This window comes from Campylobacter sp. BCW_4332 (assembly GCF_001763175.1).
Lineage (GTDB): Bacteria > Campylobacterota > Campylobacteria > Campylobacterales > Campylobacteraceae > Campylobacter_D > Campylobacter_D jejuni.
In genome coordinates this window covers 1-57,671 of sequence record NZ_MJYF01000012.1, presented here as the reverse complement: position 1 = coordinate 57,671, position 57,671 = coordinate 1, and the positions used below count along the sequence as shown (strand labels likewise).

General features: G+C 30.1%; 55 protein-coding genes, 3 tRNA genes and 2 pseudogenes (1 of these 60 running past the window's edge). 22 read left to right on the top strand and 38 right to left on the bottom strand.

The window, feature by feature from the left end:
* Both flhA and AJN64_RS00900 read right to left on the bottom strand, forming a co-directional pair.
* Positions 1-1,830, bottom strand: the 5' portion of a protein-coding gene (gene flhA, locus AJN64_RS00905; RefSeq protein WP_070292547.1) for a flagellar biosynthesis protein FlhA. 345 nt of this gene lie to the left of the window's left edge; 1,830 of the gene's 2,175 nt are visible here — the first part of the coding sequence; the start codon lies at positions 1,828-1,830; its stop codon lies beyond the left edge, outside the window.
* Complete coding sequence (locus tag AJN64_RS00900; protein WP_044780498.1) at positions 1,817-2,227, bottom strand: Rrf2 family transcriptional regulator; 411 nt, start codon at positions 2,225-2,227, stop codon at positions 1,817-1,819. Before AJN64_RS00900 ends, flhA begins: the two co-directional genes overlap by 14 nt.
* 174 nt (positions 2,228-2,401) lie before the next feature.
* On the opposite strand from AJN64_RS00900, the gene rpsO reads away from it, so the two are divergent.
* On the top strand, positions 2,402-2,674 hold the full coding sequence (gene rpsO / locus AJN64_RS00895) for a 30S ribosomal protein S15 (protein WP_002852579.1): 273 nt from the start codon (positions 2,402-2,404) through the stop codon (positions 2,672-2,674).
* 85 nt (positions 2,675-2,759) lie between these two features.
* On the opposite strand, the gene AJN64_RS00890 is transcribed toward rpsO, so the two are convergent.
* The gene (locus AJN64_RS00890; RefSeq protein ID WP_070292546.1) at positions 2,760-5,600 is read right to left on the bottom strand and encodes an FtsK/SpoIIIE family DNA translocase; all 2,841 of its coding nucleotides are present in this window, start codon (positions 5,598-5,600) and stop codon (positions 2,760-2,762) included.
* Between the two features lie 107 nt (positions 5,601-5,707).
* On the bottom strand, positions 5,708-7,957 hold the full coding sequence (flgL, locus tag AJN64_RS00885; RefSeq protein WP_044779240.1) for a flagellar hook-associated protein FlgL: 2,250 nt from the start codon (positions 7,955-7,957) through the stop codon (positions 5,708-5,710).
* A gap of 180 nt (positions 7,958-8,137) precedes the next feature.
* Here flgL and AJN64_RS00880 point away from each other — a divergent pair.
* Together AJN64_RS00880 and AJN64_RS00875 are read left to right on the top strand one after the other, a co-directional pair.
* Positions 8,138-8,224: transfer RNA gene (locus tag AJN64_RS00880), tRNA-Leu, on the top strand.
* A 10-nt stretch (positions 8,225-8,234) separates the two neighbouring features.
* Positions 8,235-8,309 (top strand) — tRNA-Gly (locus AJN64_RS00875).
* Positions 8,310-8,339: 30 nt separating this feature from the next.
* On the opposite strand, the gene abc-f is transcribed toward AJN64_RS00875, so the two are convergent.
* From abc-f to pheS, 10 genes are all read right to left on the bottom strand, one after another.
* Complete coding sequence (abc-f, locus tag AJN64_RS00870) at positions 8,340-10,271, bottom strand: ribosomal protection-like ABC-F family protein (RefSeq protein WP_044794296.1); 1,932 nt, start codon at positions 10,269-10,271, stop codon at positions 8,340-8,342.
* A 3-nt stretch (positions 10,272-10,274) separates the two neighbouring features.
* Positions 10,275-11,564 carry a sensor histidine kinase gene (locus AJN64_RS00865; protein ID WP_053872270.1) on the bottom strand — a complete coding sequence of 430 codons (1,290 nt, stop codon included), beginning with the start codon at positions 11,562-11,564 and terminating at the stop codon, positions 10,275-10,277.
* The gene (locus AJN64_RS00860) at positions 11,558-12,220 is read right to left on the bottom strand and encodes a response regulator transcription factor (RefSeq protein WP_004305935.1); all 663 of its coding nucleotides are present in this window, start codon (positions 12,218-12,220) and stop codon (positions 11,558-11,560) included. The genes AJN64_RS00865 and AJN64_RS00860 overlap by 7 nt, the downstream gene beginning before the upstream one ends.
* Complete coding sequence (serA, locus tag AJN64_RS00855) at positions 12,207-13,790, bottom strand: phosphoglycerate dehydrogenase (protein ID WP_044780500.1); 1,584 nt, start codon at positions 13,788-13,790, stop codon at positions 12,207-12,209. The genes AJN64_RS00860 and serA overlap by 14 nt, the downstream gene beginning before the upstream one ends.
* Entirely contained in the window at positions 13,787-14,275 is a 489-nt protein-coding gene (locus tag AJN64_RS00850) for a hypothetical protein (protein ID WP_070292545.1), read from the bottom strand. Before AJN64_RS00850 ends, serA begins: the two co-directional genes overlap by 4 nt.
* On the bottom strand, positions 14,275-15,945 hold the full coding sequence (locus tag AJN64_RS00845) for a 30S ribosomal protein S1 (RefSeq protein WP_070292544.1): 1,671 nt from the start codon (positions 15,943-15,945) through the stop codon (positions 14,275-14,277). The genes AJN64_RS00850 and AJN64_RS00845 overlap by 1 nt, the downstream gene beginning before the upstream one ends.
* A gap of 132 nt (positions 15,946-16,077) precedes the next feature.
* Entirely contained in the window at positions 16,078-16,911 is an 834-nt protein-coding gene (locus tag AJN64_RS00840) for a 4-hydroxy-3-methylbut-2-enyl diphosphate reductase (protein ID WP_002861592.1), read from the bottom strand.
* On the bottom strand, positions 16,901-18,187 hold the full coding sequence (aroA, locus tag AJN64_RS00835) for a 3-phosphoshikimate 1-carboxyvinyltransferase (protein WP_070292543.1): 1,287 nt from the start codon (positions 18,185-18,187) through the stop codon (positions 16,901-16,903). The genes AJN64_RS00840 and aroA overlap by 11 nt, the downstream gene beginning before the upstream one ends.
* Positions 18,184-20,505 carry a phenylalanine--tRNA ligase subunit beta gene (pheT, locus tag AJN64_RS00830; RefSeq protein ID WP_044780503.1) on the bottom strand — a complete coding sequence of 774 codons (2,322 nt, stop codon included), beginning with the start codon at positions 20,503-20,505 and terminating at the stop codon, positions 18,184-18,186. The genes aroA and pheT overlap by 4 nt, the downstream gene beginning before the upstream one ends.
* Positions 20,502-21,494 carry a phenylalanine--tRNA ligase subunit alpha gene (pheS, locus tag AJN64_RS00825; protein ID WP_004305945.1) on the bottom strand — a complete coding sequence of 331 codons (993 nt, stop codon included), beginning with the start codon at positions 21,492-21,494 and terminating at the stop codon, positions 20,502-20,504. Before pheS ends, pheT begins: the two co-directional genes overlap by 4 nt.
* 123 nt (positions 21,495-21,617) lie before the next feature.
* On the opposite strand from pheS, the gene AJN64_RS00820 reads away from it, so the two are divergent.
* On the top strand, positions 21,618-21,983 hold the full coding sequence (locus AJN64_RS00820; protein WP_002857192.1) for a histidine triad nucleotide-binding protein: 366 nt from the start codon (positions 21,618-21,620) through the stop codon (positions 21,981-21,983).
* 29 nt (positions 21,984-22,012) lie between these two features.
* Here AJN64_RS00820 and AJN64_RS00815 read toward each other — a convergent pair whose 3' ends face one another.
* On the bottom strand, positions 22,013-22,582 hold the full coding sequence (locus AJN64_RS00815) for a DJ-1 family glyoxalase III (protein WP_004305949.1): 570 nt from the start codon (positions 22,580-22,582) through the stop codon (positions 22,013-22,015).
* Positions 22,575-22,754, bottom strand: a complete 180-nt coding sequence (locus tag AJN64_RS00810) for a hypothetical protein (RefSeq protein WP_072224015.1) — start codon at positions 22,752-22,754, stop codon at positions 22,575-22,577. Before AJN64_RS00810 ends, AJN64_RS00815 begins: the two co-directional genes overlap by 8 nt.
* Before the next feature lie 82 nt (positions 22,755-22,836).
* On the opposite strand from AJN64_RS00810, the gene AJN64_RS00805 reads away from it, so the two are divergent.
* Positions 22,837-23,580, top strand: coding sequence for an amino acid ABC transporter permease (locus AJN64_RS00805; RefSeq protein ID WP_002861598.1), 744 nt, complete (start codon positions 22,837-22,839; stop codon positions 23,578-23,580).
* Entirely contained in the window at positions 23,573-24,304 is a 732-nt protein-coding gene (locus AJN64_RS00800; protein WP_002861599.1) for an amino acid ABC transporter ATP-binding protein, read from the top strand. The genes AJN64_RS00805 and AJN64_RS00800 overlap by 8 nt, the downstream gene beginning before the upstream one ends.
* A gap of 20 nt (positions 24,305-24,324) precedes the next feature.
* Here the strand turns inward: AJN64_RS00800 and AJN64_RS00795 are convergent, their stop codons facing one another.
* The 4 genes from AJN64_RS00795 to AJN64_RS00780 all read right to left on the bottom strand — a co-directional run bounded on the left by AJN64_RS00795 (position 24,325) and on the right by AJN64_RS00780 (position 28,329).
* Positions 24,325-25,791: an alanine/glycine:cation symporter family protein gene (locus tag AJN64_RS00795; protein ID WP_002865337.1), complete on the bottom strand. Its 1,467-nt coding sequence runs from the start codon at positions 25,789-25,791 to the stop codon at positions 24,325-24,327.
* Between the two features lie 103 nt (positions 25,792-25,894).
* Entirely contained in the window at positions 25,895-26,362 is a 468-nt protein-coding gene (locus AJN64_RS00790; protein ID WP_053872821.1) for a tRNA (cytidine(34)-2'-O)-methyltransferase, read from the bottom strand.
* Positions 26,363-26,364: 2 nt separating this feature from the next.
* Positions 26,365-27,351, bottom strand: coding sequence for an alanine racemase (locus AJN64_RS00785; protein ID WP_002861602.1), 987 nt, complete (start codon positions 27,349-27,351; stop codon positions 26,365-26,367).
* Positions 27,352-28,329, bottom strand: coding sequence for a murein L,D-transpeptidase family protein (locus tag AJN64_RS00780; RefSeq protein WP_004305957.1), 978 nt, complete (start codon positions 28,327-28,329; stop codon positions 27,352-27,354). It abuts the gene before it with no gap.
* A gap of 156 nt (positions 28,330-28,485) precedes the next feature.
* Between AJN64_RS00780 and AJN64_RS09165 the strand changes: the two are divergent.
* From AJN64_RS09165 to AJN64_RS00755, 4 genes and pseudogenes are all read left to right on the top strand, one after another.
* A pseudogene (locus AJN64_RS09165) lies at positions 28,486-28,928 on the top strand (hypothetical protein).
* Positions 28,929-29,014: 86 nt separating this feature from the next.
* Positions 29,015-29,434 (top strand): copper chaperone PCu(A)C, encoded by a 420-nt coding sequence (locus AJN64_RS00765; RefSeq protein WP_053872822.1) that lies wholly within the window; start codon positions 29,015-29,017, stop codon positions 29,432-29,434.
* Positions 29,435-29,437: 3 nt separating this feature from the next.
* On the top strand, positions 29,438-29,890 hold the full coding sequence (locus AJN64_RS00760) for a hypothetical protein (RefSeq protein ID WP_053872823.1): 453 nt from the start codon (positions 29,438-29,440) through the stop codon (positions 29,888-29,890).
* Positions 29,887-30,447, top strand: a complete 561-nt coding sequence (locus AJN64_RS00755) for an SCO family protein (protein ID WP_070292541.1) — start codon at positions 29,887-29,889, stop codon at positions 30,445-30,447. Before AJN64_RS00760 ends, AJN64_RS00755 begins: the two co-directional genes overlap by 4 nt.
* Before the next feature lie 6 nt (positions 30,448-30,453).
* On the opposite strand, the gene cysM is transcribed toward AJN64_RS00755, so the two are convergent.
* The 3 genes from cysM to ciaB form a co-directional block, all read right to left on the bottom strand.
* A complete protein-coding gene (gene cysM / locus AJN64_RS00750) occupies positions 30,454-31,353 on the bottom strand; it encodes a cysteine synthase B (RefSeq protein WP_070210065.1) in 900 nt (299 codons plus the stop codon).
* Positions 31,354-31,479: 126 nt separating this feature from the next.
* Positions 31,480-31,776 carry an HU family DNA-binding protein gene (locus AJN64_RS00745; RefSeq protein WP_002861608.1) on the bottom strand — a complete coding sequence of 99 codons (297 nt, stop codon included), beginning with the start codon at positions 31,774-31,776 and terminating at the stop codon, positions 31,480-31,482.
* 101 nt (positions 31,777-31,877) lie between these two features.
* Entirely contained in the window at positions 31,878-33,710 is a 1,833-nt protein-coding gene (gene ciaB, locus AJN64_RS00740; protein ID WP_070292540.1) for an invasion protein CiaB, read from the bottom strand.
* 61 nt (positions 33,711-33,771) lie between these two features.
* Here ciaB and AJN64_RS00735 point away from each other — a divergent pair, with 61 nt between their 5' ends.
* Positions 33,772-34,185 carry an acyl-CoA thioesterase gene (locus AJN64_RS00735; protein ID WP_002853544.1) on the top strand — a complete coding sequence of 138 codons (414 nt, stop codon included), beginning with the start codon at positions 33,772-33,774 and terminating at the stop codon, positions 34,183-34,185.
* A gap of 39 nt (positions 34,186-34,224) precedes the next feature.
* Here AJN64_RS00735 and kcuS read toward each other — a convergent pair whose 3' ends face one another.
* The 9 genes from kcuS to AJN64_RS00690 form a co-directional block, all read right to left on the bottom strand.
* Positions 34,225-34,422: a KCU-star family selenoprotein gene (gene kcuS, locus AJN64_RS00730; protein WP_002867452.1), complete on the bottom strand. Its 198-nt coding sequence runs from the start codon at positions 34,420-34,422 to the stop codon at positions 34,225-34,227.
* Positions 34,403-36,514 carry a carbon starvation CstA family protein gene (locus AJN64_RS00725; protein ID WP_070292539.1) on the bottom strand — a complete coding sequence of 704 codons (2,112 nt, stop codon included), beginning with the start codon at positions 36,512-36,514 and terminating at the stop codon, positions 34,403-34,405. Before AJN64_RS00725 ends, kcuS begins: the two co-directional genes overlap by 20 nt.
* 166 nt (positions 36,515-36,680) lie before the next feature.
* Positions 36,681-37,610 carry a ribose-phosphate pyrophosphokinase gene (locus tag AJN64_RS00720; RefSeq protein ID WP_002861611.1) on the bottom strand — a complete coding sequence of 310 codons (930 nt, stop codon included), beginning with the start codon at positions 37,608-37,610 and terminating at the stop codon, positions 36,681-36,683.
* 107 nt (positions 37,611-37,717) lie between these two features.
* Positions 37,718-38,377 (bottom strand): amino acid ABC transporter permease, encoded by a 660-nt coding sequence (locus AJN64_RS00715; protein ID WP_053872756.1) that lies wholly within the window; start codon positions 38,375-38,377, stop codon positions 37,718-37,720.
* Between the two features lie 10 nt (positions 38,378-38,387).
* A complete protein-coding gene (locus tag AJN64_RS00710) occupies positions 38,388-39,140 on the bottom strand; it encodes an amino acid ABC transporter permease (protein WP_002853332.1) in 753 nt (250 codons plus the stop codon).
* A gap of 1 nt (position 39,141) precedes the next feature.
* Positions 39,142-39,921: a bifunctional adhesin/ABC transporter aspartate/glutamate-binding protein PEB1a gene (peb1A, locus tag AJN64_RS00705; protein ID WP_044779228.1), complete on the bottom strand. Its 780-nt coding sequence runs from the start codon at positions 39,919-39,921 to the stop codon at positions 39,142-39,144.
* 21 nt (positions 39,922-39,942) lie between these two features.
* A complete protein-coding gene (locus AJN64_RS00700; RefSeq protein ID WP_052858624.1) occupies positions 39,943-40,671 on the bottom strand; it encodes an amino acid ABC transporter ATP-binding protein in 729 nt (242 codons plus the stop codon).
* A 135-nt stretch (positions 40,672-40,806) separates the two neighbouring features.
* Positions 40,807-41,595 (bottom strand): CheR family methyltransferase, encoded by a 789-nt coding sequence (locus tag AJN64_RS00695; RefSeq protein WP_053872753.1) that lies wholly within the window; start codon positions 41,593-41,595, stop codon positions 40,807-40,809.
* A gap of 15 nt (positions 41,596-41,610) precedes the next feature.
* A complete protein-coding gene (locus tag AJN64_RS00690; protein ID WP_002861616.1) occupies positions 41,611-42,165 on the bottom strand; it encodes a CheB methylesterase domain-containing protein in 555 nt (184 codons plus the stop codon).
* 163 nt (positions 42,166-42,328) lie between these two features.
* Here AJN64_RS00690 and rpiB point away from each other — a divergent pair, with 163 nt between their 5' ends.
* Genes rpiB through ychF form a run of 6 tightly spaced genes read left to right on the top strand, consistent with a single transcriptional unit; the run spans position 42,329 to position 46,806 of the window.
* On the top strand, positions 42,329-42,766 hold the full coding sequence (rpiB, locus tag AJN64_RS00685) for a ribose 5-phosphate isomerase B (protein WP_002861617.1): 438 nt from the start codon (positions 42,329-42,331) through the stop codon (positions 42,764-42,766).
* Positions 42,766-43,098 (top strand): membrane protein, encoded by a 333-nt coding sequence (locus AJN64_RS00680; RefSeq protein ID WP_002853247.1) that lies wholly within the window; start codon positions 42,766-42,768, stop codon positions 43,096-43,098. Before rpiB ends, AJN64_RS00680 begins: the two co-directional genes overlap by 1 nt.
* Complete coding sequence (gene apt / locus AJN64_RS00675) at positions 43,095-43,643, top strand: adenine phosphoribosyltransferase (RefSeq protein WP_044779227.1); 549 nt, start codon at positions 43,095-43,097, stop codon at positions 43,641-43,643. The genes AJN64_RS00680 and apt overlap by 4 nt, the downstream gene beginning before the upstream one ends.
* 18 nt (positions 43,644-43,661) lie before the next feature.
* Complete coding sequence (locus AJN64_RS00670; protein ID WP_002861619.1) at positions 43,662-44,258, top strand: DedA family protein; 597 nt, start codon at positions 43,662-43,664, stop codon at positions 44,256-44,258.
* Entirely contained in the window at positions 44,255-45,706 is a 1,452-nt protein-coding gene (locus AJN64_RS00665) for a leucyl aminopeptidase (protein ID WP_070292538.1), read from the top strand. Before AJN64_RS00670 ends, AJN64_RS00665 begins: the two co-directional genes overlap by 4 nt.
* Positions 45,703-46,806 (top strand): redox-regulated ATPase YchF, encoded by a 1,104-nt coding sequence (gene ychF / locus AJN64_RS00660; RefSeq protein WP_053872309.1) that lies wholly within the window; start codon positions 45,703-45,705, stop codon positions 46,804-46,806. The genes AJN64_RS00665 and ychF overlap by 4 nt, the downstream gene beginning before the upstream one ends.
* A 21-nt stretch (positions 46,807-46,827) precedes the next feature.
* Here the strand turns inward: ychF and argH are convergent, their stop codons facing one another.
* From argH to AJN64_RS00635, 5 genes are read right to left on the bottom strand one after another with little or no spacing between them, the layout of a single operon-like run.
* Complete coding sequence (gene argH / locus AJN64_RS00655; protein WP_053872310.1) at positions 46,828-48,210, bottom strand: argininosuccinate lyase; 1,383 nt, start codon at positions 48,208-48,210, stop codon at positions 46,828-46,830.
* 9 nt (positions 48,211-48,219) lie between these two features.
* Complete coding sequence (pckA, locus tag AJN64_RS00650; protein ID WP_004305981.1) at positions 48,220-49,794, bottom strand: phosphoenolpyruvate carboxykinase (ATP); 1,575 nt, start codon at positions 49,792-49,794, stop codon at positions 48,220-48,222.
* Between the two features lie 12 nt (positions 49,795-49,806).
* Positions 49,807-51,606 (bottom strand): biotin/lipoyl-containing protein, encoded by a 1,800-nt coding sequence (locus tag AJN64_RS00645; RefSeq protein ID WP_002861624.1) that lies wholly within the window; start codon positions 51,604-51,606, stop codon positions 49,807-49,809.
* Between the two features lie 31 nt (positions 51,607-51,637).
* Entirely contained in the window at positions 51,638-52,978 is a 1,341-nt protein-coding gene (locus AJN64_RS00640; protein ID WP_052949386.1) for a sodium-dependent transporter, read from the bottom strand.
* Positions 52,979-52,990: 12 nt separating this feature from the next.
* The gene (locus AJN64_RS00635) at positions 52,991-54,325 is read right to left on the bottom strand and encodes a sodium-dependent transporter (protein ID WP_044306028.1); all 1,335 of its coding nucleotides are present in this window, start codon (positions 54,323-54,325) and stop codon (positions 52,991-52,993) included.
* A gap of 232 nt (positions 54,326-54,557) precedes the next feature.
* On the opposite strand from AJN64_RS00635, the gene AJN64_RS00630 reads away from it, so the two are divergent.
* The 5 genes from AJN64_RS00630 to AJN64_RS09355 all read left to right on the top strand — a co-directional run bounded on the left by AJN64_RS00630 (position 54,558) and on the right by AJN64_RS09355 (position 56,833).
* Positions 54,558-54,896, top strand: coding sequence for a F0F1 ATP synthase subunit C (locus AJN64_RS00630; RefSeq protein WP_053872311.1), 339 nt, complete (start codon positions 54,558-54,560; stop codon positions 54,894-54,896).
* A 35-nt stretch (positions 54,897-54,931) separates the two neighbouring features.
* Positions 54,932-55,017, top strand: a tRNA-Leu gene (locus tag AJN64_RS00625).
* Between the two features lie 204 nt (positions 55,018-55,221).
* Positions 55,222-56,133, top strand: coding sequence for a tyrosine-type recombinase/integrase (locus tag AJN64_RS00620; protein ID WP_052775544.1), 912 nt, complete (start codon positions 55,222-55,224; stop codon positions 56,131-56,133).
* Between the two features lie 8 nt (positions 56,134-56,141).
* Positions 56,142-56,441 carry a tyrosine-type recombinase/integrase gene (locus AJN64_RS09450; protein WP_053872312.1) on the top strand — a complete coding sequence of 100 codons (300 nt, stop codon included), beginning with the start codon at positions 56,142-56,144 and terminating at the stop codon, positions 56,439-56,441.
* A gap of 11 nt (positions 56,442-56,452) precedes the next feature.
* Positions 56,453-56,833 (top strand): hypothetical protein, encoded by a 381-nt coding sequence (locus AJN64_RS09355; protein WP_070292537.1) that lies wholly within the window; start codon positions 56,453-56,455, stop codon positions 56,831-56,833.
* 50 nt (positions 56,834-56,883) lie between these two features.
* Here the strand turns inward: AJN64_RS09355 and AJN64_RS09865 are convergent.
* A pseudogene (locus AJN64_RS09865) lies at positions 56,884-57,671 on the bottom strand (tyrosine-type recombinase/integrase); the annotation flags it as partial.

Sequence of the window (57,671 nt, the reverse complement as noted above, 5' to 3'; positions counted from 1 at the left end):
CATCCTAGCTAAAGACGCCCTTACATGTTCAATAATCATATCAAAACTCTTGCTTACTTCTGCTATATCGCTTACAGATTCTAAAATAGTAAGCATATCTTTAATTGGTATGTGATGCTTAAGCAAGTCTTTGAGAATTTTTTGAATAAGACTTACGGGTGCAACACCTAAAGCACCTTCTACAATGATTGGATAATCATTTTTAACCTTATCAAGAATATTTTGCACCTCTTGGCGTGTAAGAAGTTCGCTTGCGTGTGCTTTGATAAGTTCGCTCATATGTGTTGAAATAACACTTGCAGGATCTATTACTATATAGCCATTTAATGTTGCTTCATCTTTTAAATTCGCATCAATCCAAAGTGCATCAGAGTTAAAAGCAGGTTCTTTTGTAGCAATCCCTTCTATCTCTTCTGTGATAAAACCACTATCCATGGCTAAATATTTATCCGGATAAATTTCAGCACTTGCTATAGACACGCCCTTGAGTTTAAAACTATACTCATTTGGTTTAAGTCTTAAATTATCTCTTATTCTTATTTTTGGCATTAAAAATCCTAAACTTTCAGCAATACTTCTTCTCATTGAGCGAATTCTTTCTGTAAGTTCGTTTTCAGCAAGCTTAATAAGTCCGTATCCAAGTTCAAGTTCTAAAATTTCAACTTTGAGTATGTCGTTAATCTTGTGCTCTTCTTCTTTGAGAATTTCCTCTTCGCTTTTCTTAGCAGGTGCTGCCGTTGTCCCACCTGCTCCACTTTGAGATGCAGCTGCGGCACTTGGTTTGCTTTTTTTAACTGTGGTTATATCAATTTTACCTTCCTTAACCTGCTTGGTAAGATAGCCAAGACTTAAAAAAACTAAAGCCATAAAGCCCAAGGATAAAGTTGGCAAACCAGGTACTAACGCAAAGATAAAAAGTACAAAACCTACTATTAAAAGTGTGCGATATTCACTTAAAAGTTGAGTTAAAGTTCCTTCTGCAAAATTTTCCTCATCTTTGCTTGCACGAGTGATAATTATAGCGGTTGCAGTAGAAGTAATAAGCCCTGGAATTTGCGATACAAGTCCATCGCCTATGGTTAAAATAGTATAAGTAGATGCAGCATCGCTTAAAGCCATATCGTGCTGAAAAGATCCTATTAAAAAACCACCTATGATATTTATAATAGTTATGATAATTCCTGCAACAGCATCTCCTTTGATAAATTTAGAAGAACCATCCATTGCACCATAGAAGTTTGCTTCAGCAATAACTTCTTGACGTCTTGCTCTAGCGGTTTGTTCATCGATAAGTCCTGCATTTAAATCCGCGTCAATAGCCATTTGTTTACCCGGCATTGCATCAAGTGTAAATCTTGCTTGTACTTCAGAAACCCTTGTACTACCTTTTGTTACAACCATGAAATTAATCAATACTAAGATACAAAATACAATCACACCAATGACCATATTTCCACCAACAACAAATTCTCCAAATGCTGCTATAATCTCACTCACAGCTTCAGGGCCGTTTTGCCCTTCGCTTAAAATCATCCTTGTAGTAGCTATATTTAAAGAAAGTCTAAATAAAGTAATAATCAAGATTAAAGTTGGAAAAGTTGTTAAATCTGTCGGTTTAGGTATATAAATAGAAATTAAAATAATTAATACCGATAAAGCTATACTTAAAGCTAAGAAAAAGTCCAAAATAGGACTTGGTAAAGGAACTATAATAATAGCTAAAATGCAAACTAAAAAACCAACAATAGTTAAGCTTTTAGCTTTTAAAACAGGAGCAATTAAAGGCCCCAAAAAAGGAAAAACTAAATCGACTATTTTATTTTTTGCCATTATTTTTCATAATATCTTCTAAAGTAATAGAATCTAAAAATTCATCTACTTTATTTTGTAAATTTACTAACATAGGCATTAAGGTGCAATTTTTTTCTTTATTATTTGGACAAGTACCACCGCTGCATTCAAATACACTGATATCCTTTTTTTCAGCACTATTAACAATTTCTTTTATAGTATATTGATTTGGTTCTTTGATTAATGCAAAACCACCTTTTGCCCCTTTAAAGGATTTTAACAAGCCATCTTTAGCTAAAGTTTGTAAAATTTTAGCTAAAAAACTTTTGGGAATATCAAGCTCTAAAGCTAAAGAATCTACATCTTGAGGTGCTTCTTTTTGAGAAATATAAATTAAAGAAAGTAAAGCGTATTCGCTAGCTTTGGTAAATAGCACAAATTCTCCTTATTATAACTACAGAAATAGCTGTAATTATAATAAATAATTCTTAGAAAAAGACTTAAATTTTGACAAAACCTTCTAAAAAGGATAAATTCAGTTTATTTTTTGCTTTTTAAGATAAAATTACAGTTCTTTAATTTTATTATTTTACCAATCAGGAGGTCTATCATGGCTTTGGATTCGGCCAAAAAAGCAGAAATAGTTGCGAAATTCGCTAAAAAACCAGGTGATACTGGTTCAACAGAAGTTCAAGTAGCTCTTTTAACTGCAAGAATTGCAGAACTTACAGAACATTTAAAAATCTACAAAAAAGACTTTTCATCAAGACTAGGACTTCTAAAACTTGTAGGTCAAAGAAAAAGACTTTTATCTTATCTTAAAAGAAAAGATTATAATTCTTATAGTAAGTTAATTACTGAATTAAATCTTAGAGATAAATAATTTTTAAGCCCTTTTTACGGGGCTTTTTCTTTTTAAATTTCTTCTTTTGTAATCAGTTTTATATATCAAAAATACAAGAAAAATCTTACAAGATTTCCCTTTGTCCTTTGGCATCAGGTTCGCTTAAAATCCCGTTTTGCGTAAGTTGTTCAATAATATTTGCAGAGCGGTTATAGCCGATTTTTAAACGGCGTTGCAAATAAGAAATGCTTGTTTTTCCATCTTCTAAGATCACTCTTTTGGCTTCTTCATAAAGCTCATCTACTTCCCCATCAAAGCTTTCATTTGTTGTAACACCCACGCTTTGCTGATCTTTTAAAAAGCTTTCATCATATTCTACGCTTTGTTGATCCTTTAGAAAATCCACGATTTTTTCTATTTCAAATTCGCTTGCAAAAGGCGCATGCAAACGCACTATAGAGCTTGTTCCAGGAGGAGTAAATAAACAATCCCCTCTTCCAAGTAAACTCTCAGCACCCATAGCATCTAAAATAACTTTAGAGTCAACTTTTTGCCCTACTTTATAAGAAATTCTACTTGGCAAATTCGCTTTGATCAGCCCTGTTACAACATCAACAGAAGGTCGTTGTGTAGCTACAATCAAGTAAATTCCACTTGCTCTTGCCATTTGTGCAAGTCTTCCTATATAAAATTCTACATCTTTACCCGCAGTCATCATCAAATCAGCAAGTTCATCAATAATTACTACAATAAAAGGGAGCTCTTCGCTACCTAATTCTTTCATTTTTTCATTGTAATTTTCTATATTTTTGGTTTTTGCATCTGCCATTAAACGATAGCGTCTTTCCATTTCAGCCACCATATTTGAAAGCGCATTGACCGCTTTTTTTGGATCTGTGATAACAGGAGTTAAAAGATGAGGAATATCATTATAAATGCTAAATTCAAGCATCTTAGGATCTATCATCATCAAACGCAAGGTTTTAGGAGAGTTACGATATAAAAGACTTAAAAGCATAGAATTTATCCCCACACTTTTACCGCTACCTGTAGTTCCTGCGATGAGTAAATGCGGAAGTTTTTTAAGATCGGTTACAAAAGCATTGCCTACTATATCTTTGCCCAAAGCTATAGTTAAAGGACTTTTAGCATTTTTAAAAACTTCGCTTTGTAAAATTTCTCTTAGATAAATAGTTTGAATTTCATCATTTGGGACTTCTATACCTACAACATCTTTTCCTGGTATTGGAGCTTGAATACGGATTGATTTTGCCATTAAAGCCATAGTTAAATCATCTTGTAAATTTAAAATACGACTTACTTTCACATCTGCGCTAGGACGAAATTCAAAAGTAGTTACCACAGGACCAACATAAGTACTTATAACATCGCCACCTATTTTAAAACGACGCAACTTTTCAAGAAGATTATAAATTTTTTTATCTATTTCACTTTCATTGATTTCTTGTCTATGCTCTTTTGGATTAGCTAAAAAATCTAATGGTGGCAAGGTGAAATCTTTTGGTTTTTCTATCTCACCCTGCTCTATTTCACGCAATAAAGCTTGGTTAATAGCAATTTCTTTGGCTAAAACTGCTTTTTGAAGTTTAATTTCTTGATCATTTGTTTTTTCATTATCGATTTTAATTTCTGTATTTTGGATAAAATCGAGTGTATTTTTTTCTTCTATAACTATTTCATTTATATTTTTTATAGGAGTAGGTTCTATATAAGGATGATTTAACTCTTCTACAATAGGAGTAAATTCGAAGATATTGTCTGCTTTATCTGGATTTTTATTTTCATTTATTTTGTTTGATTCTTTTGTTTCTGTTTTGATTGTCTTTGAGTTATTAAAACTGTATTTATTCCCTTCTATAATATCGCTTGAATTTATCGCATCATATTCTTCTAATTTTTTAATTTCTTGTTTTACTTTATTTTCTAAAATTTCATTTTGATAGGCTTTGTATTCTTGTTCTAGTTTTTCTTTTTTTATCAAATTCTCTCTAAGTTCAAGCTCTTTTGTGAAAATTTTTGGTTTAACTTCCTGTTTAGAAACTGGAATTTCAATATTTTTACGCTTATAACTTGGCTCATCTAAATTTTTATTTGTATCTATTTGCTTTATATCTTCAAGTTTTTTAGGTTTTAAAAAACGTTCAGGAATCATATCTACCCCTTCTTCTGAAATAAAATTAAAATCTTCATCAAGGCTAATGCTCATTTTGCTAGCCTTTTGTGCGAAATTTCGCACTTGTTGAGAATGCTCATAAACAAAACTTCTTGATTCTTTTAAGCTTTGTGTATCAATCTCTATGGTTTCATCTAAAATTTGATTTTTTAGTTTTTCAAAGTTTTCCTTAGCTGTGGTAATTGAATTTTTACTTGCATTGATATTGCAATCTTTGATTATCTGTTCTAAGTTATTGGTTTTTTCTTTTTTATTTATTTGTAAATTCTCATAAATACTATCTTGCAAAATATTTAATTTTGGAGCCATAGGTTCTGATTTACCTACATCTTCTTTCTCATTTTCTCCGCCAAATACATGCATAAGTAAAGATTTAAAAGCTTGCTCTACTTTTAATAAAAAAGTAAAATCTAATTCTATTTTTAAAATTTCTTTTGCAAATTTCGGAAACAATAAGATCAAAGAAAATAGCAAAAGCAAAAGAGCGAAAATTCCACTCCCCGTATGTCCTAAGATTATAGAAAAAAATCCATATACAATTTCTAAAATATACCCAAACTCTCTATAAAAGATAGAAAATAAAAGCAAAGTAGAAAAAAAGGCTAAAGAAAAACCAAAAAGCTCTCTACGCTTAAAATTTTCTATTTTATAATTTTTTCTATAGTAAAGATAATTTAACACAAGTAAAAAAAATGGATAATAATACCCAAATTCTCCAAATAAAAATAAATTAGCCTTGTAAACCCATTCTCCCATGCTAGGTGCTAGCATACAAAGACAAATATAAAAAATAACAAGTGTAGAGCTGGTAAAAATGGCTTCTTTTTTAATATTCTTTCCTTAAAAATAAAATCAAAGCCAAATTATACCATAAATTTTTACATATAATTTAATAAGCTAAGTTGAGAAATTGTTGTACTAGCCTTAAGAGAAGCTTGATATGCAAGTTGAACTTGCATTAAATTCATCATAGCTTCACCATAATCTACATCAATAACATTTGACTTAATGCTTTGCACATTTACGCTTAAGAAATTTACTCGAGTATTGACACCATCTATAGTATTATGATAAGCTCCCATGGTTGTATTAAGCTTGCTGATATGATCTGCTAAATGATCGAGTCTTTCTAAAGCTCCTTGCATTCCGGTATTTCTTGGATCGGCCGAATTTCCATCGGCTCTCATATTACCACTTAAAACCGCATCTATCATAGTATCTAAATCTTTTATAAGATCAACATTTGGTTCATCTATAACTAAAGCATTATTGGCACTAAAACTAAAATTTGGACCATTCTCTACTTGCGCAGTTGTGGTATAAGGTGGTTGCGGAAAATGTCCACTTTGAGAATCACTTAAAGAAATTCCTATGTTGGTTCCTGAGGATAGCTTATCGGTAACGCTAATGCGACCTTTATAATCCATGCTTACATCAACAGTAGCTTGAGAATCTTTCATGAGTTGTTGTAAACTATTATAACCATTTGCATCAACTTTTCCATTTGTAGCTGTTATGCTTTGGGTTGGAATTTTATCTGCGGCAAACATACCTATAATATCATTGATTTGACCATAAGTAATATCATTTGATCCTGTAACAACTCCACTATTTCCAGTTGCAGGATCAGTATGGGTTATAGGAAAACTTATGGTTTGACCTGGATTATTAGGATCAGGATAGCTTACAGTTGAAGTTTGTAAATTTATAGTAACATCGTAAGAATTTCCACCTTTGGAATTGACTTTTAAATTTAAAGTAGTACCATTTAGACTATTTCCTGCCATTACCTCGCTAAGTTTGGTTGAATCAGTTGCATAAGCATTACTTCCTTTAATAACTTGAGAAACATTACCATAAACAGTATTTCCATCTTTTTCAAAATAAACATTATCATAATCTGCACCATTGGCTTTGTTGCCAGCTGAATCAGTCATATTGCTTTTAATAAAATCAGTTTGAGCTAAACTAAAGGTAAACTCTTGCTCTTTTCCATCTTTTCCTGTTAATTTAATAGTAACTGGACTAGTTGGATTGGTAATATCACCATTTTTCATAGCCTCTTGCATAACAGCATTGGTAACATTATCCATGTTAAGATCATTATCCTTAACAAATTTTTCCATTGCTTTGAAACTTTCTGTTTTGTCCATTTGTGGAGTATAGGCTACGGCATGAAAGTCTAATTTATTATTGCCTTGTTTTAAATCTGTGATTTGAATTTGACCACTATTATTGATGCTTACTTCTACAACTTTATTATTAGCAGTGTTGCCATAAAGTGCACCAATTTGCTCTAATACATCTTCTATTTTATCATCTGGTTTTACTAAAACTGCACTTTTAAAGCTTGTTCCATCTGGTTTTGTTCCTTGAACATAGAGTGTTGAAGGTGGAAAATTAAGTTTTCGGTCTTTATCTTCAAAATCTATATCCGGATCTAATTTTCCATCTTTTACATAATTTTGCCCGATAAGCTGCTTCCAAGCAGAATCCCCGTTTAAATATTCTTGTTTATCTTTATCTGTATAACGATTATCTGTAAAACTGATATTAGTAGTAATTTGTTTTTTATAGTCTCCATCTGCTTTGAAAAATAAATCCCATCCAGGTATATTATAAGGACTTTCAGTTCCAGCTCCAGTTACTACATTGATATTATTTTTATCTCCATAATAATTACCATTGGAATCAAAAGGTTTATTTGCAACTTGTGAGCCTGCAAAAAGATACTGACCATTAACGCTAGTATTTGCAAGCTGAACTATACTCTCTTTTATGCGTTCTAATTCTTTTGCTATAGCCTCCCTTGAAGTTTGAGAGTTCCCATCACTTGCAGCTTGAGTTACTTTAACTTTAAAATCTTCAAGAAGTTTTACCATATCTTGCAAAGCTTTCATGCTGTTTTGAGTCATTTCTTTTGCACTGTTTGTTGCTTGTTTTACTTGTTCTAATGTTTTAATTTCATATTCAAGACGCGTATTATCTATATAAATGCTTGCATCTTCATATGAATTTTGTATTTTTAAACCTGAAGCAAGTTGTTGAGATATCTGATATAAAGCACTTTGACCGCCCATAGAATTATTCACACTATTTGTGAAATTAAGTTTATTTGTAATTCTCATTTTTTTCCTCTAAAGTATTAAAGTTAAAATCTTTTCAAACATTGCTAATAAACAAAAGCAATAACTGTTCCAAAAATTTAAATTACATAATTTTATATAATCTTTTTGAAAATACTTTTTATTTTTAAAGTATTTTTTAGTCTAAAAAAGTATAATTTCAACTTTAAATCTTAAAAATGAGCCCGAGTGGTGAAACTGGTAGACGCGCCAGACTCAAAATCTGGTAAGGGCAACCTTGTGTCGGTTCGAGTCCGACCTCGGGCACCACTTATTTTTTGCGGGAATAGCTCAGGGGTAGAGCACAACCTTGCCAAGGTTGGGGTCGCGAGTTCGAATCTCGTTTCCCGCTCCATAGAGTAAAAAAATATAAAATCTTTATTAATTATAAATTCTCACTTTTCTCTAATACTAAAAAATACTCATTTTCTAGAATTTCAAGTTCTTTTTGCATTACTTCAAGCTCTTGATAAAGCTTGTTAATACCTATTTCTTGATATACATTTGGATCGGATAAATCTTGATTTAATTTAGCTATCTTTTGCTCTAAAAAATCTATTTTTTCAGGATGGTTTTTTAATATCTCATTTTCTTTGTAGCTCAATTTTTTAGAGCTTTTTTCTTTTTGGTTATTATTTTGCTCTTGGGTTTGAAGCTCTAAAGCAAAATTATCCAATTCTTCAATTTCTTTTTCATTTTCAAGATATTCAGTATAAAGAGTGTGTAAAATATTTATATATCCATTTCCCTCAAAAGTATAAAGTTTTGTTGCGATTTTATCAACAAAATATCTATCGTGTGATACTAGCAAAATAGCCCCTTCAAAACTGAGTAAATATTCTTCTAATATATTAATCGTAGCTATATCAAGATCATTAGTTGGCTCATCTAAAATCAAAACATCATATTCTTTAGTAAAAAGCAAGGCTAAAGCAACGCGATTTTTCTCTCCGCCACTTAAAAGAGCTACGCTTTTATCTAAAAATTCCTTAGGAAATAAAAAATTTTTCAAATATCCATAAACATGCATATTTTTACCACGAACTTCAACCCTATCTCCTCCATTGGGACAAAAAATTTCAAGCAAGCTTTTATCAGAATTTACCAAGCTTCTAGCCTGATCAAAATATCCTATCTTAAGCTCTCCGCGTTTTATTTCACCGCTATCTTGTTTTATTTGCCCTATAAGAATTTTTAACAATGTCGATTTTCCACAACCATTTCTTCCTACGATAGCTATGCGTTCACCTTGTAAAACACGCGTTGAAAAATCTTTAAAAAGATTTTTATTGTTTATATTTTTGCTTATATTTTTAAGCTCAAAAAGCATTTTTTTACGATTGATCGTTTTTTCTCCATTAAAATTTAAAGCCGCTCTTGAAATTTCAAGTTTTAAGCGTTTGATTGCTCCGGGATTTTTTTTCGCTTCTTCACGCATTTTGAAAATACGTTCTTTTCGTCCTTCATTTCTTTTAAGTCTTGCTTTAACCCCTCTTCTAAGCCATTCTTCTTCACTTTTTAATTGCTTTAAAAGAGCTTCATGGCTCTTAGCAAGGCTTTGTAAAATTTGTGTTTTTTTCTCTAAATAGTTTGCATATCCGCCTTTAAAAATACTAAGTTTACCCTGCTCTATTTCTACACACTTGTGTGCTATAGCGTCAATAAAATATCTATCATGGGAAATAAAAATCACACACATCTTTGAATTTTTTAGCAATTCTTCCAAAAAGCTTGTCATATATACATCTAAATGATTAGTTGGTTCATCAAGCAATAAAATATCAGGATTTTTTAGTAAAAGTATGCAAAGTCCAACGCGACGTATCTCTCCACCACTTAAAGTAGATATAATGCGACTTTCATACTCAAGCAAACTAAATTCTTTTAAAACGCGTATTATTTTAGATTCTATATTCCAAGCATCTTTACTATCAATCAAAGTCATAAGCGTATCTATTTTTTTAAGATAATCTTTATTGCTAGGATCTTCTTCTAATTTTTTATGCAGTATTTCATATTCTTCTAAGGCATTGTAAATTTCTGCAAGCTCTTGCTTGATAGCTTCTTTTACACTTAAATTTGCATTAAAATCAACGGTTTGTGAAAGCATGGCTATGCTTTTTCCATTTTGTCTTATTACTCTACCGCTATCTAAAGGAAGTGTGCCTAAAAGCGTTTTTAAAAAAGTAGTTTTCCCTTCTCCATTTTTGCCTATAATGGCAATCTTTTCTCCCTCGTTTGCACTAAAATTTGCTTCATTTAAAACTATTTTGTCTCCAAATTTTTTTGAAGCTTCGATTAAATCTATAAGAGCCATTTTTTATCCTTGACTGAGTTTAAAGCTAAAACTAGAACCATAGCCTAAAGTGCTAGAAATTTCAAGATAACTTTTATGTATATTTAAAATTTTCTTTACTAAAAAAAGTCCCAAACCAAAAGAATTATCGCTTTTTACATCAATTTTATAAAATTTTTTTGTAATCAATTTTATTTTATCTTCTTCTATGCCTTTTCCAAAATCTTGCACTATTATTTTTTGATCTCTTGCTGTTAAAATGACTTCTTTTTGACTATATTTTAAAGCATTAGAAAGCAAATTTATAATCACTTGCTCGATTAAAAATTCATCAGCCTTAACTTTCGTGCTTTTACCTTGCAATACAACTCTTTCAAAGCCTGGGTTTTTAGTGATTTTTTCACACAGAGAAAAAAGATCAAATTCTTGCATCTGTAAGGCTTCACTATTAAGATTAAAAACAAAATTAAGCTTATGGGTCAAAGCATTAAGCTTAATGCTTTGACGCGAAATTTTTTCTAGCAATTCCTTTTTTAATTTTTTATCTTCCAATTTCTCATCTTTTAGCATCTCTAAGCTAAGATCAATCACGCTTAATGGATTTTTAAGCTCATGAGAAATAGCAGAAATCACACTAGCAAGCTGAGTATTTTTTAAAGTGATTTTATCGCTTTGTTTTTTATTTTTCTGGGTATTCTTTAGAATTTTATCCTTAGTTTTTAAAAGCTTCTCATTTAGCAAATTAAATTCTTTAAACATTCCTTTTTCTAATATAACAACTTTATGATCCCCTATAGAATCTAAAAAATCCAAAATTTTATTAAAATTTTTCTCTATTCTTCTACCTAGCAACAACATTAAAATAAAAACAAACAGCAAGGACACTCCAAAACCGATTGCCATTTTTGTCCAAAAAAGTTCTAAATCTAAAAAACGAGGATAAACAATAATAATATATTTATATCCTTTGTAAATAAAGCTTTTAGTGAGAATTTTTTTTGAATCGAAATTTAAAATTTTTCCTTCTTTAAGATTAGAAAAAAAATCAGGATTTTTTACAGAACTTATTTTCATATCATTGTTTAGGATAATAAAATCAGCCCTAGTATCTTTAGCAAAATCCTTGATATTAGCATCATTTAAATGTTCTAAGAGAGAAAATTTTAAAACATCATCAAGGCTTTTGATTTTTTGCTCATATTGTTTTATAAGCAAGAAATTAAGATAAGAGTTAGTAAAAGTACAAAAAATAAACCCAAAAATCAAAGCCAATACAACAAAAAAAACTATAAAAATATTTTTAGTTTTTAGCATAATTTATAGCCAACACCTCTAACGCTTATAATATGATCTTTTAGTTTTGGAAATTTATTTCTAAGTCTTGTTAGAGCTATATTGATTGTTTTATCACTTGTAGTATCATCTTTCCAAACGCTTTCGCTTAAAAATTGTCTAGTAAGCAAGGTATTTGGATTTTCAAAAAAATATTTTAAAAGCTCATAGTCAAGATTTGAGATTTCTAATTTTTGATTTTTGTAAAAGAATTCATAATTAGCCAAATCTAAAATAAAATCACCAAAAGATAGTTTTTCTTCTTCTTTTTTATGGCGTTTTAAAATTGCTTTAATGCGAAGCAAAAGCTCATTAAAATCAAAAGGTTTACAAACATAATCATCACAACCACTTTCAAAGCCTTCGAGCAAATCTTGATGCAAAGCCTTGGCTGTAAGAAAAATAACTGCTTCTTTATATCCTTGCTCTCTTAAATCTTGAATTTTTTCTAAAGAATCTCCACTGGGCAAATTTCTATCGACTATTAAAAGATCGATTTGCTCATTATCGAGCAAATCTTCAACTCCAAAAAAATCCACTAAAGATATAACTTCATAACCACTAGATTTTAACTTTAAAACAAGCAGTTCGTTTAAATCTATATCATCTTCTATAATTAAAATTTTAAATTTCAACATATTGGACAAATACACACGCCTCTAATTGTTTTAGTTCATCTAATACTTCTTTCTGAACTTTTTCATCAATCAAAACAACAGCCAAAGCATACCCAAAACCATCTCTACCAAGCCTAAAATCAGCTATATTGATATTTTTAGCTGCCAAAACGGAGCTGATTTTAGCTATAACTCCTGGTATGTCTTTGTTTTTAAAAATAATCATTTTCCCTTTTGGCTTAAAATCAGTTTTAAAGCCATTTAATCCAACTATGCGTTGTTCATTTTCATTAAACACTGTTCCTGAAACACTGATATTTGAATTTTCGGTGATAATTTTAACGCTAAGTTTATTATTATAACCACTATTTGGAAGAGTTTCGCAAGATAATTCAACTCCTTTTTCTTTGGCAACAAATTCTGCATTAACATAATTAATTTTCTCTCCTAAAATTCCACCCAAAGCACCAACAGCTGCAAAGGTTAGCATAGAATTTGCATACTCGCCAATAATTCCTTCAGCCTCTAATTTAATACTTTTTATAGGATTTTTATCAATTTGAACAGCTAAAAAAGCCATTTTAGAAACAAGTTCTATATAAGGAGCTACAAAAGGTGGTAAATCTTCGGTTTTAATTGGCAAATTTAAGGCATTAGGATAAGCCACGCCTCGTGCTGCACTTAGTGCTTGCTCACAAGCTTCTCTTGCGATATTGTCTTGACTTTCTAAAGTATTTGCTCCTAGGTGAGAAGTAACTGAAATATTTTCAAAGTCTAAAAGAGGATGATTAGTCGCAGGTTCTTTATTGAATACATCTATACCAAGCCATGCTATTTTACCACTTTTTAAACCTTCATATAAAGCCTCTTCTGTGTACAATCCTCCGCGAGCACAATTTATTAATCTTATTCCATCTTTCATTTTTGCAATTTCTTGCTTTCCTATCATACCATTGGTTTCTTTGGTTTTTGGTGTGTGAATGGTAATAAAATCACTTTTTTCTAAAATTTCATCCAAATTTTTTGCTTGCTCCATATCTAAATCTGTAATCTTAGAAGCAGAAATATACGGATCGTAGGCTAAAATTTTCATACCAAATGCTTTAGCACGGATAGCTACTCTTGAACCTATATTTCCAAAACCTATAACCCCTAGCGTTTTGTTCATCAATTCAATGCCATACCATTTTTCTCTTTCCCATTTTCTTTCAATTTTTAAAAAATTATGAGCATTGACAAAGCTTCTAGCTGATGTTAAAAGATGTACCATTGTTAGTTCAACTGCGGCAATAGTATTTGCAGTTGGGACATTCATCACAATCACTCCTCTTTTAGAACACTCTGGAATATCAACATTATCTACGCCCACCCCAGCACGCACAAGCGCTTTTAATTTTTTGGCATGATTTAAGAAATTTATATCTACATCTGTAGAACTTCTAGTAATAGCAACTTCAACATCGCTTAGCATTTGCATAAGTTCATCTTTTGGAACTTTTGCAGCTTCTATAAGCTCAATATCTTCAGCTTTTCTTAGAATATCGATACCTTTATCCAAAATAGCATCACATACTATAATCTTTTTTTTCATAACCAAATTTCCTTTACTTCTGTATTTATTTTATATTTTTTTAATTCTTTCATAATATCATCTATAAGTTTTTCATTACCTGTATCCAAAAAGATTTCTGGACTATCACCTGATTTAAGAAGAAAATACTTCACATTAAAAGAATTTAAAGTCTGTCTTAAGCAAAACATAGAATAAATATCATATTTTCCAACTATAAGTTGATAATATTTATTTTTCTCCTTAAGCTCGCTAGTATCCGCATCAAAATATAAGGTAAATTTTTCTGCTGCTGGGGTAAAATCTCGTGTAGGCCATTTTGCTAATTCTTCTTGCCATGAAAGATCTTGATTTTGGGTTTGAATGCTTGGCTGCGTATTTGTATCTTTAGTAAATTGTGGAATGAAATTTACATTAGCTTTAAATTGCCAAAGCAGTGTAAAAACAACAGCAAGCAAAATGAGTAATAAAATACTCAAAATGCTTATTGTAATGTATTTTTTCATTAAGTTAGCTGATCTTTAATGATATCACCTAAAGTCACTTTATCATCATTATTGATTTCATTAAGAACTTCTCTTTCTTTCATTCTAATAAGATTTTTAATACTTAGGCGAATTCTATTTTTCTTTTCATCAATAAAAACTATAGCAGCTTCAATATCGTCGCCAATTTTCAAATTTTCAAGCATAGAAGTGCTTATATCTTCTTTATGAATTAAAGCATCAACATTTTTACTTAGCTCTACAAAAACACCAAAATCTTTAATATCACGGATAGCGCCTTTTACAATATCGCCGACTTTATGAATTTTGGCATATTCTTGCACTGGAGAACTGCTTAATTCTTTTGTGCTTAATGATATTTTTTGGTTTTCTTCGTCTATTTTGATAATTTTTACTTTGATTTTATCCCCTTGGGAGAATTTATCTTTGCACTTATCGTTTCTATCCCAAGAAGCATCTTCATTATGCAATAAACCTTCAATACCGCCAAGTTTAACAAATGCACCAAAAGAAGTTACCGAGGTAATTTCTCCTTCAACCACATCTGCAATTTTGTAAGATTTCATAAATTCATCAAAAGGTCTAGAAAGTAAATTTCTTAAAGATACTCTTAAGCGTCTTTCATTCGGATTGATTTCAATTACTTCAACATCAATTTCTTGACCTTTGTTGATATAATCTTTTGGATTTTTGATGTTTTTATCCCAAGAAATTTCACTGATATGTAAAAATCCTTCTATATCATTTCCTAAATCTACAAAAGCACCATAAGGCTCTATATTTGATACTATTACTTTAATGGTATCACCTACATCAAGAGTATCTTTTATCTCGCTCCATGGATCAGGTAAAGCCGCTTTTATAGATAAGGATAAATGTTTGCGTTCTTTATCATACTTTATTACTTTAACTGGAACTTTATCGCCCTCTTTATAAAGTGTTCCAGGATTTACAGGTCCTTTGTAAGAAATTTCGCTGTAATGAACAAGGCCATCAACACCTCCTACATCTACAAACATACCATAAGTGGTAATTTTTTTCACAATACCTTCAATTAAATCTTCTTGTTGTGCTACATTATTGATCAATTCTTTGCGTTTTCTTCTCTCCTCATCTAAAGTTTTTTTACGAGAAACAATGATACTTTGCTCATCTTTGTCGATTTTAATAATTTTAACTTTAAACGTTTTGCCTATAATGTTATTTGTTTCTTTGAAGCCATATTGAGATTTTGGCAAGAAAAATTCAACATCATTTTCATCAACAACTATCAATCCGCCTTTATTTTTTCCAACTACTTTTACGGTAAAAATATCATCTTGATTTTCTTGGTAGTTTTTAATAAATTCAATAACTTTTTCTTTTCTCAAAGCTTTTTTATGAGAAAGTAAAGATCTGCCACCACGAGAACCCATAACAGAAACTTTAATACTATCGCCTACATTAAATAATAACTTAGAATTGTCATCTTGTATTTCGCTAAGAGCTAAAATACCTTCAGATTTTTTACCTATATCTACATAAACTTCATCATTTTTGATCTCTACAATCACACCCTCTGTTGTAGCCTCTTCTCTTGATTTATCAAAAGCCTCTAAAAGCTGTCCAAAATCTTCTTCCTCAAGATAATCGTCTACAATGCCTTGAACTTTTTTGTTCACCTCGCTCATTATGGTCCTTTAAAATAATTTTTAGAAATTGATTGATTTTACCTTATTTTTCTTTAATTAGTGTTAAGTTTTTTTATTTTTGTTAATTTTTTTTAAATTTTTGACTTTTTTATTCTATATTGAAAACATTTTTTAATTAATTTTAAAATTTTCTATTTTGGCGATAACTTTTTGTATGATCCAATCAGGAGTACTAGCACCTGCACTAATACCACAATGTTTTTTATCTAAAAACCATTCTTTTTTTAACTCTTCTTCGGTTTCAATTAGATAACTATCTTCACAATTGGTTTTTGCAATCAAAAAAAGTTGTTTTGTATTGGCTGAGTTTTTACCCCCTACAACAACCATAACATCACTTTTAAGCGAGAGTTCTTTAATGGCATCTTGATTTTTAAAGGTTGCATCACATATAGTATTAAAAACTCTTACTTCTTTGGTTTTAAGTATTAAAAAATTTACTATCTCCATAAAATGTTCAGGCTTCTTAGTTGTTTGGCTTACTACAGCTATTTTATTAGGAAGTTTTATATGTTGAAGCTCTTTTTTATCCAAAACTACATAAGCTTTTGTGCTTACATAACTTTTTACTCCTTTAACTTCGGGATGATTTTCATCTCCAAAAATAACAACTTCATAACCCTCCTTGCTCATTTGCTCGCAAATTTGTTGTGGCTTTGTAACAAAAGGACAAGTGGCATCAAAAATTTCTATATCTTTTTTTCTCAATTCTTCTAAATCTTGCTTTGTAATACCATGAGTTCTTATAATAGCCTTTTTTTCATTGCTTAAAGCTTTTATATTTTCCAAAGTTTTGACATTAAAATTTTTTTGTAAACGAGAAATTTCTTCGTTATTATGAATAAGAGGACCTATAGTTGCGGCATCTTTTATTTGTTCTGCTTTTTTAATAGCTCTTTTAACACCAAAACAAAAACCATAGTTTTTTGCTAATTCAATAATCAATCCTAGCTCCTAAATTTGATAAAATCTCTATAAAATTTGGAAAAGAAGTTTTTATACAATCACTATCATCAATCTCAACTCCACAAAGCAAACCTAAAATAGCAAAACTCATAGCAATACGGTGATCCCCATAGCTTTTAATTTTTGAAGATTTTAGTTCGCATCCACCTTCTATTTCAAAACCATCATCAAGTTCTCTAGCTTCAACACCACAAAGCTTTAGATTTTCAACCATCGCAGCAATCCTATCGCTTTCTTTAACGCGCAATTCTTTAGCATTTATTAAACTAGATTTACCCTTAGCTAAAGCAAAAGCTATGGCCAAAGCAGGCGCTTCATCTATCAACCAAGCGATATTATCTTTAACTTCTATGCCATTAAGCTTGCTAGACTCTACCCTGATCTCACCAATAGTTTCAAAATCATTTTGAGTTATTGTCATTTCAAGTTTGGCGCCCATTTTTTGCAAAATTTTATACGCCTCTATACGAGTAGGATTAAGTAAAATATTTTTTAAAACAATTTGAGATTTAGGCAAAATAATAGCTACTAAAGCAAAATAGAAAGCCGAAGAAGGATCATTAGGAATGATTATATTTTGAGCTTTTAAAGGTTTTTTTAAAGGACTTATTTCAAGACTTAAGCCATCATTACTAACCCTTATCGGAGCTTTCATAGCCTTTAACATGTTTTCACTATGATTTCGACTAAGAGAAATTTCACTAAAAGTGCATACATTATCAGCTCTAAAAGCAGATAAAATCATAGCTGTTTTAACTTGAGCTGAAGAAATTTCGCTTTTATAGTTAAAAGCTTTTAAATTTTGACCTTCTATACAAAGTGGAGCTAAATTTGCCTCATTTCTTCCATAAATTCTAGCGCCTATTTGAGTAAGTGGTTTGTTTATCCTTCTCATAGGACGATTATTCAAATACTTATCTCCACTTAAAACAAAAAAACCAGAAATTCCTGCTAAAAATCCTATCATCAAACGCATAGCAGTTCCTGAATTTCCACAGTCTAAAATACAATTTGGAGATAAAATTTCTTTAGGGGGTATAATTTTGACGCAAGAATCTTTTTCTTCAATTTTAGCTCCAAGATTTTTTATAATTTCAAGAGTGTTTAAAGTATCTTGAGCTAAGAGATAATTTTGAGCCTTATTTTCTTCTTGTGTTAAAAGCGAAAATATAGCAAAACGATGAGATATGCTTTTATCTGCTGCTATATTTTCAAGTGTAGCATTTACAGGGGTTTGCAATTTGTAAATTTTCATCTTAAACCAAGACCCAAATTTTTAAGAGTATTTAAAATTTTATCCATGCATTCATTTACTTGATTATCTTCTAAAGTTTTATTTATATCCCTAAAAGAAAAACTTATGGTAATGCTATAAAATTCTTTAAGGTTTTCATCGCTATAAATATCAACTAAACGAAAATTTTCAAGTATTTCTAAATTTAATTCTTCGATACAATTTTTAATCTGATTGTATTCAAAACCTTTAGGTATTAACACGCTAAGATCTCTGGTGATAGCTGGGAATTTGGAATAAGGCTTAGCTATTTTAAAATCTTGCTTAATTAAATCTAAATCAAGTTCGCAAATATATGTTTTTGGCAAATCTCTCTCATTTTCTATTTTTAAATGCAAACGGCCTATAAAACCTACTTTAATATCTGATAGATAAATATCTGCTTGTTCATAAGGGCTTAAAATATTATATTTTGATGATTTTAGTTTAAAATCGCCTATAATATTTTTAATGTCTAAAAGAAAATCATAAAATTGCACCGATTCAGGTTTTGCCTTGTTGGAAATTTTAGCTTCTTCTTTTAAGCCAGAATGGATAAATGCGATACGATTTAATTCTTGATTATTGACATTGAAAACAACCCCTAGTTCAAAAAGTTTAATAATTTTTTTAGAATTTTTTGCATTTAAACTTGCTGCATTCAATAAATGATTTAAAAGGGTTGTTCTTAAAGTATTAAGTTCTGCTGTAATTGGATTGATTAGTTTTAATTTAACAGAGTCAAAACCCAATCTTTTAAGTTCTTCTTCATTGTCTAAAACATAATGTAAGCTTTCAAAATAACCACTAGCTACTGCTCTTTTCCTTAAATTTAAAAACTCAATATAATTTTTATATGCAGAATTTAAACGATTTTTTTCTACAAATTCTAAACCCTTGGAAGCAATATTATCAATACCTATAATTCTTACAACTTCTTCGCAAATATCTGATAAATTTTTAATATCAGGACGATGTAAAGGTGCTTTAACATTTATAAGCCCTTCGCCTGAAAGTATAAGTTCAAAACCTAATTTTTTCAATATTTTTAATACTTCATCTTTATCAACATTTTGCCCTATTATATCGCCAATACTTTCAATACTTATTGGTATGATTGGTAATTCTTTGTCGGTTAAAATTTGTTGAGAAGAACTATAAATAACAAGATTTGGAATCTGCTCAAAAATACTAAGTAAAAAATCCATTCCTAAATTTAATTTAGGCTCACTTCCCCTAAAACTTCTATAAAGTATTTTTTCATCTTGATCTTTATGATATATTTTAGCATCTGCAATCACCAATGGATCGGTATAATTAGCCTCAATAATAATTATTTTAGAATCATCTTTGCATCTACTTTCATTATTTTGGAAAATTCCGCTAAAGCTTAAAAGTTTATCTTTGTAAGATACTTTTGTTTCTCCATGCATTTGCTTGCTTAAATTGATGGTAAATTCTTCATCTTTTTCAGAAAAACTACTTAAATCATAAGCATTAAAAAGAACACCAGTTGAATGCGTTGCATAATTTAATAAATTTTCTATGGAATTTTTTCCCAAACTTTCAATTTGAGCAAGTCTTAAACTAAGCAATAAATTTGTTTGAATTTCTTCTTTTAGCTCTATGGCTCGATAATTATAAAGTCCATTAAGTTCTTTCTCAGCTGCTAAGCGCAAAATTCTACCAATACCTAAAACATTTTCACTTTCTTTGAATGGTTTTGGTTCTTTTAAATTTAAATTTAAAGCTGTAGCTAAATCACGAGCAATGCCATAAATACTTAAACAATCACCCCTATTAGGAGTAAGTTCTACTTCTATTAGCTCATCATTAAAAATTTCATAAGTATTTAAAGGTCTCCCAAGTTCTAATTTCCCTATACTCTCATCTAAAAGCATAATTCCTTCATTGATTTTTTCAAAACCCAGTTCTAAACTAGAACAAAGCATACCACAAGAATCCACTCCTCGTAATTTTGCTTCTTTTATTTCCATACCGTTTGGCATGATAGCACCTTTAGTTGCAACAGCTACAAATTGTCCTGCATCAACATTCGCAGCACCGCAGACAATTTGCAAGGTTTCACTTCCGATATCAACTTGACAAATGCTTAATTTATCTGAATTTTCATGTTTAATTTTTTCCTTAACATAGCCTACAACAACTTTATCTGGAGCCTTTAAAGCGCCAACTCTATCAACTTCTATACCTATAGAGTTTAAAGTTTTAGCTATTTTATCTGAACTTATTTCTTCAAGTTCTAACCAATCATTCAACCAACTTTTAGTAATTATCATCTAAACTGCTCCAATAATCTTAAATCACCTTCAAATAAAGATCTTAAATCTGGAATTTGATGCAAAAGCATTGCAAAACGTTCTACTCCTAATCCAAAAGCATAGCCACTTACATTTTCATAACCAACAAAATTATAAACATTAGGATCAACTATTCCACATCCTAAAACTTCGAGCCAACCTGTATGTTTGCAAACTCTACAACCCTTTCCTTTGCAAAATACACAAGAAATATCAACTTCAGCAGAAGGTTCTGTAAATGGAAAAAAACTTGGACGAAAACGAACTTTCACATCTCCAAACATATAACGCAAAAAATCTTCCAATACACTTTTTAAATTTGCAAAGCTAACCTTTTGCCCTTCTTCCACTACAAGGACTTCAACTTGATGAAACATAGGAGTATGCGTAATATCAAAATCTCTTCTAAATACAGCACCAGGGGCTATCATCCTAATAGGAGGTTTTTGTGCAAGCATTGTCCGTATTTGCACTGGCGAAGTTTGTGTTCTTAAAAGCCTTTTATCATCAAAATAAAAGGTATCTTGCATATCTCTTGCAGGGTGAGATTTAGGTAAATTCAACGCTTCAAAATTATGAAAGTCATCTTCTATTAAAGGCCCTTTTTCTATGCTAAAATTCAAAGCTATAAAATACTCTATGATTTTATCCATGGTACTCATAACAGGATGCAAGGCACCTGTTGTAATACTTTCATCAAAATAGTTAAAATTTAAAGCATCTTGTTTCATTCTTTCTTCTAAAGCAAGATTTTCCAAATCTTTAAATTTAGCTAAATAAGCCTCATTAAATATTTCTTTTTGTGCATTTAGTTTAGCAGCAAATTCTTTTTTCGCCTCATCTTCTAACTCTTTAAGCTTTGTAAAGCCTTCTGTTAAAATACCTTTTTTTCCAAGAACGGAAATCCTAATAGCTTCCAAATCATTTAAATTCTCACATTTTTGAATCTGTTCTATAAAATTTTGCAATTTTCTTACCTTAAAATAAAATATTTCAAGTTCTAATTCTATTAAAAACTATTTTAAATTCAGCATAAAAACCAAACTTTAAAGATATAATTGTATCAAACCAACAATAAAAAAGGATAAATAATGCAAGAAAAAACAATTTTTGAACTCATAGTTGAAGGTAAACTTCCATGCAATAAAGTGCTTGAAAGTGACGATTTTCTAGCATTTCATGATATTGCACCCAAAGCACCCATACATATACTTATAATCCCTAAAAAACATTTTAAAGACTTTCAAGAATTTGATCCTGAACTTATGGCCAAAATGACAAGTTTTATACAAGAATTAGCTGTTCTTTTAGGCGTAGATAAAAGTGGATATCGCTTGGTAACAAACTGTGGAAAAAATAGCGGACAAGAAGTTTTTCATTTGCATTTTCATATGCTTGGAGGTTTTGAACTGCCTAAGGAAAAAACAAAAAAAGAAAATCCTCAAGCTTTATTTTAATTTAAATGGTAGAAAAACTACCATTTAAATTATTTTGTCAGAGGTAGCAACATTCCCTCGTATAATTTTTGATAAATTTCATCACCGCATAACTTTTTAGCTAGTTCTAAACCAAAAAGAATTGCCGTAGCTGGACCTGCTGAAGTTATAACATTTTTATTTACAACTACAGCCTTGTTAACACGATTTCCATTAAGTCCAACTTCACAACTAGGATAGCAAGCAAACTCGCCCTCTAAAACACCTGCTTCATTTAAGACTATAGGAGAAGCACAGATTGCGGCAACAATTTTATTGTTGCTATGAAGTTGTTTAATGATATTTAAAATAATATTTGAATTCTTAAGATTCATCATACCTTCAAAGCCACCCGCCAAAGCAATGGCATCTAAATTTTCTATATCAACATCCTCTATAGAACAATCTGCTTTTATACTAATGCCATTAGCACCCTTTACTAATAACTCACTATTTAACGAAGCTATAACAACTTCCAAATCCGGATTTAATTCTCTTGCTCGTTTTAAAACATCTGCAATTCCTATAAATTCAGCTTCTTCAAAACCTTGAGCCAATGGAATTAATACTTTTTTACTCATTTTGTTCTCCTTTTTTATATTTTTTAAATCTTTCTTCTCTTTCTTTGTTTTTTTGCATCATTTGATGATTGAATCCTATGACCAAAACAATCATTAAAAACACAAAAATAACTATTAGAATGAAATTTAAAATTTCCATAAATACAACCTTATTTTTAGGAAATTCTAACATATTTTTTTAAATCTTTAGAGAAAATTCAAAGATATTTCTATAAAATCTTTTTTTAAATAATTTCTCTGAAAAGGTTTACAAATTGAATCAGAAAAATATAAGAATTTTTGTTTTTTTTGTTATTATTATTTTATGGGGCTATTTTTCTTTCCCGATAGAAATATTAAAAATTCAAGATCCTAGTGGAGTTGTAAGCTATGGCTATACAGAAAACGCAAAAGCTTATTTAAAAAGTTATCTTATTACGCTTTTATTAACTGCTTGTGCTGTTATTATCGGAGTGATTATTGGTTTTAGCTTAGCTATTTTACGCTTCTCTAAATTTAAAACACTTAATTTTATTATAGATGAATATATAGACATTATACGAGGAACACCAGTAATTTTACAATTGATGATTTTTGCTTTTGTAATTTTTACTTTTATAGATAACCTTTATGCAGCCATTCTTGCACTAGGACTTAATAGCTCGGCTTATATAGCAGAAATTGTAAGAAGTGGCATTAATAGTGTGGATAAAGGACAAATGGAAGCTGCAAGAGCAATGGGACTTGATTACAAAACTTCAATGAAAGAAATTATTCTTCCTCAGGCTACTAAAAACATTCTACCTGCATTAGCTAATGAATTTATTTCTTTATTTAAGGAAACTTCTGTTGTAGGATTTATTAGTGTTGTTGATATTACCATGCAAAGTCAAAGCTTGCAAGCCGTACTTTACAATCCAAAACCTATTATTTTCACTGGACTTGTTTATTACGTAAGTGTAAAAATTTTTAGTTATTTTGCAAAAAAACTTGAACTTAGGATGAATAAAAATGATTGAAGTTAAAAATTTACAAAAAAAATATGGAGAATTAGAAGTTTTAAAAAATATTAACACTACAATCTCAAAAGGCGATGTAATAGCTATCATAGGTCCAAGTGGAGGCGGAAAAAGTACATTTTTACGCTGCATCAATCGCTTAGAAGTAGCTGATAGTGGGGAAATTTTAATCAATAAGCAAAACATACTTGATAAAGAAATTGATATTAATAAGATCAGGCAAAAAGTTAGCATGGTATTTCAGCATTTTAATCTTTTTGCTAATAAAAATGTTATGGAAAATTTATGTTTAACGCCCATTAAAACAGGAATTTTAAGTCAAGAAGAAGCCATAAAAAAAGCAAAAATACTTCTTGCTAAGGTGGGTTTAGCAGACAAAGAAAATATAATGCCCCATAAGCTCTCTGGTGGACAAAAACAACGCATAGCTATTGCTAGAAGCTTGATGATGAATCCTGATGTTATTTTATTTGATGAGCCTACTTCAGCTCTAGATCCTGAAATGATAGGCGAGGTTCTAAGCATTATGAAAGATGTTGCAAAAGAAGGTTTAACTATGCTTGTGGTAACCCATGAAATGGGTTTTGCTAGAAATGTTGCCAATCGTATATTTTTTATGGATAAAGGAAAAATTGCTGTTGATGCAAGCCCTAAAGAAGTATTTGAAAATCCTAGTAATGAAAGATTGAGAGAATTTTTAAACAAGGTTTTAAATCATTCATAAGCCATTAAGGCTTATGAATTTTAATCCCAACATTCAGCGTTTTTAATTCCAAGTTTACTAGCGTTAAATTTAGGATCTATACCAGATTTTTGTTGCGTATTAAAATCTTTTAAAACTTTATTTACTATACCACCTAAAAGCAATAAAGATATAATATTTGTCGTTGCCATGAAAGCCATAGTCAAATCAGCCAAATTCCAAGCAAGTTTTAAATTCATTTGCGAGCCTATAAAAATCATAGCTACAGCTGTAATTCTAAACAAATTCATTACAAATTTGGAATTTGTTAAATATTTAACATTAGCTTGAGCATAATAATAATTTCCTATTAAAGAAGTTATTGCAAAAAGAACAATAGCTATAGTAATAAAATGGATTCCAAAGCTACCATAATACTCACGCATAGCTTCTTGAACTAAAGGCATTCCACCATCGATTTTACTTTCTCCAAGTCCTAAATATGCCATAGAAAAAAGAACTAAAAATCCAGAACTTGTACAAACAACAACATCAATTAAAACTGAAAAGGCTTGTATAACACCTTGTTTAGCTGGATGACTTGTCAAAGCTGCTGCAGCTGCATTAGGTGCCGAGCCCATACCTGCTTCATTTGAAAAAAGTCCTCTTTTAATCCCTATAACTAAAGCAGAACCAGCAAAACCACCAAAAATCGCTTTAAAATCAAAAGCACTTTGTAAAATCATATGAACCACAGAAGGAATTTTATCAAAATTCATTAAAACAGCAATCACGGCAAGTAAAACATAAGCTAAAGCCATAAAAGGAACAATTAAAGAACTAATTTTACCTATTTTAGTATGGTGAGAAAAAAACATCCATGCACCAAAAATAGTTAAAACAATACCAATAATCATTGGCCAAGAACTTGATGCAAAATCTACAGCAGCATTTGGATTAAACATATCATAATAAACTTTAAAAGACGAAGTCATTGTTTGACTTTGAAGTCCGTTAAATCCATAAGCATAAGTAATAATAAGAATAAAAGCAAAAAAAGCTCCAAAAAAATGTGAGCCTAAGGCTTTTTTTATATAATAAGCTGGACCACCTTTAAAACCACCTGTATCATCTTTTGATTTGTAAACTTGAGCTAAGGTACTTTCAGCAAATGCTGAGGCACCACCAAAAAATGCCATAACCCACATCCAAAATAAAGCACCAGCGCCACCTGTAGCCAATGCCAAAGAAATTCCAGCGATATTTCCTATACCAACTCTAGAAGCAGTTGAGATCATCAATGCCTGAAAAGGTGAAATATGTTCTTTAGTGTGTCCTTCGTTTTTTTCTGTAAGAATTTTAAATACAGAACTCAACATACGAAACTGAACAAAGCGAGTTAAAAAACTATAATAAAGCCCACAAACAATAAGTAAAACTACCATAATAATGTCTGTATTTGGGACAATCTTATTAGCTATAATATCAGACGCTTTATTGGCAAAATCTAGCATAATATCTAAATTCATCCAAACTCCTCAAAAAATAATCTAAATTTTACTTTAACATAATTTTTATAAAAAGGACTTTATGATTTTATTTGTTTTAAGTTATTGTGTAAATTTGAAACTTTTAAGAAACAAAATTGCTAAAATTTTGTCTTAAAGCTTCATAAGAAATTATACCAACGCTTGTAGCTAAATTTAAACTTCTTCCATAAGATTTCATAGGTATAGTTATAGCATTTTCCCAATTTATTTGCATTAATTCCATAGGTAAGCCATAACTCTCACTTCCAAAGAATAAGAAATCATTTTTTTGAAATTCTGCATCAAAATAAGCTTTTTGACTCTTAGTTGTTGCGAAAAAAAAGCGATTTTTATAAATAATATTTTCATTTAAAAATTCTTCAAGATTCTCCCAAATAATAGGCTCTAATTTATCCCAGTAATCAAGCCCTGCTCTTCTAACAGCTTTTTGAGAAACATCAAAAACAGTTGGTTTAACAATATGAAGTTTAAAACCAGCATTAAAGCACATTCTACCTATACTACCTGTATTTTGCGGTATTCTAGGGTGAACTAAAACTATATTAAACATATTTATACTAAAACTCTTTGAATGTTAGGGTTTAATTTTACTAAAATTTCATAGTTAATAGTATGAAAAAAATCAGCCCAAATATCAGCATCTTTAAACACGCAAATTTCCTCGCCAGAATTTTCACAAGAAAAACTATCCATTGACATCTTTCCAAGTATTACTTTTCCATTTCCAAGCACTAACTCCCCTTTTCCATTGTAACGGAAAAGACCATCAGCATAACCCAAATCATAAGTTGCTACTTCCATATCCTTTGCAGCAGTAAAAATGCCTCCATATCCTATACTCTGTCCTTTTTGTAAAATCCTTTGACTTAATCTATGAGCATACAAACTTAAAACTCTTTTTAAATTTGATTCCCCGTAACCAAATTGAACAAGCCCAACTCTACAATATTCATCTTCAGGAATTTTCCCTCTAAATAATGCTGCAGAATTATGCGAATGAAATAATAAATTTGAAAAATATTTTTTTACTATCTTTTTAGCTTTTTGAAAATTTTCTTTTTGAACAAAAAAACTTCCATCCATTTCATCTGCACTAGCAAAATGTGTAAACATTCCAGTAAGTTTTAAATCACTACTTCGAATAAGATTTATAGCATGCTCTAAATTTTCTACACAAATTCCGTTGCGATGCATGCCTGTATCTATTTTTAGATGTATTTTTATATCTTGCTTGTATTTTTTTACTTGGGAAATATCATTTAAAGCATAAATAAATCGAGAATTTTCATTACCATGAGGACGATGTGATAGTATTAATATATTCTCAAAAAATTCTTCGATTTCTTGAGCTTCTTCTTCACTCTTAACAGCAACAAAAGAAACTCCTAAATTTTTGGCTAATGGAGCTAAAAGCTTAGCTCCATGTCCATATGCATTATCTTTAAAAACGCAAATTAATCTTTGAAAACTCCCTATTTTTTTAGCAATATGTCTTAAATTATATTCATAAGCTTTTTGATCAATTTTTATTAAAGACATTTATTGCTCTGCTAAAATTTTCATTTTACCTTTACTATCTATCTTAACGTATAAAATTTTATCGCCTCTAAACTGATAGTTTTTAGTGTAATAATCCTCATAAAATGAAATTCTATACATAGTTTCATTTTCTAAATTCGGATAAGGGCTGATATTAATATCTGAAAATTTAATCTTTTTATCTTCTTTACGAGAAAAAATAGATTTTTTCATGGAAGCAAACTGTTCAAATTTCATTTTATCAAAACGTTTAAATTCTTGCTCATCATAAAAACTTAAATAGGTATTAGTATCACTATTTGTCCAAGCTAGTTTCCATGTAAAAAGATCAGCCAATAAACTAGCTATTTGATCCTTTTTAGCTCTAATTTTTTCTTTTTCTTCTGTCATAACAAAAACTTTTTTGTCTTGCACAACTTGTGCAAATTTCTCCAAATTGTTATTAAATAAAGCAATACACCCTCTTGTTTTAAATTCATCAAGTCTAGAACCATCTAAAGGATAGCCATGGATCCAAATACCACCACCTGTTTTTCCTTGTACTTTATCAAGTAAATTTGGATAAGTTGTAGCAAAAGCAAAGGGACCATAATAAGGATCACCTGGATTAAACTTACGACCTAGCTCATAAAAACCTACTGGCGTTTTCAAATCTCCTTCTATTTTTTTATCGCCCATTAATCCAGTTATTATTTCTTTTTGTTCAAAATCTTTTCTTATTTTTCCATCCTCGTAAGAATAAACACGGAGAATTTTATCTGTTTTATTTGCAAGCACGATAGCAACATTATCATCATAATATCCGAGTGAAATATTTTTATCTCCTATTTCACTTAACCAAAAATCCTTTTGAGTTAATTCTTTTTCAATCGCTACGCCAACAGCATCTAACCCTTGATTAAGATAAATTTTAACAAGATCTGAGGCATGCAACATCAATGAAGAAAGTGTAATTAATAAAGTAAGTCGTTTTAACAATGTTTTTCCTTAGGTATTTCAAAATTTTTTAAGTCAAAAATGTTTGTGATTATAATATTTTTTTTCTTAAAAAATATTAATTATATTAATAATGCGACCTTATTTATGATATAATTTTTATAAATCATAAAGGCTTGTTTTAAAAGGTTGTCTATAGTGGTAAGAAATTTTTATAGAAATATCTTTTTAGGCATTTTGTTTTTAGCTTTTTATGCATTATATGATAAAAAGAAAGTATATTTATGCCAAGATCTAGCTTGTGACTTAAATTTACAAGATTGTGTTTTTTCTTTTAATAAAAAAATATTGAAGTTTCAGCCTACCCAAAACCTATAAAAATTTTCAATAAAACTACTATAAAAATTAAAAATTCTCCTCATTATTCTAATTTAAAGATTAAAATTTATAGTTTAAATTCCTAATATAGGCGATATCATTCCTAAAAAATTTATATAGTTAATGGTGATATTCTTATAAATTTTATAGATAGAAGTATTACCAATGATTCTAGATTTAGGGTTGAATTTTTATCCAGCTGGTTTTTTCTTTGATTGTGATGTTACTATGCAAAAAATTTTCAAACAGGTAATACACATTGAAAGATTTTAAAAAATTTATATTCAAATAAAAATATTTTTTGATATAATGAACAAATATTTAATATTATAAAAATAAGGATGCAAATATGAAAAAAATTCTTCTCTTAGGCGCTCTTTTTGCTGTAAATCTTTGGGCTGTTAATGATATAGAGGTAAAAAATGCTTTTGTAAAACAAACTCCACCTCATGCGAAAAATAGTGCTATTTTTCTTACCATTTTTAATAATACTGATAAAGATATTGCTTTAATAGGCGTCAAAAGCGATATCAGTGAAGCAAGTGAACTGCATACACATATACACAAAGATGGAAAAATGATGATGCAAAAAATTCCTGAAATTATTATAAAAGCTCATTCAAGCACAGAGCTTAAATCAGGAGGTTACCATATAATGCTTTTAAAACTAAAAAAACCTATTATTAAAGATATGAAGGTAAATTTAGATTTAAAATTTAATAATCACAAAACCATAGAGTTAAAAAATATTGATTCTAAAGAATTCTAATTAATGAGAAAAATTATTTTTATCCTAGCTTTTGCTTTTGTTATTGCTACTTTATATATTATTTTTGATTTTTATATAATAAAAGATTCTCAAAAAATAACAAAAGCTGATTTTTCCACCCCATTGACTTGCGATCTTAATGTTAAAGACTGCACATATAGTTTTAATAATAAAGAAGTCTTAATTTCCCTAAATCCTAAACCCTTACAATCTTTAGATGTTACAAATCTAAAGATTGTAAATCTAGGAAATTATAACAACTTAGGAATTAAAATTTATGGATTAAATATGTATATGGGTGAAATTAAGCCTAAAATACATCGATTAAATTCAACAGACTATGAAAGCAAAATAGTTCTTGCTACTTGTGTTTTAGATACTATGCGTTTTAGGGTAGAATTTATGGATAATAATAAACCCATAGGGTTTTATTTTGATTTTGAGCTAAAAAAATGAAAAAAAATATTATTTTATTTATAGTTATAGTTGCCATTATTTTAGGTGTAATATTTTTTATTAAAAATCATCAAAATTCTTATGATTTTATCTTGAAATCAGATTTAAAAGAGGAAGCCACCCTAAAAGATTTTAAAGGAGATAAGCTTATTATCTATTTTGGATACACTTATTGCCCTGATGTTTGTCCGGCAACTCTTAGTTTAGTAGGCAAAGCCTTAAAGCAAATCAATAATCCTAAGGCTCACCTTCTTTTTATTTCTTTAGATCTAAATAGAGATAATAACTTAAGTAATACAAACGAATGGTTACGATACTTTTACCCAAAAGCAGATGCTTTAATTGTAAAAGATGAAAAAACTCTTCAAAAAATAACAAAACAATATAATGTTCAATATCAAAAAATAGATCTAAATGATTCTTTTATGGGTTATTCTATAGCACATAGCAATATGCTTTATCTTATTGATGAAAAAGGTCATTTTTATAAAGAAATTAGCGATTTAAATCCACAAGAAATTTTAAGAGAACTTAGAATTTTTCTAAATTCTCAATAATCATACTTAAGCAAAAAGATCAGTTGAGAGGTATCTTTCAGCCGTATCGTTTAGCATAGTTAAAATTCTTTTATCTGGAAATTTCTTTGCTAGCATACTTGCGGCAAATACATTTGCTCCACTTGATATACCTACCATTAAACCACTTTTGGCAAGTTCTTTGGCTGTATTTATAGCATCTTCATTACTTACCGTGATCACTTCATCTATAACTTCTTTATTTAAAATAGCAGGTATAAAATTCGCCCCTATTCCTTGTATTTTATGGCTTCCCGCTTCACCTTTGCTAAGCAATGGAGAATTTAGAGGCTCGACTCCAACAATATGCACTTTTTCTAATTTTTCTTTTAGTATTTCCCCAACTCCACTAATAGTACCGCCAGTTCCAAAACCAGCTACAAAAATATCAAGTTTATTATCCAAATCTCTTAAAATTTCTAAAGCCGTATTCTTACGATGCGCATTTTTATTTGAAATATTTTCAAATTGAGAAATCATAAAAGAATTTGGAGTATTTAACAATATTTCATTTGCTTTATCAACCGCTCCTTTCATTCCTAAATTTGCAGGAGTTAATTCTAACCTAGCGCCAAAGAGTGTTATCATTTTTCTTCTTTCTAAACTCATAGATTCAGGCATTACAGCAATAAATTTAAGTCCCAAATCTGCACAAATCATAGCCAAAGAAATTCCAGTATTCCCACTAGTTGCTTCAACTATTGTAGTATCTTGATTAATTTTTTTACTATCTAAAGCATCTTTAATCATTTCAAAAGCTGCTCTATCTTTTATAGAATGACTAGGATTTAAAAATTCGCATTTAGCAAAAACATTGATACCAAATTTTTTCAAATGTATAATGGGAGTATTTCCTATAAGCTCACTTACTTTTTCATGTACTTTCATAATTTTAATATCCTTTTTTATTTAATAATGATAGTTTTATAAAAGTTTAAAAAAATAAAGTAAATAAAAGATGCAAAATATCCGAATCAATCAAGAAAGAAGGCTAGAATTTATCTAGCCGAAGTTTTATTTTTTCTTTTTGTTGCTTGCTTTTGCAACAGCTTCTTTAAGGTTTTTACCTACCTTAAATTTTGCAACTCTTGTAGCAGGAACTTTAATTGTTTTTCCTGTGCTTGGTACTCTAGCTTCTCTAGCAGCTCTTTCTTGAGTTGAAAAAGTACCAAAACCAATAAAACTGATGCTATCACCTTTAGCTAAAACATCAGTAATAGTAGAAATAACTGCATCAGTAGCAGTAGTAGCGTCTTTTTTTGTTAGCCCAGCTGTTTGAGCAACTAATGAAATGAAATCTGCTTTAGTCATAAAAGCTCCTTTGTTTTAATTGAAACGCCTAATTTTAGCATATTTAAAAAACAATATCAAGTAAAAAACAGCTTTTTTTAAGTTTTTTTCAAAAAACTTTATTATTTTTTCTTATATCTTTCAAATTCTCCGCTATTATCAATTTCATTACCAATTTTCTCGTATAAATCATAATAAAATTTAACAAATTCTTTACACTTAGGCATAATAGGAAGAAAAATATCATCTTCAATTTCACAAAATCTACTTAAAAACTCTTTTGCATCAAGTCTTAAAGCATAGTGTTTTGCCAATTCATGATAATTTTTTAAAGTTAGTTCTTTAAATTTTTCATAATGCCCTAAATCAAAATTTATCTTCAAATTATTATTTTCAAAAATCAATACTTCACTTTCAAAAAGCAAACTAAGATGAATAAGTCCTTCTGTATAATAAGGTCTAACTTCATCAACCCTTTGCCAAGAAATAAGTCCAATAGCCCTTTTTATAAGTTCATGAAAAACAGGCATTATCAAGTCATCTTGTTCGTGATAAAAGAAATTTATAAGTCCACCTGTAGTAGCTTTATATTCTTCTATATTTTTAAAAAAACCACTCTGATTCATTGTTTTTTCAGTATCATTAGCAATAAAAAATATATGACCAAATTCATGGCCTATAGTTGATACTTCATAAACCCTTTTCCAAATTTTTTCCTGATAAAATAAAATATTTCTTCCAAAATCCAAAAATTCTTTATCAAAAATCTCGCTAGAAATTTTCATAAAAGGCTTTGTTTTAGCATTTTCATATACAAAATTTATAAAGGCAAATATTTTTTTGCCCGCCTTAGAACTTACAAACTCATCATTTGGAACGACTTGAGCTGAGAATAAACCTTTAAGTTCAGCACCATAAAATATCATCGGAGTGCAAATATAAAGTTGAGTTTTTTCTATATTAGATAAAACTTCTTTTTCTAATTCACAATCTTCAAGTCCTATATTTTTATAAACATGTTCAAAACTTTCCTTAATTTCACTACCAAATTTCAAAACATCAAAATCATTCTCATCTTCTATTCTTATATCCCATTCTAATGCCACCGCATGAGTATAATTATCTTCATAATATTCTAAAGGATGTCCCACTTGTAAAGGTGATTTTACTTTCATCCAAGCAAATTCAGCTTCTTGCCAAGCTTTTATAACCCTATCTTCATCTTTTTCACAAAACGCTAATTTTAATTTTTCAAAATATTCTATATAAGCTTTTTCCTCTTCGCTGCTAGCAAATATTTTAAGCTGATCAATCATATTTTCAAAAGCAAATTCTAATTTTAAAATTTCATTCTCGAAAAATCTCGCATAAGGAACAAATTTCCATAAATTTCCTATTCTAACTAAAACACCATAGCTTCGCTCACAAATTTCTCCTTCTGGAGTTTTTTGATATAAATGATTTTTACGTAAAAATTCCATTGCATCATCTAAATTTGGGAATTGAGTAGATAAAATTTTATTATTTTTTTCTATAATTTCTTTAGTCCAAGAAATTTCAAAAATATTCATAATTAAACCTATATTATGCACTCCTTGTATTAAAGACTGATAAAAATTATTTAAAAGTTTTTTCTCTTTTATTTCATTAATTAAATTTTGATGTTCTTTTTCATAAAACTTTCTAACCTCTTCATAGAACTTATGTTTTAACTCTATAATCTTATCTTCCTTAAAGTTGTTTTTTTTCCACTCTTGAACTAAATTTTCTTCTTTTAAATCAATCAAACGCCTAAGTATGGCTAGCATAGTTGTTTTATCTTGTTTTAACTCACTTAAAGAAATCAAAGATCTAAAATACTCGCTCACATCTTCTTTGTCTAAAAACTCATATAACGCATTATTTCTTTCTTTGTATTTTCTAACCAATTTAGCTATTTCTTTAAAATTATTCATACTTTTATTCTCCTTTTTAACTTTTTTAATTATAATTCATTTTTTAAAATAAGGAGTAAAAATGAGAGATATGGGAGAACCAAAATTAAAAATTGTAGCTATGCCAAGTGACACAAATCCAGCAGGAAATATTTTTGGCGGATGGATACTTTCACAAATCGATTTAGCAGGAGCTATCGCAGCAAGAGAACTTTCTCCTGAACGCGTTGTAACCATCTCTATGGATAAAGTAGTTTTTAAAGAACCTGTTTTTATAGGCGATATAATTTCTTGTTACTCTAAAGTTGTAAATGTGGGCAACACTTCAATCAGCGTTGAAGTAGAAGTCACAGCTCAAAGGGTGGATTCTCAAGGTTGTACTTCTTGCATTAATGTAACTTCGGCTTTAGTAACTTATGTAAGTGTTACAAGAGATGGAAAGAAAAAGCCTATTAGTGAAGAACTTAAAAGAATTCATGGCTTTTTAAATGCTTAAAGCTTATTTTGTATGATAAAACTTTATCCTTTAAGCTTATCAGCATTTATTTAAACCGCCACTATTATATTTTTTATCTAGACATTCTTTGAAAAATTCCCCTCTGGTTTTTGGAATTTTTCCTGGATGTTTTTGTTTCATGTGTTCTAAATACTTATCATAACTAGAAAGTCCCACCAAGGGATGAAAAAACCTTTCGGCTTTTTCATAATAATACTTAAATTTTTTGAAATTCATCAATCTTAATATACTTAGTTTCTTTAAGAGGAATTTTAATTTTACCTAAACAAATTCCTATACAAGAAATTATAACAAGCAAAGTAGCTATCATAAAGAACACACAAAGAATTGCATTAAGTAAATTTCCAACTTTATTTTGAGTGGCTATTGAAATTTCTTTTTTAATTGTAGAAATTTCTTTTTCATCTTTAGTATTATTTAATTTAAATTCTAAATCTTTAATTTTTTGACTTTGTATGCTAACGGCGGCTACATGACTTACCGCATTTGCTACTTTATTGCCTTCTTCATAAGGCATAATTTTTTGAATTCCTCCATACAGAGTTGCCACTAAGACAAATACCGCAGGTACTAAAGTAACCCAAGTATATCTTGCCTTGCCCATTTTTACAAGTATAGTTGTAGCAAGAAGCAAAGCCATACCCGCAAGCATTTGATTACTCACGCCAAAAAGAGGCCAAAGCGTATAAATTCCTCCCTTAGGATCAATGGCACCTTGATAAAGAAAATATCCCCAACCTGCAACACTTAAAGCCGTAGCCAAAAGTCCAGCTGGATAATTATGAATATCTCCTAAAGGTTTATAAACATTACCCAATATATCTTGCACCATAAAACGACAAACCCTTGTCCCAGCATCCACCGCTGTTAAAATAAATAAAGCTTCAAACAATATAGCAAAATGATACCAAAAAGCCATCAAATCCACGCCGCCAAAAAGTTCATGCAAGATCAAAGCTACACCTATAGCAAAAGTTGGAGCTCCACCTGTTCTTGAAAGTATAGTATGCTCTCCTATATTTGCGGTTAAAGTAGTAATTTCTTCAGGAGTAATACTAAATCCCCAACTTGAAATGGTTTGTGCTACATTTACAACATCTGTTCCTATCAAAGCAGAGCTTGAGTTTATAGCAAAATAAAGACCTGGATGTAAAATACAAGCACAAATTAAAGCCATAATCGCCACAGCGCTTTCAGCAAGCATAGAGCCATATCCAACAGCCAAAGCATGAGTTTCGTTTTCAAGCATTTTAGGAGTAGTTCCACTAGAAATCAAAGCATGAAAACCACTGATCGCACCACAAGCAATGGTAATAAATAAAAATGGAAACACTCCACCTGCAAATACTGGACCTGTTCCATCAAAATACTGAGTATTTGCTTTTGGCATTTGTAAATCAGGAGCAACCAAAACAATAGCTACAGCCATTACCACAATAACACCGATTTTCAAAAAAGTTGAAAGATAATCTCTTGGAGCAAGTAAAAACCACACAGGTAAAACAGAAGCAATAAAACCATAAGCCATCATAACAATTGCCAAAGTTGGAGCTTCTAAAGTAAATATTTTAGCCCAATAAGGATCAGCAGCTATAACGCTACCATAATGAATAGCCAAAATTAAAAGCACAAAACCTATTATAGAAGCCTCCCCTACTCTACCTGGACGGATAAAACGCATATAAATTCCCATAAATATTGCTATAGGAATAGTCATTGCGATAGTAAATAAACCCCATGGAGATTCTGCTAAAGCTTTTACAACCACCATAGCTAAAATGGCAATAATAATAAGCATAATGCCAAAAATCGCCACCATAGCAACTCCACCTGTAAATTTACCCATCTCATCCTTAATCATCTCGCCAAGACTTCTACCTTTTCTACGAGTAGATATAAAAAGAACAACAAAATCATGCACAGCACCCGCTAAAACTCCTCCTACTAAAATCCAAAGCATAGAAGGTAAATATCCCATTTGAGCAGCCAAGATAGGTCCTACTAATGGACCTGCTCCTGCAATAGCAGCAAAATGATGTCCAAATAATACAGCCTTATTTGTAGGCACAAAATCACGCCCATCATTTTCTACAAGTGCTGGTGTTGCGCGATTTTTATCAAGTTCTAAAACCTTATAAGCTACAAAATACCCATAAAATCTATATCCTATCATATAAATACATATAGCAGCAACCACCAAATAAATCGCTGATACACTTTCGCCATTTTGTAAAGCTAAATAACCAAAACAAATAGCGCCTAAAGTTGCAACAAGCAACCATAAAATTTTAGCACTTAACTGAGTCATAATTTCTCCTAAGAAAATAAAATATTTTCAAAGAATAACAGATTTATAGATTAAATTGTATAGAAAGATGTTTAGTTTTTTCACATTTTTAAAAAATATATGTTTTTTGTTTCTTTAAGTAGCATAAAAATGAAAAGCTTAAAAACAATCTTTAAGCTTTTTTAATCTAAATAAAGAGAGAATTTACACTTTCGTTATGATAAACACGACGTATTACTTCAGCAAAAACAGATGTAACACTTAATACTTTAATATTTGGTAATTGCTCTTTTAAAGGTATGGTATCTGTTACTACAAGCTCATCTAAAGCTCCACTTGCTATTCTCTCATAGGCTTTTCCACTTAAAACTGCATGAGTACAGCAAGCCATAACAGATTTTGCACCTTTTTCTTTTAAAGCTTCTGCAGCTTTAACTATAGTGCCAGCAGTATCAATAATATCATCTACTAGGATAACTTCTTTATCTTTTACATCTCCAATGATGTTCATTACTTCACTTTCATTGGCTTTTTCGCGACGCTTATCAACTATAACTATATCAAGTCCTAAATGCTTTGCAACACTCCTAGCTCTTGCAACACCGCCTATATCTGGACTTCCTATAATAGCATTTTTAAAATGTTTGGCTTTAATATAATCATTAAAAACTATACTTCCATAAAGATTATCTACTGGAATATCAAAAAAACCCTGAATTTGCCCTGCATGCAAATCTATCGTAGCTACGCGATCAATCCCAGCTGCCTGAATCAAATTAGCCACAAGTTTAGCAGTAATTGGCACCCTAGGATTTGCTTTTCTATCTTGTCTCGCATAGCCAAAATATGGGATAATAGCCGTAATCGAATTTGCACTTGAGCGACGCAAAGCATCTGTAAGAATTAAAAGTTCCATTAAATTATCGTTTGTAGGAGCGCAAGTACTTTGAATAATAAAAACATCCTTTCCGCGTACGCTCTCATCAATTTGAACACTAATCTCTCCATCACTAAATCGTTTTACTCCAGCATCACTTAAAGGCAGGGAAAGATATTTAGAAACTTGTCTTGCAAATTCCACATTAGCTGAGCCTGAAAAAATTTTATAACCTCGCATAAAAAACCTTAATCAATAAAATTATGAATTAATACAAAAGATTTTAATAAAAAAAATGTTAAAAACTGCTGTAAATTTAAAAAGCTTATATAAAAATATAAGCTTTTTTAAGAAATGTAAGCTGTCTTTTTAGCATAATATCTTACTAACATAGAAAGTGAAAAACATATTATAAAATAAATTCCCGCAACAACACCTATCATCGCTAAAATTTCTTCAAAACTTCTTAGTTTTGCCAATATAGTTTTTGAATTATAAGTAAGTTCAGCTATACCTAAACCCGCTAAATAAGCTGTATCCTTTACAGTGGTTACAATTTGAGATAATAAAGCAGGTATTATTTTTCTAAAAGTTTGTGGTAAAATAATATAAAAAAGAGTAAAAAATTTACCAAAACCTTGAGAATAAGCTGCTTCAAACTGACCTTTTGGTATAGAATTTAATCCACCTCTAATAATTTCAGCCATAACCGAACTCGTATAAAGTGAAAATCCTATAGTACCCCAAAAAGCTTGAGGAAATTGTCCAAAAAATACAGGTAGAACAAAACAAGCTGCAAGCATCCATAATAATAAAGGAGTATTTCTAAAAATATCTATATAGCAAGCTGCTAAAAATTTACTTAATCTATCCCCATAATTTTTAGTTATAGCTAAAAAAGTTCCAAAAATAATCGAAATAATACAAGTTGCTAAGGCTATTTTTAATGTCAGAAATAAACCTTGCATTAAAAATTCAATATTTTGTGCATTAAAAACATTTTCCATTAACAACCCTTTATCTCGTTAAATGTGCTTTTTTTAATTTATTTTCATAAGCTTTTGCAAAATAAGCCAAAGGATAACAAATTATAAAATATAAAACCGCTGCAAATATATAAGCTGGCGCATAATTTCCATAATCAGCTGCATAGCTATCAGCAGAATGCATTAACTCAGCTCCACCTACAATAAGCAATACAGAGGTATTTTTGATTAAATTTACCATTTGATTGGTCATCGGTGGTAAAATAATTCTAATGGTTTGAGGTACTATAATATAACGCATTTGTTGAATATAAGTAAACCCTTGAGACGCAGAAGCTTCAAACTGACCTCTTGGTACAGCCAAAATTCCACTTCTAACCACCTCGCTTACATAAGCTCCGTGATAAGCCCCAACACCCAATACACCAATAGTAAATATATCAAGCCTTATACCTAAAACAGGCAAGGCATAAAACAAAAAGAAAATTTGTATTACCAAAGGAACATTTTGAAAAAGCTCTACGTAAATTCTAGTGTAGGCTCTGATAATTTTAAATCTACTTGTAGCCATAACTCCGCCTATAGTTCCAAAAATTGTAGCTATAAGCAAAGCAAGAATGCTTACTTCTAAAGTATAAATAAAACCATTAATAAAAGCATCTTTATTATCCAAAGCATCTAAAAATTTCCATACCGCAAAAGGGCTTATACTATTTTCATCATATAAACCCCAAGAAGTAAGAATTTGTCTTAAATGTTCAACAAAACCTACACTTTCATTCATATTATAAACCCCATTTTTTCGCTAAAGCATCAATTTCACTTTTATGTTCTTTTACAAAATCATCAACATATTTTGCAAAAGCTGGATCATCTTTTTTGGTTACAATACCATAACTTTGTGGTTCAAAACTATCTGGTAAAATTTCACTTTTATCATCCACATAACCTAACAATATTGATTTGTCTACAGAAAACGCATCAACTCTTTTAGCATCTAAAGCAGCTTTTATACTTGGATAATCAGGAAATTCACTAAATTTAACATCGACACCAATTTTTTTAGCAGCTTCACCTATAGCTTTTTTTGTAGTTGCAGCTTGAGCTACTCCAATATTTGCACCTTTCATATCAGCTAAAGATTTATATTTTTTTTCTTTTAAAACTAAAAGCCCTATAGCATCTTGATAATAAGGCTCTGAGAAATTATAAATTCTTTTTCTCTCTGGAGTAATAGTAAAAGTTGCTATCACTGCATCTACACTACCATTATCAAGCAAAGGGCCTCTTGTTTTAGCATTAACTGCGACTAGTTTTATTTTTTTATCATCACCTAATATACTTTTAGCTAGCAATTTGGCAACATCTACTTCAAAACCTTTAATTTCACCTGTTGCTTGATCAAGTAAAGCATAATGTGGAACATCATTTTTAACACCAACTATTAATTGTCCTTTAGATTTAATAGACTCAAGTTTACCTTCTGCTGCATTAGCATTACTGAATGCAACACAAGCACCTAGAGCAAAAACTGCCAACTTTAATAAAGATTTTCTAAAAACCATTTTTTCTCCTTTCAATTTTGGTTAATTTTTAAGAATTTTCCCTAAAAAGAGTCGCGCTCTTTCGGTTTTTGGATTTGAGAAAAATTCACTAGGAATATTTTCTTCCACAATAGCGCCATCTTCCATAAAAATAATCCTATCTGCTACTTCTTTTGCAAAACCCATTTCGTGTGTAACAACCACCATAGTAGTATTGCTTTGGCGTGAAATTTCTTTCATTACATCTAAAACCTCTTGTATGGTTTCTGGATCAAGGGCTGAAGTAGGTTCATCAAATAAAATATAGGGTTTTTTAGTACAAAGTGATCTTGCTATAGCAACGCGTTGTTGTTGTCCGCCTGAAAGGGTTGCTGGATAAACATTTGCTTTATCCACTAAACCTACGACTTTTAAATACTTAAAAGCTGTTTCTTCAGCTTCTTTTTTAGATTTTTTTTGAAGTTTCATTGGAGCTAAGGTTAAATTTTGCAAAACCGTCATATGTGGATATAAATTAAAATGCTGAAAAACCATTGCACAATATTTTCGACAAATTTCAATTTTATTTTTATGATTTAAAACAAGATTGTTAACTACTACCTCGCCTGAACTAACTTCTTCAAGCCCATTCATGCAACGGATAGTTGTACTTTTTCCACTTCCACTTGGACCTATAATAACAAGCTTCTCACCTTCTTTAACAGAAAGATTGATATTCTTTAGAACATGATGAGTTCCGTAGTATTTATTTACATTTTTTAATTCAATCAAGTTTTTTCCTTTATTTCTAACTAAATATAAAATTAATTAAAATTATTTTATCATTAAATAAAGAAAACTACTTCAAAATGTAACTTATTTTTACCAATAAATTTCCAAAGTGTAACTTTTAGTAATTTTTAGAATTTATACTTTTTCATAGTAAACACCTCTTGGAGAGAAAATCTTTTTAAAATAAATAGTCTCTGGAATCAAATCAGCATTGCCAATATAAAGCCTTCCTTTGTCATTTAAAATTCTATGAAATCTCTCCATAAGTTTTAGTTTTGATTCATGATCAAAATAAATAATCATATTTCTAGAAGCTATAATATCAAATTTTCCCAATCTTGAAAATTTTTCTTCAAAAACATTGCAAAGTTCAAATTTACAGGTACAAAGCTCATTTTTATTAATAGTATAAAATTTATCTTCGCTTTCTAAAAAAAACCTTCTTTTTTCACTCTCACTCAATCGCTGTAAAGTTCTTCCTTGATATTTTCCAAGTTTTGCTTTTTCAATCACGCTTGAATTAATATCAATGCCTAAAACATACATATCTTTAATAAAATTCTGTGCAGCCAGTAACGCTAAAGAATATACTTCTTCTCCACTTGAACAAGGGGCACTTAGGATATTTACTCTCTTTTCTAAGCTTTTGGCATAATAAATTATTTCTTTCAATTGAGCCAATTCTCTTAAAAAATAAGTTTCACCTATGGTTACAAAATCTAAAGTTTCTTGTTTAAGTTGTCTATTACTTTTTAATTTTCCCAAAAATTCGGAAAAATTTTTAGTATTAGTTCCTTCAAGAAATTTATTCAACTTTAAAGCTAATATATTTTTTTTATCGGTTAAATCAATACCGCTCATTTCGTTGATAATTTTTATAAATTCATTAAGTTCTAATTCGCTAGGAGTTATTTTTTTTTCCATGTAATTTTCCTTTTATTAATCCTGATCAATAAAATTTATAATTTCTTTTTTAATTTCTTTTAAGCTCATAGGTTTTAAATGTGGATTCATATCTTTTGCTCTTTTTGGCATACCATAAACGACGCTATCTGCCTCATTCTCACATAAACATCTAACCCCTGTTTTATAAAGCTCAAATAAACCTTTTGCGCCATCATCTCCCATACCCGTTAAAATAATAGCAAGTATTTTATTTGTTTTTGCCAAAGAAACAGCGGAATGAAAAAGCAAATCTACACTTGGCTTAAAACTTGATACCACATCTTGCCAAGAGGCTACAATATTTAAATTTCCAGATAAAATAGTATTTTTAGGGCAAATATAAATTTTATTGCTTAATATCTCTTTATCGTTCAATAAGCACACTTCACTAAAAGCCTCCTTATTAAATTGCCCCACAAAAGATGGAATAAAACTGACACTCATGTGTTGAGCTATAACTACACAAGTATTTTTTATATCAATATCCTTTAAAAGAAATTTAAGCTGATTAGGACCACCTGTTGAAGATCCTATAAGTATGAGCTTCATTTTCTTCTCCCCTTAATTTATTGAAATTTTATTTTTCTTGTCGCAAATTCTAACATATATAAAGAAAAATAAAGCTTATTTTTAAAAAAAGAAAAGCTGTTTTTATGATTTAATATGATAAGATTAGATTTTTATCTTATTTTATATAGTAATTAGGAAACCAATGCTTAGGGAAAAAATTTATATTGCTAGCGATCATGCTGGTTTTGAATTAAAAGAAAAAATTTGCGTATTTTTAAAAGAAAAAAATATAATTTTTAACGATTTAGGAACAAACACTTGCGCAAGCTGTGATTATCCTGATTATGCACATTTACTTGCCGAAAAAATAGACAAACGAAGCTTTGGCATTCTTATTTGTGGAAGTGGAATTGGAATTTCTATTGCAGCAAATCGTCATAAAAACATTCGCTGCGCATTATGCCATGAAAGCTTAAGTGCGGAACTTGCAAGAAGACATAATGATGCCAATGTTTTGGCATTAGGTGGAAGATTAATCGGGATTGAATTAGCTACAGATATTATAGAAAAATTCATTCAAACTCCTTTTGAAGAAGGGAGACATATGCAAAGAATTCAAAAAATTGAGGTAAAAATATAATGTTTACAAACTGGCTTGTTTTAACTATATTAATTTGTGCAACTATCTATCTGATTGTAATGTTGTTTTACTATAAAACTCTACTTAATAAAGAAAAAACATCAAAAGATTTTATCAAAAACAATCTTGATGATACTGAGATTGTTATTAGAAAACTACAAATCCAACTTCAAAGAAGTCTTGGAAATATAGATATACTCACAGAAGAGCTTAATAAAATCAAAGCAGACCTTACATCTTTAAGAACTAGAAATTCTCAATATCGTTTAGAAAATGACAAACTAAGACAAAGAATTAAAGAATTAGAAGCAAAAATCGAGGCATTATTATGATAAAACTAACACAAGAAGAACAAAAATACCTGCTTGATAGCATTAGAATTATTGCTGATTTTCCAAAAAAAGGAATTATTTTTAGAGATATTACCACTCTACTAAATAACAAAGAGGCTTTAAATTTTCTACTTAAACATTTAAAAGAACGCTACAAAGATTACAATCTAGACTTCATAGCAGGAACAGAAAGCAGAGGATTTATCTTTGCATCTATGATTTGTGCAAAACTTAATCTTCCTTTTGTGCCTATTAGAAAACCTGGAAAACTCCCTTTTGAAACCTTTAGCTGCGAATATGATCTTGAATATGGCAGCGATAAAGTAGAACTTCATAAAGATGCATTTAAAAATATTCAAAATGCAAAGGTTTTACTTGTAGATGATTTAATAGCAACTGGCGGAACAGCTATAGCTTCGTATGAACTCATTCAAAAAGCTGGAGCAAAATGCGTTGAAGCTTGTTTTTTAATGAATCTTAAAGATTTAAATGGAGCAAATAAACTTGAAAAACTTACTTCAGTTTATAGTGTTTTAGAAATTTAAAACTATAGAAAGGCGCAAATGGAAGAATTTTTAAAAAATTTACTTTACCAATACAAAGATCTAGCATATATTATTATTTTTTTATGGTGTATTTTAGAAGGGGAGTTGGCTTTAATTTTGGCAGGTATTTTTGCCCATCAAGGACATGTAAATTTAGGCTTTGTTATATTTATAGCAGGACTTGGTGGTTTTGTAGGCGATCAAATTTATTTCTATATAGGAAGATATAATAAACGCTACATACAAAAAAAATTAAAAACCCAAAGGCGTAAATTTGCAGTAGCACACTTACTTTTACAACGTTTTGGTTGGCCTATTATTTTTATACAACGCTATATGTATGGCTTTAGAACCATTATACCTATGAGTATAGGAGTCACGCGTTATAGTGCAAAAAAATTTGCTATTATCAATCTTTTTAGTGCTTGGGTTTGGGCATCAATCACTATACTTTTAGCTTGGTATTTTGGAGAACAAATTTGGAAGATGGTGACTTGGGCTGAAGAACATTGGTATTATGCAGCCATTATTATTATAGCTTTTTTATCCCTTTTATTATTTGGTTTTAAACAAATGGAAAAAGCTATACTTAAAGATAAAAGGAAAAAATCATGAAATTTGAATTAAACGATAAAAAACTAGATGCTATAAAAGCAGACTTTGAACTTATTTTTATACAGGATAAAAATTTAAAAAATTTTAACAAAGAAAAAGATTTTTTTAAACTTAATAATTACAAAGGCGAAGGTGTATTACTAGACTTAAACAATAAAAAGCTTTATTTAGAGCTTAAAAGCCTTGCTTATGAGGATATAAGATTAAGTCTTTGCACAGCATATAAAACTCTTGAAAAGCTTAATATAAAAAGCGTAAAACTTCCTAGCATAATAGGAGATTGTGTAGTTAGAAGTTTTACATCTTTAGTTGAAGGCGTACTTTTTGGAGCTTATAAATTTGACAAATATAAAAGCGAGAAAAAAACAAGAACTTTAGAAAGATTTATTATTTCAAGTGAAGAATTAAATGGTAAGAAATTTAATAAAGATGAAGCTAAGATAGGTTTAGAGCGTGGAGAAATTTTATCCAATGCTACAAATTTTACCAAAAATATAGTCAATGAAATTCCTGAAATTTACACCCCTTTAAAAATGGCAGAAGATGCGCAAAATTTAGCTAAAGAAAATAAAAACATTATTTGTAAAATTTATGATGAAAAATTTTTGGCCAAAGAAAAAATGAATGCTTTTTTGGCAGTCAATCGTGCCTCGGTACATCCACCACGCCTCATTCATCTAAGCTATAAAGCCAAAAATGCAAAAAAACGTGTTGTATTTGTTGGAAAAGGCTTAACTTACGATAGCGGTGGATTAAGCTTAAAACCAGCTGATTTTATGCTTACAATGAAAGCTGATAAAAGCGGTGCAGCAGCAGCAATGGGGATCATAAAAGCCGTAGCCGAGCTTGCTTTAGATTTAGAAGTGCATTGTATTTTAGGTGCAACTGAAAATATGATAGGCGGCAATGCTTATAAGCCTGATGATGTGTTAATCAGTCGCGAAGGCGTAAGTATAGAAGTAAGAAATACAGATGCAGAAGGACGCTTGGTTTTAGCTGATTGTCTTTCTTTTGCACAAGATTTAAAACCTGATTTACTTATCGATATGGCAACACTTACTGGAGCTTGTGTTGTAGGACTTGGAGAATTTACAAGTGCTATTATGGGAAACAATGAAGAATTGCAAAATGATTTTTATCTAAGCTCTAAAAAAAGTGGAGAATATACTACAATCTTACACTTTAACCCCCACTTAAGAGAACTTATAAAATCAAATATTGCCGATATTAGCAACACTGCCTCTAGTCGCTATGGAGGCGCAATTACCGCGGGGTTATTTTTAGATAAATTTATTCGTAAAGAATATAAAGACAAATGGTTACATCTTGACATAGCAGGACCTGCTTATACGGAAAAATCTTGGGGATATTCTAGTTTTGGTGCAGGTGGAGCTGGAGTTAGAATGTGTGTTAATTATCTAATTCAAATTTTAAGGAAAGCTAAATGAGTTTAAGCGTAGGTATAGTAGGACTTCCAAATGTTGGCAAATCAACGACTTTTAATGCTTTAACTAAAGCACAAAATGCCCAAAGTGCAAACTATCCTTTTTGTACCATAGAGCCTAACAAAGCCATGGTTGAAGTTCCTGACTTAAGACTTAATGAACTTGCTAAAATCGTAAAACCTGAAAGAATTATGCATTCTTTAATAGAATTTGTAGATATCGCTGGACTTGTTAAAGGTGCAAGTAAGGGTGAAGGCTTAGGAAATAAATTTCTTTCAAATATACGCGAAACTGAGATCATTTTACACATAGTGCGTTGTTTTGATGAAGAAAATATCACCCATGTTGAAGGTGGAGTTAATCCTTTGCGTGATGTAGAAATTATCAATACAGAGCTTATTTTAGCAGATATTGAACAACTTAGTAAAAAAATAGAAAAACTCACCAAAGAAACCAAAGCCAACCAAAAGGGTGCTAAAGAAAGCCTCGAACTTGCAAATTCTTTACTTGATCATTTAAACAAAGGCTTAGCTGCAAGTTCTTATCCTGAAAAAGAAAACGAAATTTATCAAGCCTTAAGCAAAGAATTAAGACTGCTTTCTGCTAAAGAAGTGATTTATGGTGCAAATGTTGATGAAAATGGTATTAGTGAAGATAATGATTATGTAAAAGCTTTAAAAGAATATGCTAAAAAAAATGATCATGAAGTTATCAAGCTTTGTGCAAAAATCGAAGAAGAATTAGTAGGATTAAGCGATGAAGAAAGCCATGAATTTTTAAGTTCTCTAGGAGTTAACGAAAGCGGTCTTGATCAAATCATACGCACTGCTTTTACTAAGCTTGGACTGATCAGTTATTTTACCGCTGGTGTAGTTGAAGTGCGTTCTTGGACAATCAAAAAAGGCTGGAAAGCACCAAAAGCAGCGAGCGTGATTCATAATGACTTTGAAAAAGGCTTTATAAAAGCTGAAGTTATTTCCTATGAAGACTATATCCAATACAAAGGCGAAAATGGCGCCAAAGAAGCAGGAAAGCTACGCCTTGAAGGAAAAGACTATATCGTTTTAGACGGCGATGTAATGCATTTTAGATTCAATGTTTAGGCAAAATAGCCTAAACAATATTTATAAATTTTGAATAAAACCTTCCAAAATTTGAATTTGCTTTTCTACGCTTGCAATAGAACTTGAGCCTTCACTTTGCTTAGAATTTAAAGAAAATTCAAAATTTAAAAGTTCCATAGCTTTTTCATCAAATACAGGATCTATTTTTGAAAGATCTTTAATTTCACTTATATCAATACCTTGTGCTTCAGCTTGTGCAACAACATTTCCCACTATAAAATGTGCTTTTCTAAAAGGAATATTTTTTTCACGCACCAAATAATCCGCCAAATCGGTAGCCAACAAATGACCTTTTTTACAAGCATTAAGCATATTTTCTTTATCAATTCGTATTTCTTTTAACATTGCATTTAAGATGATTAAACTATCTTTAGCGGTTTTTACACTATCAAAAAGCCCTTCTTTATCTTCTTGCATATCTTTATTGTAAGCTAAAGGTAGAGCTTTCATTATAGTCAAAAGAGAAATCAGATTTCCATAGACACGCCCTGTTTTTCCGCGTATAAGTTCACAAACATCGGGATTTTTTTTCTGAGGCATGATAGAACTTCCTGTTGAAAAACTATCACTTATGGATATAAAAGAAAATTCCGAACTTGAAAATAAAATCATTTCCTCGCAAAGTCTTGAAGTGTGTGTAAAAATAACTGCTATATCATAAAGTAAATCAAGAGCAAAATCTCTATCACTCACTCCATCCATAGCATTTGGCATAATATCTTTAAATCCTAAAATTTTAGCGTTCAACTCACGATTGGTGGCATAGCTTGTTCCTGCACACGCACAAGACCCAAGTGGCGAAAAATCAGCGAGTTCTAGACTATTTTGCAAACGCTTAATATCTCGCATTAGCATAAAAGCATAAGCTAAAATATAAAAAGAAAAACTCACAGGCTGAGCGTGTTGTAAATGTGTAAAACTTGGCATAATAGTTTTTTTATGCACTTTGGCATGTTCGAGCATGGTTTGAATCAATTCTTTTAAAAGCTTTATAAGTTCAATATGAGATTTTTTGACAAAAAGTTTAAAATCAGTAGCCACTTGATCATTTCTACTTCTTGCAGTATGAAGTCTTCCACCAATTTCACTACCTATAAGCTCGCTTAAACGCTTTTCTATAGCCATATGAATATCTTCATCTTTAATATCAAAAATAAATTTGCCTTGCTCTATTTCACTTCTAACCTGCTCTAAACCTTTTATAATAGCATCTAATTCTTCTTTTTTTAAAATACCACAACTTTCAAGCATTGTAGCGTGTGCTATAGAACCTTGTATATCTTCATTGAACAAAGTTTTATCTACATTTAAACTTGCATTAAATTCTTTTAAAAGCTCATCACTTGCACCACTAAAGCGTCCTGACCACATTTCATTTTTCATTTAAATGCCTTAAATTTTTGGTCCAAATTTGCTAAATTCAATGCCTTCTTTGACATCTTCATAACGTTTAAAATTTTGTATAAACATATGTGCTAATTTATCTCTTGTTGCAATATAATTATTTTTATCTGACCAAGTATTTATAGGATTTAAAAGCGTGCTTTCTACACCTTCTAAAGCTTTTGGAATAGCTAAATCAAACACTTCAAAATTTTCAAATTCGCATTTTGCAATACTTCCATCTAGAATAGCATTAATGCAAGCCCTAGTAGCCTTAATGCTCATTCTTTTACCCACACCGTAGCTTCCACCGCTCCAGCCTGTATTAACAAGATAAACATTAGCTTCATGCTTTTCAATCTTTTCACCAAGTAATCTCGCATAAACCGTTGGATGCAAAGGCATAAAAGGTTCTCCAAAACAAGCTGAAAAAGTTGCTTGAGGTTCTAAAATACCACGCTCAGTTCCAGCTACTTTTGCTGTATAACCACTTAAAAAATAATACATAGCCTGCTCTTTGCTTAGTTTACTTACTGGAGGTAAAATTCCAAAAGCATCTGCACTTAAAAATATAATATTTTTTGGATGCCCTGCTTTTAGACTAGGCTCATGATTTTCAATATGCTCTATAGGATAAGAAACTCTTGTATTTTCTGTTTTTGAAGCATCAGCATAATCAACACTCTTATCGGCTCTTAAAACTACATTTTCTAAAAGTGCATTTCTTTTAATGGCACCATAAATTTCAGGCTCATGTTCAGGATCGAGATTGATTGTTTTTGCGTAACAACCACCCTCAAAATTAAATACACCTTCATCATCCCAACCATGTTCGTCATCACCTATAAGTTTTCTTTTTGGATCGGTTGAGAGTGTAGTTTTTCCAGTGCCACTAAGTCCAAAGAAAAGTGCTACATCACCTTTTTCTCCGACATTTGCACTACAATGCATAGAAAGTTTATTTTCTAGTGGCAACCAATAATTCATCATAGAAAAAATACCTTTTTTCATTTCTCCGCCATACCAAGTTCCACCAATAACTGCTATATTTTCTTCAACATTAAAGATTACAAAAACCTCTGAATTTAAACCATCTTGTTTGTAATCTTCATTGATACATTTGCAAGCATTATAAACAATAAAATCTGCTTTAAAATTCTCAAGTTCTTCTTGACTTGGGCGAATAAACATATTTTTAACAAAATGCGCTTGCCATGCAATTTCAGTAACAAATCTTACTGCTTTGCGACTTTGCAAAGAAGCGCCACAAAAAGCATCTTGAACATAAATTTTCTTTCCACTTAATTCTTGTTTTGCTTTGGTCAAAAGCTTATCAAATAATTCTTTTGTAATGGGCTGATTTACCTTTCCCCAAGCAATATACTTACTAGATGGATCTTGTTTTACAAAATATTTATCTTTAGGACTTCTACCTGTAAAAATCCCTGTATCTACACAAAAAGTATCATTATCCGTACTTAAACCTTCATTATTTGCTTTTTCATGAGCATTTAATTCATCATAACTTAAATTATGAAAAATTTCTTTTATATTATCCAAACCTAAATTATCAAATTTTTTCATCTTTCCCTCACTTTAATTCTTATAGATAGCTAATACTTCGCCTTCGTTAACAGTATCGCCTATTTTAATACAAAGCTCTGAAATAATTCCATCTTTTGGAGCATTAACCTCAATCTCCATTTTCATTGCTTCTAAAACCATGATGGCTTGACCTGATTTTACTTCTTCACCTTCGTTAACATAAATTTTAAAGACATTACCTGAAATACCTGCTAAAACTTCATTTTCAGCATCTACAGAACTTGTTGAATTTGAAGAAACAATATTTTTATTTTCTTCTACTTTTTTTACACTTTTAACATTAACATCTTTATCAAAACCATAGCTTACCTCTACATGATATTTATTACCATTTACAGCTACGGTAAATTTGTTTTCATCTACACTCATAGGCTTTGGCATACTAGCTAATTTGCGTACATTTACCTTTGCCTCTCCTTTTAAAAATGCTATACCTTTTTCTTTACAAGCTGCTGCAATAAATATATTTTCTTCACTCGTTTCTATACTCTCTTTTTCAAGCAAGGTTTTGGTATAAACTATACTTTTACTCTCATCTTTATCAGCTATATTAATAGCAAGCTCTGTAGTAGGTTCTAAATTAAGTTGTTTTGAAGCAAGTTCAACAATATTTGCATCGGGTGTAACAGGAGTTTTTCCAAAATAACCAAGAACCATTTTTCCATAACCTTCTGCTATTTTTTTCCAAGGTCCAAACATCACATTATTAAAAGCTTGTTGAAAATAAAATTGAGAAACTGGAGTAACCGAAGTACCAAATCCACCTTTTTCTACAACTTCTCTCATAGCATGAATGACTTGTGGAAATTTATCTAAAATATTATTATCTCTCATCATTTGTGTATTTGCTGTTAAAGCTCCTCCTGGCATAGGAGAAAAAGGAATAAGTGGATTTACCATAGTAGCTTCAGGTGGTAAAAAATATTCTTTTAAACAATCTTTTAAAACTTCTTCGTATTTTAGAATTTTTTCTTCCTCAAGTCCGCCTAAATCATAATCTTTGCCTTTTAAAGCATGCATCATGGTTAAAATATCAGGCTGAGAGGTTCCGCCACTTACTGGAGCCGCAGCCAAATCGATACCATCAACCCCTGCTTCAAGTGCTGCAAGATAGCAGGCTATACTCACTCCTGCAGTTTCATGCGTATGAAGTCTAATGTGTGTATCTTGAGGTAAAATTTTTCTAGCCATTTTAATGGTTTCATAAATTTTATTTGGATTAGAAGTCCCACTTGCATCTTTGAAACAAATACTATGAAAAGGAATTTCTGCTGCTAAAATTTCTTTTAAAATTTTTTCATAAAAAGGCACATCATGGGCACCTTTACAATTTGGCGGTAAATCCATTAAAGTAATAGTAATTTCATGCTTTAACCCATGTTTTACTATACATTCACCACTAAATTTTAAATTATTTACATCATTAAGGGCATCAAAATTTCTTATCGTTGTAGTACCGTGTTTTGCAAAAAGTTTTGCATGCAAATCAATAAGTTCACTACTTCCAGTATCTAAAGTAACGGTATTGACCCCTCTTGCTAAAGTTTGAAGATTGGTATCTTTTCCTACAATAGCCCTAAATTTATCCATCATGGTAAAAGCATCTTCATTAAGATAAAAATACAAGCTTTGAAATCTAGCACCACCGCCAAATTCAAAATGTGTAATGCCTGCTTCTTTTGCTGCTTCTACTGCAGGAAAAAAATCATCCATTAAAACCCTAGCTCCATAAACAGACTGAAAACCATCCCTAAAGCTTGTATCCATTACATCGATGAATTTTTTAGCCATTATTTTTCCTTAAAAAAATATTTTTTCATTATTATACAAAAATTTGATAACACATTACCAAAATTATTGCTATAGGCGATATAAAACGAATAAAAAACAACCAAATTAAGAAAATTTTTCGACTTATAAATTTAGAAAAAATTTTATAAATTTGTTTTTTATTCATAAAAAAACCTACAAATATAGAGCATACTATAGCACCAAGTGGAAGTAAAAAATTTGAAGTTAATTTATCCAATAAAGTAAAAAAATCTTTACCAAAAAAACTAAACATAGAAAAAAAATTTAAATTTAATGACAAGATACAACAAATTCCAAAAACAAAAACAAATAAACCTATTAAAAATAGAGCTTTAACACGAGAAATTTGATAGTTATTAATCATATAAAAAGTTAAAGGCTCTATCATTGAAACAGCTGAAGTAATACCAGCAAAAAAAAGTGCTAAGAAAAAACAAAATGCAAAAATATAGCCTAAAGCTCCAAGTTGATTAAACAAACTCATCAAGGATACAAAAACAATTCCTGCTCCTTGAGTATGCGGATCGGCTCCAAATTCAAAGATAAAAGTAAAAACAATAAGTCCCATGATAAAAGAAATCAATAAGTTAATCAAAACAATATACACTGAACTTTTTATAAAATTTGTTTTTTTATCCAAGGCTGATGAATATGTAACTATACAACCTATTCCCAAGCATAAGGTAAAAAATGCAAGCCCTAAAGCTTCGGCAATAGAGCTAAATTTAAAATGTGAAAAATCAGGATAAAATAAATAAGAAAAAGCATTTGCAAAACCTTGCTTAAATCCCATACAATAAAACAACATAAAAACAAGCATTAAAAATAAGCTAGGCATTATAACAACATTTAATTTTTCAATCCCTTTGATTAAACCTTTAGATACTATTAATAAAGTAAGAAAAAAAGATAAAATGAAGAAAAAAACAGAACTTGTCAAATTTGCAGTAATTAAATTCTGAAAATTACTTGCTGCTTCATCTAAGGTTTTAGGAAGATAATAAAGACTAACTACAGTATATTTTAAAACCCATCCCATAATAACTAGATAAAAAGAGAGAACAAAAATACCACCTAACATAAAAACGCCTCCATATCGCCATCTATTGCCATATTTTATGGCAAGATTTGAATAAGCATTTGCAAGATCACTTTTACTTAAACGTCCCATAGCCACTTCAGCCAAAAAAATACTAAATCCTATGGTTAAAGTAAAAAACAAATATAAAAGCACAAAAACAAAACCACCATTTTCTGCACTTAAGGTTGGAAATTTCCAAGCATTACCTAAACCAACGGCTCCACCAGCAACAGCCAATACAAAACCGATTTTTGAAAAATATGTTCTCATTATTTTTCAAACTCACTTTAAAAAAGCGGCTATCATAACTATAACAACAGCCAAAGGGGAAATAAATCTCAAAAACACATACCAAAGTTCAAAAAATATACCCCTCATATAAGGTTCAAATAAAATTTTTAAAGCTTCTTTTTTCATCACAAATCCCACAAAAATAGCTGCCAAAATTCCACCTAAAGGCATAATAACCTTGCTTGAAACACTATCAAGCAAATCAAAAAAACTCATTCCAAAAAATCCAAACTGAGTACTTTTTAAAGAAGATAAAATACACAACATTCCTAAAATATAAACAACAATTCCTATTAAAATCAAAGCTTTTTTACGGCTCATGCCAAAAGTATTAATAAGATAAAAAGCAAAAGGCTCTATCATTGAAACAGCTGAAGTAATACCAGCAAAGATTAAAGAAATAAAAAATGCTGCTCCAAAAATACAACCAATCACCCCAATTTTTTCAAATAAAGTAGCCAAGGAAATAAAAACAAGTCCTGGTCCTTGCTGATTAGGATTGTAACCAAATTCAAAGATAAAAGTAAAAACAACCAAACCCATTAATAAACCAACTAAAAGATTGATAAAAATAATATTTAAAGTACTGGTAATAAAATTAGTTTTATCAGGCAGACTAGCAGAATAAGTAATAATCGTTCCAACGCCCAAAGAAAGACTAAAAAAAGCAAGTCCTAAGGCTTCAAGAACATTTGAGGTGTTGATTTTGGAAAAATCAGGTACAAAAAGAAATTTAACCGCCATTATAAAACCATCTTTGCTAATAGCATAAACAAGCATCAAAATAAGTAAAATAAACAATGAAGGCATCATCCAAACATTTAACTTTTCAATCCCATTCTTAACACCTTTAGAGACAGTATAAAAAACACATAAAAAAACCAAAGTAAAACAAATAAACTGACTTAAAAAATCCTCACTTGTAAAAAATCCAAACTGTGCTTTACTTACTTCTAGATCCATAGGCAAATTTCCAGTGATACTTAAAAACACATATTTAACTATCCAGCCAATCACCAAGGTATAAAAAGAAACTATTAAAATCGCCCCCACCATAGTAAAACCAACATAAGACCAAGCTTTTTTATTTGAAGGTGCTAACTTTTCATAGGCATTAACCGGATCTTTTTCACTAATTTTTCCTATGCTAAGCTCAGCTAAAAATATCACAAAACCTACACCTAAAGTAAGAATTATATAAAGCAAGATAAAAGCAGATCCACCACTTTGACCTACTAGTGTTGGAAATTTCCAAGCATTACCCAAGCCCACCGCTGAACCTGCTACCGCTAAAATGAAACCTATTTTTGAAAATTTAGAACTCAATGTTACAACCTTAACTTAAAAATTATTTTAAAATATTATTAAAGCAAAAAAACTTTTAAGCTTTATTGAAAACAATCAAATTTAAATCAAAAATGTGAATTTTTGTAAATTTCAATAAAAATAAAGATACTTTTGGTTATAATTCGGCTTTATTTTTAAGTCTTAAGTAGGGATACGCAAGCCGAACTGATTTAAAAATTGAAAAAAATTTTTTTATAGAAAGGTTAAGATAATGAAAAAAGTTCTTTTTTTATTATTAGCATGTGCAGCAGTAGCTTTTACAGCTGAAACTAATGCTCCAGTAGAGCAAGAAGCTATTAATGTATGGATTAAAGCATTTTCAGTTCTTGCAGCAGGCTTAGGTCTTGGTGTTGCAGCACTTGGTGGTGCTATCGGTATGGGTAATACTGCAGCGGCAACAATTGCAGGAACAGCTAGAAACCCTGGTCTTGGGCCAAAATTAATGACAACCATGTTTATCGCTTTAGCGATGATTGAAGCACAAGTTATCTATGCTCTTGTTATCGCGCTAATAGCACTTTATGCAAATCCTTTTATAGTTTTACAATAAAACTTATTAAAGCCCTTTTTTGGGCTTTTTTCTATGCGGTTATGGTGGAATTGGTAGACACGCCATCTTGAGGGGGTGGTGCGCTCCGCGTGTGCGAGTTCAAATCTCGCTAACCGCACCATTGATACTATAAACTACTATAAATTACTATAAATATCATACTTATAAAATATCGATAAAATAGGCATTTATAGCTATATAAAGCCTAAATTAAAGTTTTTTCCGTTAAAATCCATTTTAAAAATTTTTTCCTAACTTTTCTCCTAACTTTTTATTTTTTACCCTAAAAAGTTAGGAAAAAATATCATAAGGAGACTATTTTTCAATGCTTACACAGAAAGATATAGTAAATATTAGCCCAAAAGATAAAAAATTTTTAGTTAACGATAGTGATAATTTATTTGTATTAGTTTATCCTAGTGGCAAAAAATCTTTTGTATTTGACTATAAAGATCCAAAAACAAGAAAATTAAAAAGAATAACTTTAGGGCAATTTCCACAAATATCGATTAAAGAAGCTCGAGATAAAAAAAATGAGATAAAAATTTTACTAAAAACTAATGAAAGCATAAGAGAAAAAGAAGAGTGCGATATAAGTTTTAGAAAAATTGCTGAACAGTACTTTCTTCAAAGAAATGACATAACAAAGCGCACCCTCAATGAGTCTATTAAGCGAATGGAAAATCATTGTTATCCCATTATAGGAGATATTCCCATTAGCAATCTTAAAAGAAGCGACATTTTAAATGTACTTGAAAAAATAAAGTTACAAAAAAAATCTGAAGTTGGTAAAAAAATATTTACAACATTAGATTCTATATTAACTTATGCAGTTAACAAAGAAATGATTGAAAATAATGTTATGCTTGGCATAAAAAGAAAAGATTTGGTTTATAATAAAAAAACACGGCATTTTGCAACCATTACAGAAACTTCAAAAGTTAAAGAATTAATTGAAAATATTATTTATATACAATGTGATACAAATACAAAAATGGCAATCTTATTGTCGCTTCTTACTGCGCAAAGAAGTTTTAGCATAAGAAATGCTGCTTGGGAAGATATTGATTTAGAAAATGGCTTGTGGAACATACCTGCTTCAAAAATGAAAATGAAAAAAGCGCATTGTATACATCTAAGTGATATTGCAGTGCAATTATTAAAAGAATACAAACAAATAAGTCATCATGATCTTTTATTTAAATCCATTAAACAAAAAAGAAAGGCGATGGACTAAATGAGATCTTGAGTGATAATACAGTAAGAATGGTATTTAGAAGAATGGGATATTCAAATGAAGATTTTATTCCACATGGTTTTAGATCTATGTTTAGTACTCTAGCTCACGAAAATATTCAAAAACATCAGTTTAGTAGCAATATTATAGAAATGTGTTTGGCACATACGGAAAAAAATAAGGTTAAAGCTTCATATAATTTTGCACAAAATTTAAAAGAGAGAAGGGAGTTGATGCAATGGTATAGTGATTATTTGTGCGAAATATGCCCAAAATTAAAAGATTTTATTTTACTTGATTTTATATAAAAAGGAATAATATGAAAAACAAATATTTAAAAGAAGCATTCACTCGGGCGGAGGGGGGTGAATTTCTTGAAAATAGAGAAAATAGAGAAAATAGAGAAAAACTCATAAAAACCCTAATAATACACTTAAATTCTTATTTAGAGGCTGAAAGTAATCTACAAAAAATCAAGATTTTAGTCAAAATATATCAAAATTTACAAAAATGTAGCCGAACTCCTGTTCTTATTGACATAGAAGAACTTGAATTTAACAAAGAAGACATTTTCGAAGAATTATTTTATGCTTTAGGCGGTTTAGGAGGTATGTATTCCGTAGAAATAATACAATCAAGAATTGCAAATTTCATCAAAATACTTGGCGGAGAACCTAAACTTTTATTAGAACAATTTTAAACACATAGACTTCTTCTTGAAGTCTATGCAAATACTCAATTTTAGAAAAATTAATTATTCAATAACGCAGCTTTTATTGTATCATTTGTTGCTTTGGCATATATAGCAGTAGTATTTAGTTTTGCATGTCTTAGAATTCCACAAGGTTTGTTCCTTTGGCTGTTAATCTCATGGCTAAAGTGTGTCTAAGCAAATGAAGTCCTTTTTTGCTGATCAAAGCTTTAGCGTAAATATTATTTACAATCAAAAAAGCATTGCTTCTATTTAAATGTTTTCCTGTGCTAGTTTGCATTATGTAATCACTATCTTGGATATTTTCTTTAAAATATTCAAGCTCATCATCTACTTCTTCTTTTTTAATAAATGCAAATTGTTCTTTACCGCCCTTGCCTATTATGGATATTTTTAATATTTCATCATCAACCTCTTCAAAATCACAAAGTTTTACATTTAAAGCTTCAGAAATTCTAAGTCCTCCATAAAGCATAAGTTTTTTCTAAAACTATTGTAAACTTCTTTTTTTGCTTTTTCTTTCTCTAAAACATTATTTAGCCTTATAATTTCATTTTCATTAAGATAATTTAATTTTCTTCTGATTTTTCTGTTCTAAATCTAATTTTCTTCATATCAAAGGAAAAAACAAACAAATCATCATTATTATCGCTTATAAAAGAAAAAAAGCTAGTTAATACTCTCAAATAAGTTATTTTTGTTTTTTTTGATAGTTTATTGCCATTTTTTGAATTATTTTCTAAATAATTAAGAAAATTGACTAAAAAAGTCGTTTTTATATCGTTTATTTGCATTTCATCTTGATAATCTAAAGAATATTCTACAA

Bases quoted from the DNA above. Each gene is read 5' to 3' on its own strand.
- rpsO (WP_002852579.1), top strand. From the start codon at position 2,402: ATGGCTTTGGATTCGGCCAAAAAAGCAGAAATAGTTGCGAAATTCGCT.
- AJN64_RS00890 (WP_070292546.1), bottom strand. From the start codon at position 5,600: ATGCTAGCACCTAGCATGGGAGAATGGGTTTACAAGGCTAATTTATTT.
- flgL (WP_044779240.1), bottom strand. From the start codon at position 7,957: ATGAGAATTACAAATAAACTTAATTTCACAAATAGTGTGAATAATTCT.
- abc-f (WP_044794296.1), bottom strand. From the start codon at position 10,271: ATGGCTCTTATAGATTTAATCGAAGCTTCAAAAAAATTTGGAGACAAA.
- AJN64_RS00865 (WP_053872270.1), bottom strand. From the start codon at position 11,564: ATGCTAAAAACTAAAAATATTTTTATAGTTTTTTTTGTTGTATTGGCT.
- AJN64_RS00860 (WP_004305935.1), bottom strand. From the start codon at position 12,220: ATGTTGAAATTTAAAATTTTAATTATAGAAGATGATATAGATTTAAAC.
- serA (WP_044780500.1), bottom strand. From the start codon at position 13,790: ATGAAAAAAAAGATTATAGTATGTGATGCTATTTTGGATAAAGGTATC.
- AJN64_RS00850 (WP_070292545.1), bottom strand. From the start codon at position 14,275: ATGAAAAAATACATTACAATAAGCATTTTGAGTATTTTATTACTCATT.
- AJN64_RS00845 (WP_070292544.1), bottom strand. From the start codon at position 15,945: ATGAGCGAGGTGAACAAAAAAGTTCAAGGCATTGTAGACGATTATCTT.
- aroA (WP_070292543.1), bottom strand. From the start codon at position 18,187: ATGAAAATTTACAAATTGCAAACCCCTGTAAATGCTACACTTGAAAAT.
- pheT (WP_044780503.1), bottom strand. From the start codon at position 20,505: ATGATAATTACTAAAAGTTGGTTGAATGATTGGTTAGAACTTGAAGAA.
- AJN64_RS00820 (WP_002857192.1), top strand. From the start codon at position 21,618: ATGCAAGAAAAAACAATTTTTGAACTCATAGTTGAAGGTAAACTTCCA.
- AJN64_RS00815 (WP_004305949.1), bottom strand. From the start codon at position 22,582: ATGAGTAAAAAAGTATTAATTCCATTGGCTCAAGGTTTTGAAGAAGCT.
- AJN64_RS00810 (WP_072224015.1), bottom strand. From the start codon at position 22,754: ATGTTAGAATTTCCTAAAAATAAGGTTGTATTTATGGAAATTTTAAAT.
- AJN64_RS00800 (WP_002861599.1), top strand. From the start codon at position 23,573: ATGATTGAAGTTAAAAATTTACAAAAAAAATATGGAGAATTAGAAGTT.
- AJN64_RS00795 (WP_002865337.1), bottom strand. From the start codon at position 25,791: ATGAATTTAGATATTATGCTAGATTTTGCCAATAAAGCGTCTGATATT.
- AJN64_RS00790 (WP_053872821.1), bottom strand. From the start codon at position 26,362: ATGTTTAATATAGTTTTAGTTCACCCTAGAATACCGCAAAATACAGGT.
- AJN64_RS00785 (WP_002861602.1), bottom strand. From the start codon at position 27,351: ATGTCTTTAATAAAAATTGATCAAAAAGCTTATGAATATAATTTAAGA.
- AJN64_RS00765 (WP_053872822.1), top strand. From the start codon at position 29,015: ATGAAAAAAATTCTTCTCTTAGGCGCTCTTTTTGCTGTAAATCTTTGG.
- AJN64_RS00760 (WP_053872823.1), top strand. From the start codon at position 29,438: ATGAGAAAAATTATTTTTATCCTAGCTTTTGCTTTTGTTATTGCTACT.
- AJN64_RS00755 (WP_070292541.1), top strand. From the start codon at position 29,887: ATGAAAAAAAATATTATTTTATTTATAGTTATAGTTGCCATTATTTTA.
- cysM (WP_070210065.1), bottom strand. From the start codon at position 31,353: ATGAAAGTACATGAAAAAGTAAGTGAGCTTATAGGAAATACTCCCATT.
- AJN64_RS00745 (WP_002861608.1), bottom strand. From the start codon at position 31,776: ATGACTAAAGCAGATTTCATTTCATTAGTTGCTCAAACAGCTGGGCTA.
- ciaB (WP_070292540.1), bottom strand. From the start codon at position 33,710: ATGAATAATTTTAAAGAAATAGCTAAATTGGTTAGAAAATACAAAGAA.
- AJN64_RS00735 (WP_002853544.1), top strand. From the start codon at position 33,772: ATGAGAGATATGGGAGAACCAAAATTAAAAATTGTAGCTATGCCAAGT.
- kcuS (WP_002867452.1), bottom strand. From the start codon at position 34,422: ATGAATTTCAAAAAATTTAAGTATTATTATGAAAAAGCCGAAAGGTTT.
- AJN64_RS00725 (WP_070292539.1), bottom strand. From the start codon at position 36,514: ATGACTCAGTTAAGTGCTAAAATTTTATGGTTGCTTGTTGCAACTTTA.
- AJN64_RS00720 (WP_002861611.1), bottom strand. From the start codon at position 37,610: ATGCGAGGTTATAAAATTTTTTCAGGCTCAGCTAATGTGGAATTTGCA.
- AJN64_RS00715 (WP_053872756.1), bottom strand. From the start codon at position 38,377: ATGGAAAATGTTTTTAATGCACAAAATATTGAATTTTTAATGCAAGGT.
- AJN64_RS00710 (WP_002853332.1), bottom strand. From the start codon at position 39,140: ATGAATGAAAGTGTAGGTTTTGTTGAACATTTAAGACAAATTCTTACT.
- peb1A (WP_044779228.1), bottom strand. From the start codon at position 39,921: ATGGTTTTTAGAAAATCTTTATTAAAGTTGGCAGTTTTTGCTCTAGGT.
- AJN64_RS00695 (WP_053872753.1), bottom strand. From the start codon at position 41,595: ATGGAAAAAAAAATAACTCCTAGCGAATTAGAACTTAATGAATTTATA.
- AJN64_RS00690 (WP_002861616.1), bottom strand. From the start codon at position 42,165: ATGAAGCTCATACTTATAGGATCTTCAACAGGTGGTCCTAATCAGCTT.
- rpiB (WP_002861617.1), top strand. From the start codon at position 42,329: ATGCTTAGGGAAAAAATTTATATTGCTAGCGATCATGCTGGTTTTGAA.
- AJN64_RS00680 (WP_002853247.1), top strand. From the start codon at position 42,766: ATGTTTACAAACTGGCTTGTTTTAACTATATTAATTTGTGCAACTATC.
- apt (WP_044779227.1), top strand. From the start codon at position 43,095: ATGATAAAACTAACACAAGAAGAACAAAAATACCTGCTTGATAGCATT.
- AJN64_RS00670 (WP_002861619.1), top strand. From the start codon at position 43,662: ATGGAAGAATTTTTAAAAAATTTACTTTACCAATACAAAGATCTAGCA.
- AJN64_RS00665 (WP_070292538.1), top strand. From the start codon at position 44,255: ATGAAATTTGAATTAAACGATAAAAAACTAGATGCTATAAAAGCAGAC.
- ychF (WP_053872309.1), top strand. From the start codon at position 45,703: ATGAGTTTAAGCGTAGGTATAGTAGGACTTCCAAATGTTGGCAAATCA.
- argH (WP_053872310.1), bottom strand. From the start codon at position 48,210: ATGAAAAATGAAATGTGGTCAGGACGCTTTAGTGGTGCAAGTGATGAG.
- pckA (WP_004305981.1), bottom strand. From the start codon at position 49,794: ATGAAAAAATTTGATAATTTAGGTTTGGATAATATAAAAGAAATTTTT.
- AJN64_RS00645 (WP_002861624.1), bottom strand. From the start codon at position 51,606: ATGGCTAAAAAATTCATCGATGTAATGGATACAAGCTTTAGGGATGGT.
- AJN64_RS00640 (WP_052949386.1), bottom strand. From the start codon at position 52,978: ATGAGAACATATTTTTCAAAAATCGGTTTTGTATTGGCTGTTGCTGGT.
- AJN64_RS00630 (WP_053872311.1), top strand. From the start codon at position 54,558: ATGAAAAAAGTTCTTTTTTTATTATTAGCATGTGCAGCAGTAGCTTTT.
- AJN64_RS00620 (WP_052775544.1), top strand. From the start codon at position 55,222: ATGCTTACACAGAAAGATATAGTAAATATTAGCCCAAAAGATAAAAAA.
- AJN64_RS09355 (WP_070292537.1), top strand. From the start codon at position 56,453: ATGAAAAACAAATATTTAAAAGAAGCATTCACTCGGGCGGAGGGGGGT.